This window comes from Pedobacter sp. NJ-S-72 (assembly GCF_053890575.1).
Window position 1 is genome coordinate 2,966,965 of sequence record NZ_CM132681.1, and the last position, 54,072, is coordinate 3,021,036.

The 54,072-nt window shown below is 37.6% G+C and carries 76 protein-coding genes, 1 tRNA gene and 6 pseudogenes (2 of these 83 cut by a window edge); 44 read left to right on the forward strand and 39 right to left on the reverse strand.

Going from position 1 to position 54,072, the window contains the following annotated elements; genetic code table 11:
• From ACWYN3_RS19880 to ACWYN3_RS19890, 3 genes are all read right to left on the reverse strand, one after another.
• A protein-coding gene (locus tag ACWYN3_RS19880) for a sensor histidine kinase (protein WP_456222679.1) crosses the window boundary here: on the reverse strand, window positions 1–531 show its 5' portion. 249 nt of this gene lie to the left of the window's left edge; the window shows 531 of its 780 coding nt (coding positions 1–531); its start codon is at window positions 529–531; the stop codon falls past the left edge of the window.
• A gap of 251 nt (window positions 532–782) precedes the next feature.
• Window positions 783–1,241: a sterol desaturase family protein gene (locus ACWYN3_RS19885; RefSeq protein ID WP_456222680.1), complete on the reverse strand. Its 459-nt coding sequence runs from the start codon at window positions 1,239–1,241 to the stop codon at window positions 783–785.
• Window positions 1,238–1,570: a hypothetical protein gene (locus ACWYN3_RS19890; RefSeq protein WP_456222681.1), complete on the reverse strand. Its 333-nt coding sequence runs from the start codon at window positions 1,568–1,570 to the stop codon at window positions 1,238–1,240. Before ACWYN3_RS19890 ends, ACWYN3_RS19885 begins: the two co-directional genes overlap by 4 nt.
• Window positions 1,571–1,613: 43 nt before the next feature.
• Here ACWYN3_RS19890 and ACWYN3_RS19895 point away from each other — a divergent pair, with 43 nt between their 5' ends.
• The 8 genes from ACWYN3_RS19895 to ACWYN3_RS19930 all read left to right on the forward strand — a co-directional run bounded on the left by ACWYN3_RS19895 (window position 1,614) and on the right by ACWYN3_RS19930 (window position 5,958).
• The gene (locus ACWYN3_RS19895; RefSeq protein ID WP_456222682.1) at window positions 1,614–2,057 is read left to right on the forward strand and encodes an HYC_CC_PP family protein; all 444 of its coding nucleotides are present in this window, start codon (window positions 1,614–1,616) and stop codon (window positions 2,055–2,057) included.
• 68 nt (window positions 2,058–2,125) lie between these two features.
• Window positions 2,126–2,599 (forward strand): DUF3347 domain-containing protein, encoded by a 474-nt coding sequence (locus ACWYN3_RS19900; protein WP_456222683.1) that lies wholly within the window; start codon window positions 2,126–2,128, stop codon window positions 2,597–2,599.
• 240 nt (window positions 2,600–2,839) lie between these two features.
• A complete protein-coding gene (locus ACWYN3_RS19905; RefSeq protein ID WP_456222684.1) occupies window positions 2,840–3,223 on the forward strand; it encodes a DUF3347 domain-containing protein in 384 nt (127 codons plus the stop codon).
• A 5-nt stretch (window positions 3,224–3,228) separates the two neighbouring features.
• Window positions 3,229–3,699 (forward strand): heme-binding domain-containing protein, encoded by a 471-nt coding sequence (locus ACWYN3_RS19910; protein ID WP_456222685.1) that lies wholly within the window; start codon window positions 3,229–3,231, stop codon window positions 3,697–3,699.
• Window positions 3,696–5,036: a multicopper oxidase domain-containing protein gene (locus ACWYN3_RS19915; protein WP_456222686.1), complete on the forward strand. Its 1,341-nt coding sequence runs from the start codon at window positions 3,696–3,698 to the stop codon at window positions 5,034–5,036. Before ACWYN3_RS19910 ends, ACWYN3_RS19915 begins: the two co-directional genes overlap by 4 nt.
• 8 nt (window positions 5,037–5,044) lie before the next feature.
• Complete coding sequence (locus ACWYN3_RS19920; protein WP_456222687.1) at window positions 5,045–5,359, forward strand: multicopper oxidase domain-containing protein; 315 nt, start codon at window positions 5,045–5,047, stop codon at window positions 5,357–5,359.
• Window positions 5,265–5,768: a multicopper oxidase domain-containing protein gene (locus tag ACWYN3_RS19925; protein WP_456223086.1), complete on the forward strand. Its 504-nt coding sequence runs from the start codon at window positions 5,265–5,267 to the stop codon at window positions 5,766–5,768. Before ACWYN3_RS19920 ends, ACWYN3_RS19925 begins: the two co-directional genes overlap by 95 nt.
• On the forward strand, window positions 5,758–5,958 hold the full coding sequence (locus ACWYN3_RS19930) for a hypothetical protein (RefSeq protein WP_456222688.1): 201 nt from the start codon (window positions 5,758–5,760) through the stop codon (window positions 5,956–5,958). Before ACWYN3_RS19925 ends, ACWYN3_RS19930 begins: the two co-directional genes overlap by 11 nt.
• A 45-nt stretch (window positions 5,959–6,003) precedes the next feature.
• Here ACWYN3_RS19930 and ACWYN3_RS19935 read toward each other — a convergent pair whose 3' ends face one another.
• From ACWYN3_RS19935 to ACWYN3_RS19950, 4 genes are all read right to left on the reverse strand, one after another.
• On the reverse strand, window positions 6,004–6,225 hold the full coding sequence (locus tag ACWYN3_RS19935; protein ID WP_456222689.1) for a hypothetical protein: 222 nt from the start codon (window positions 6,223–6,225) through the stop codon (window positions 6,004–6,006).
• 29 nt (window positions 6,226–6,254) lie between these two features.
• Window positions 6,255–7,292: a right-handed parallel beta-helix repeat-containing protein gene (locus ACWYN3_RS19940; protein WP_456222690.1), complete on the reverse strand. Its 1,038-nt coding sequence runs from the start codon at window positions 7,290–7,292 to the stop codon at window positions 6,255–6,257.
• Window positions 7,293–7,358: 66 nt separating this feature from the next.
• Window positions 7,359–7,805 (reverse strand): hypothetical protein, encoded by a 447-nt coding sequence (locus ACWYN3_RS19945; RefSeq protein ID WP_456223363.1) that lies wholly within the window; start codon window positions 7,803–7,805, stop codon window positions 7,359–7,361.
• Window positions 7,754–8,365, reverse strand: a complete 612-nt coding sequence (locus ACWYN3_RS19950; RefSeq protein WP_456222691.1) for a right-handed parallel beta-helix repeat-containing protein — start codon at window positions 8,363–8,365, stop codon at window positions 7,754–7,756. The genes ACWYN3_RS19945 and ACWYN3_RS19950 overlap by 52 nt, the downstream gene beginning before the upstream one ends.
• A 252-nt stretch (window positions 8,366–8,617) precedes the next feature.
• Between ACWYN3_RS19950 and ACWYN3_RS19955 the strand changes: the two genes are divergently transcribed.
• A complete protein-coding gene (locus ACWYN3_RS19955; RefSeq protein ID WP_456222692.1) occupies window positions 8,618–9,127 on the forward strand; it encodes an N-acetyltransferase family protein in 510 nt (169 codons plus the stop codon).
• 114 nt (window positions 9,128–9,241) lie between these two features.
• Here the strand turns inward: ACWYN3_RS19955 and ACWYN3_RS19960 are convergent, their stop codons facing one another.
• The gene (locus ACWYN3_RS19960; protein ID WP_456222693.1) at window positions 9,242–9,532 is read right to left on the reverse strand and encodes a winged helix-turn-helix transcriptional regulator; all 291 of its coding nucleotides are present in this window, start codon (window positions 9,530–9,532) and stop codon (window positions 9,242–9,244) included.
• Between the two features lie 105 nt (window positions 9,533–9,637).
• Between ACWYN3_RS19960 and ACWYN3_RS19965 the strand changes: the two genes are divergently transcribed.
• On the forward strand, window positions 9,638–10,249 hold the full coding sequence (locus ACWYN3_RS19965) for a hypothetical protein (protein WP_456222694.1): 612 nt from the start codon (window positions 9,638–9,640) through the stop codon (window positions 10,247–10,249).
• A gap of 60 nt (window positions 10,250–10,309) precedes the next feature.
• On the opposite strand, the gene ACWYN3_RS19970 is transcribed toward ACWYN3_RS19965, so the two are convergent.
• Entirely contained in the window at window positions 10,310–11,134 is an 825-nt protein-coding gene (locus ACWYN3_RS19970; RefSeq protein WP_456222695.1) for an energy transducer TonB, read from the reverse strand.
• Window positions 11,135–11,396: 262 nt separating this feature from the next.
• The gene (locus ACWYN3_RS19975; RefSeq protein ID WP_456222696.1) at window positions 11,397–11,714 is read right to left on the reverse strand and encodes a hypothetical protein; all 318 of its coding nucleotides are present in this window, start codon (window positions 11,712–11,714) and stop codon (window positions 11,397–11,399) included.
• A 124-nt stretch (window positions 11,715–11,838) separates the two neighbouring features.
• Here ACWYN3_RS19975 and ACWYN3_RS19980 point away from each other — a divergent pair, with 124 nt between their 5' ends.
• Window positions 11,839–12,606, forward strand: coding sequence for a DUF2625 domain-containing protein (locus ACWYN3_RS19980; protein WP_456222697.1), 768 nt, complete (start codon window positions 11,839–11,841; stop codon window positions 12,604–12,606).
• 158 nt (window positions 12,607–12,764) lie between these two features.
• Window positions 12,765–13,854 (forward strand): annotated as a pseudogene (locus ACWYN3_RS19985) (acyltransferase family protein).
• 63 nt (window positions 13,855–13,917) lie between these two features.
• On the opposite strand, the gene ACWYN3_RS19990 reads toward ACWYN3_RS19985, so the two are convergent.
• On the reverse strand, window positions 13,918–14,223 hold the full coding sequence (locus ACWYN3_RS19990; RefSeq protein WP_456222698.1) for an NIPSNAP family protein: 306 nt from the start codon (window positions 14,221–14,223) through the stop codon (window positions 13,918–13,920).
• Window positions 14,224–14,395: 172 nt separating this feature from the next.
• Here ACWYN3_RS19990 and ACWYN3_RS19995 point away from each other — a divergent pair, with 172 nt between their 5' ends.
• Complete coding sequence (locus ACWYN3_RS19995) at window positions 14,396–14,626, forward strand: hypothetical protein (protein ID WP_456222699.1); 231 nt, start codon at window positions 14,396–14,398, stop codon at window positions 14,624–14,626.
• Window positions 14,627–14,950: 324 nt separating this feature from the next.
• Here ACWYN3_RS19995 and ACWYN3_RS20000 read toward each other — a convergent pair whose 3' ends face one another.
• Together ACWYN3_RS20000 and ACWYN3_RS20005 are read right to left on the reverse strand one after the other, a co-directional pair.
• Complete coding sequence (locus ACWYN3_RS20000; protein ID WP_456222700.1) at window positions 14,951–15,772, reverse strand: alpha/beta fold hydrolase; 822 nt, start codon at window positions 15,770–15,772, stop codon at window positions 14,951–14,953.
• A 127-nt stretch (window positions 15,773–15,899) separates the two neighbouring features.
• A complete protein-coding gene (locus ACWYN3_RS20005; protein ID WP_456222701.1) occupies window positions 15,900–16,313 on the reverse strand; it encodes a hypothetical protein in 414 nt (137 codons plus the stop codon).
• 189 nt (window positions 16,314–16,502) lie between these two features.
• Here ACWYN3_RS20005 and ACWYN3_RS20010 point away from each other — a divergent pair, with 189 nt between their 5' ends.
• The 7 genes from ACWYN3_RS20010 (at window position 16,503) to ACWYN3_RS20040 (ending at window position 20,344) form a co-directional block, all read left to right on the forward strand.
• Window positions 16,503–16,832 carry a hypothetical protein gene (locus ACWYN3_RS20010; protein WP_456222702.1) on the forward strand — a complete coding sequence of 110 codons (330 nt, stop codon included), beginning with the start codon at window positions 16,503–16,505 and terminating at the stop codon, window positions 16,830–16,832.
• 4 nt (window positions 16,833–16,836) lie between these two features.
• On the forward strand, window positions 16,837–17,439 hold the full coding sequence (locus ACWYN3_RS20015) for a hypothetical protein (RefSeq protein ID WP_456222703.1): 603 nt from the start codon (window positions 16,837–16,839) through the stop codon (window positions 17,437–17,439).
• Between the two features lie 59 nt (window positions 17,440–17,498).
• Window positions 17,499–18,500, forward strand: a complete 1,002-nt coding sequence (locus ACWYN3_RS20020; RefSeq protein WP_456222704.1) for a sterol desaturase family protein — start codon at window positions 17,499–17,501, stop codon at window positions 18,498–18,500.
• Window positions 18,501–18,573: 73 nt separating this feature from the next.
• Window positions 18,574–18,846: a hypothetical protein gene (locus ACWYN3_RS20025; RefSeq protein WP_456222705.1), complete on the forward strand. Its 273-nt coding sequence runs from the start codon at window positions 18,574–18,576 to the stop codon at window positions 18,844–18,846.
• Window positions 18,847–18,983: 137 nt separating this feature from the next.
• Window positions 18,984–19,292: an NAD-dependent epimerase/dehydratase family protein gene (locus ACWYN3_RS20030; RefSeq protein ID WP_456222706.1), complete on the forward strand. Its 309-nt coding sequence runs from the start codon at window positions 18,984–18,986 to the stop codon at window positions 19,290–19,292.
• 7 nt (window positions 19,293–19,299) lie between these two features.
• Complete coding sequence (locus tag ACWYN3_RS20035; protein WP_456222707.1) at window positions 19,300–19,632, forward strand: nucleoside-diphosphate sugar epimerase; 333 nt, start codon at window positions 19,300–19,302, stop codon at window positions 19,630–19,632.
• Between the two features lie 37 nt (window positions 19,633–19,669).
• Complete coding sequence (locus ACWYN3_RS20040; protein WP_456222708.1) at window positions 19,670–20,344, forward strand: MBL fold metallo-hydrolase; 675 nt, start codon at window positions 19,670–19,672, stop codon at window positions 20,342–20,344.
• A gap of 238 nt (window positions 20,345–20,582) precedes the next feature.
• Here ACWYN3_RS20040 and ACWYN3_RS20045 read toward each other — a convergent pair whose 3' ends face one another.
• From ACWYN3_RS20045 to ACWYN3_RS20055, 3 genes are all read right to left on the reverse strand, one after another.
• Window positions 20,583–21,245, reverse strand: a complete 663-nt coding sequence (locus ACWYN3_RS20045; RefSeq protein ID WP_456222709.1) for a hypothetical protein — start codon at window positions 21,243–21,245, stop codon at window positions 20,583–20,585.
• A gap of 96 nt (window positions 21,246–21,341) precedes the next feature.
• Window positions 21,342–21,842 carry a hypothetical protein gene (locus tag ACWYN3_RS20050; protein ID WP_456222710.1) on the reverse strand — a complete coding sequence of 167 codons (501 nt, stop codon included), beginning with the start codon at window positions 21,840–21,842 and terminating at the stop codon, window positions 21,342–21,344.
• Between the two features lie 32 nt (window positions 21,843–21,874).
• A complete protein-coding gene (locus tag ACWYN3_RS20055; protein WP_456222711.1) occupies window positions 21,875–22,924 on the reverse strand; it encodes an MFS transporter in 1,050 nt (349 codons plus the stop codon).
• Window positions 22,925–22,986: 62 nt separating this feature from the next.
• On the opposite strand from ACWYN3_RS20055, the gene ACWYN3_RS20060 reads away from it, so the two are divergent.
• Window positions 22,987–23,307: a hypothetical protein gene (locus tag ACWYN3_RS20060; RefSeq protein WP_456222712.1), complete on the forward strand. Its 321-nt coding sequence runs from the start codon at window positions 22,987–22,989 to the stop codon at window positions 23,305–23,307.
• Window positions 23,308–23,354: 47 nt separating this feature from the next.
• Window positions 23,355–23,816 (forward strand): helix-turn-helix domain-containing protein, encoded by a 462-nt coding sequence (locus tag ACWYN3_RS20065; protein WP_456222713.1) that lies wholly within the window; start codon window positions 23,355–23,357, stop codon window positions 23,814–23,816.
• Window positions 23,817–23,957: 141 nt separating this feature from the next.
• Here ACWYN3_RS20065 and ACWYN3_RS20070 read toward each other — a convergent pair whose 3' ends face one another.
• From ACWYN3_RS20070 to ACWYN3_RS20105, 8 genes and pseudogenes are all read right to left on the reverse strand, one after another.
• The gene (locus ACWYN3_RS20070; RefSeq protein WP_456222714.1) at window positions 23,958–24,290 is read right to left on the reverse strand and encodes an ABC transporter permease; all 333 of its coding nucleotides are present in this window, start codon (window positions 24,288–24,290) and stop codon (window positions 23,958–23,960) included.
• On the reverse strand, window positions 24,197–25,285 hold the full coding sequence (locus ACWYN3_RS20075) for an ABC transporter permease (RefSeq protein WP_456222715.1): 1,089 nt from the start codon (window positions 25,283–25,285) through the stop codon (window positions 24,197–24,199). Before ACWYN3_RS20075 ends, ACWYN3_RS20070 begins: the two co-directional genes overlap by 94 nt.
• Window positions 25,254–25,745: an ABC transporter permease gene (locus ACWYN3_RS20080; RefSeq protein WP_456222716.1), complete on the reverse strand. Its 492-nt coding sequence runs from the start codon at window positions 25,743–25,745 to the stop codon at window positions 25,254–25,256. Before ACWYN3_RS20080 ends, ACWYN3_RS20075 begins: the two co-directional genes overlap by 32 nt.
• Window positions 25,746–25,758: 13 nt before the next feature.
• Window positions 25,759–26,337: an ABC transporter permease gene (locus ACWYN3_RS20085; protein WP_456222717.1), complete on the reverse strand. Its 579-nt coding sequence runs from the start codon at window positions 26,335–26,337 to the stop codon at window positions 25,759–25,761.
• A 156-nt stretch (window positions 26,338–26,493) separates the two neighbouring features.
• Complete coding sequence (locus tag ACWYN3_RS20090; protein WP_456222718.1) at window positions 26,494–26,718, reverse strand: hypothetical protein; 225 nt, start codon at window positions 26,716–26,718, stop codon at window positions 26,494–26,496.
• A gap of 32 nt (window positions 26,719–26,750) precedes the next feature.
• A complete protein-coding gene (locus tag ACWYN3_RS20095; RefSeq protein ID WP_456223087.1) occupies window positions 26,751–27,131 on the reverse strand; it encodes a DJ-1/PfpI family protein in 381 nt (126 codons plus the stop codon).
• 21 nt (window positions 27,132–27,152) lie between these two features.
• Window positions 27,153–27,305 (reverse strand): annotated as a pseudogene (locus ACWYN3_RS20100) (hypothetical protein); the annotation flags it as partial.
• A 97-nt stretch (window positions 27,306–27,402) separates the two neighbouring features.
• Window positions 27,403–28,320: a GlxA family transcriptional regulator gene (locus ACWYN3_RS20105; protein ID WP_456222719.1), complete on the reverse strand. Its 918-nt coding sequence runs from the start codon at window positions 28,318–28,320 to the stop codon at window positions 27,403–27,405.
• 476 nt (window positions 28,321–28,796) lie between these two features.
• Here ACWYN3_RS20105 and ACWYN3_RS20110 point away from each other — a divergent pair.
• The 10 genes and pseudogenes from ACWYN3_RS20110 to ACWYN3_RS20155 all read left to right on the forward strand — a co-directional run bounded on the left by ACWYN3_RS20110 (window position 28,797) and on the right by ACWYN3_RS20155 (window position 32,817).
• Window positions 28,797–29,360, forward strand: a pseudogene (locus tag ACWYN3_RS20110) (aldo/keto reductase).
• 38 nt (window positions 29,361–29,398) lie between these two features.
• Window positions 29,399–29,566 carry an aldo/keto reductase gene (locus ACWYN3_RS20115; RefSeq protein ID WP_456222720.1) on the forward strand — a complete coding sequence of 56 codons (168 nt, stop codon included), beginning with the start codon at window positions 29,399–29,401 and terminating at the stop codon, window positions 29,564–29,566.
• A 107-nt stretch (window positions 29,567–29,673) separates the two neighbouring features.
• On the forward strand, window positions 29,674–29,808 hold the full coding sequence (locus ACWYN3_RS20120; protein WP_456222721.1) for a hypothetical protein: 135 nt from the start codon (window positions 29,674–29,676) through the stop codon (window positions 29,806–29,808).
• A complete protein-coding gene (locus ACWYN3_RS20125) occupies window positions 29,793–30,311 on the forward strand; it encodes an aldo/keto reductase (RefSeq protein WP_456222722.1) in 519 nt (172 codons plus the stop codon). The genes ACWYN3_RS20120 and ACWYN3_RS20125 overlap by 16 nt, the downstream gene beginning before the upstream one ends.
• Window positions 30,312–30,385: 74 nt before the next feature.
• On the forward strand, window positions 30,386–30,652 hold the full coding sequence (locus tag ACWYN3_RS20130) for an aldo/keto reductase (protein ID WP_456223088.1): 267 nt from the start codon (window positions 30,386–30,388) through the stop codon (window positions 30,650–30,652).
• Window positions 30,653–30,665: 13 nt separating this feature from the next.
• Window positions 30,666–31,313 carry an SDR family oxidoreductase gene (locus ACWYN3_RS20135; protein ID WP_456222723.1) on the forward strand — a complete coding sequence of 216 codons (648 nt, stop codon included), beginning with the start codon at window positions 30,666–30,668 and terminating at the stop codon, window positions 31,311–31,313.
• Window positions 31,314–31,469: 156 nt separating this feature from the next.
• Entirely contained in the window at window positions 31,470–31,853 is a 384-nt protein-coding gene (locus tag ACWYN3_RS20140) for a hypothetical protein (protein ID WP_456222724.1), read from the forward strand.
• Window positions 31,854–32,131: 278 nt separating this feature from the next.
• Window positions 32,132–32,263: pseudogene (locus ACWYN3_RS20145) on the forward strand (helix-turn-helix domain-containing protein); the annotation flags it as partial.
• A 157-nt stretch (window positions 32,264–32,420) separates the two neighbouring features.
• Window positions 32,421–32,564, forward strand: a complete 144-nt coding sequence (locus ACWYN3_RS20150; RefSeq protein WP_456222725.1) for an NAD-dependent epimerase/dehydratase family protein — start codon at window positions 32,421–32,423, stop codon at window positions 32,562–32,564.
• Window positions 32,565–32,661: 97 nt separating this feature from the next.
• Entirely contained in the window at window positions 32,662–32,817 is a 156-nt protein-coding gene (locus tag ACWYN3_RS20155) for a hypothetical protein (protein WP_456222726.1), read from the forward strand.
• 44 nt (window positions 32,818–32,861) lie between these two features.
• On the opposite strand, the gene ACWYN3_RS20160 is transcribed toward ACWYN3_RS20155, so the two are convergent.
• The 14 genes and pseudogenes from ACWYN3_RS20160 to ACWYN3_RS20225 all read right to left on the reverse strand — a co-directional run bounded on the left by ACWYN3_RS20160 (window position 32,862) and on the right by ACWYN3_RS20225 (window position 45,336).
• Window positions 32,862–32,941: transfer RNA gene (locus ACWYN3_RS20160), tRNA-Leu, on the reverse strand.
• 77 nt (window positions 32,942–33,018) lie between these two features.
• Complete coding sequence (locus ACWYN3_RS20165; protein WP_456223089.1) at window positions 33,019–33,324, reverse strand: DUF3817 domain-containing protein; 306 nt, start codon at window positions 33,322–33,324, stop codon at window positions 33,019–33,021.
• An 81-nt stretch (window positions 33,325–33,405) separates the two neighbouring features.
• A complete protein-coding gene (hscB, locus tag ACWYN3_RS20170) occupies window positions 33,406–33,930 on the reverse strand; it encodes a Fe-S protein assembly co-chaperone HscB (protein WP_456222727.1) in 525 nt (174 codons plus the stop codon).
• 6 nt (window positions 33,931–33,936) lie between these two features.
• Window positions 33,937–35,268 (reverse strand): RIP metalloprotease RseP, encoded by a 1,332-nt coding sequence (rseP, locus tag ACWYN3_RS20175; protein ID WP_456222728.1) that lies wholly within the window; start codon window positions 35,266–35,268, stop codon window positions 33,937–33,939.
• A 38-nt stretch (window positions 35,269–35,306) separates the two neighbouring features.
• Entirely contained in the window at window positions 35,307–36,473 is a 1,167-nt protein-coding gene (locus ACWYN3_RS20180; protein WP_456222729.1) for a 1-deoxy-D-xylulose-5-phosphate reductoisomerase, read from the reverse strand.
• Window positions 36,470–37,978 (reverse strand): annotated as a pseudogene (locus ACWYN3_RS20185) (GH3 auxin-responsive promoter family protein). Before ACWYN3_RS20185 ends, ACWYN3_RS20180 begins: the two are co-directional and overlap by 4 nt.
• A 9-nt stretch (window positions 37,979–37,987) precedes the next feature.
• A complete protein-coding gene (locus tag ACWYN3_RS20190) occupies window positions 37,988–38,773 on the reverse strand; it encodes a hypothetical protein (RefSeq protein ID WP_456222730.1) in 786 nt (261 codons plus the stop codon).
• Window positions 38,770–39,735: a glycosyltransferase gene (locus ACWYN3_RS20195; protein WP_456222731.1), complete on the reverse strand. Its 966-nt coding sequence runs from the start codon at window positions 39,733–39,735 to the stop codon at window positions 38,770–38,772. The genes ACWYN3_RS20190 and ACWYN3_RS20195 overlap by 4 nt, the downstream gene beginning before the upstream one ends.
• A 2-nt stretch (window positions 39,736–39,737) precedes the next feature.
• Window positions 39,738–40,693, reverse strand: a pseudogene (locus ACWYN3_RS20200) (glycosyltransferase family 2 protein).
• Between the two features lie 125 nt (window positions 40,694–40,818).
• Window positions 40,819–41,358 carry a DUF4199 domain-containing protein gene (locus ACWYN3_RS20205; RefSeq protein ID WP_456222732.1) on the reverse strand — a complete coding sequence of 180 codons (540 nt, stop codon included), beginning with the start codon at window positions 41,356–41,358 and terminating at the stop codon, window positions 40,819–40,821.
• A gap of 10 nt (window positions 41,359–41,368) precedes the next feature.
• Entirely contained in the window at window positions 41,369–42,043 is a 675-nt protein-coding gene (locus ACWYN3_RS20210; RefSeq protein ID WP_456222733.1) for a hypothetical protein, read from the reverse strand.
• Window positions 42,036–43,298, reverse strand: a complete 1,263-nt coding sequence (locus ACWYN3_RS20215) for a dihydroorotase (protein WP_456222734.1) — start codon at window positions 43,296–43,298, stop codon at window positions 42,036–42,038. Before ACWYN3_RS20215 ends, ACWYN3_RS20210 begins: the two co-directional genes overlap by 8 nt.
• A 6-nt stretch (window positions 43,299–43,304) precedes the next feature.
• Complete coding sequence (locus tag ACWYN3_RS20220) at window positions 43,305–44,276, reverse strand: hypothetical protein (protein WP_456222735.1); 972 nt, start codon at window positions 44,274–44,276, stop codon at window positions 43,305–43,307.
• Window positions 44,233–45,336: a BatA domain-containing protein gene (locus ACWYN3_RS20225; RefSeq protein ID WP_456222736.1), complete on the reverse strand. Its 1,104-nt coding sequence runs from the start codon at window positions 45,334–45,336 to the stop codon at window positions 44,233–44,235. The genes ACWYN3_RS20220 and ACWYN3_RS20225 overlap by 44 nt, the downstream gene beginning before the upstream one ends.
• A 669-nt stretch (window positions 45,337–46,005) precedes the next feature.
• Between ACWYN3_RS20225 and ACWYN3_RS20230 the strand changes: the two genes are divergently transcribed.
• Window positions 46,006–46,347, forward strand: a complete 342-nt coding sequence (locus ACWYN3_RS20230; RefSeq protein ID WP_456222737.1) for a hypothetical protein — start codon at window positions 46,006–46,008, stop codon at window positions 46,345–46,347.
• A complete protein-coding gene (locus ACWYN3_RS20235; protein ID WP_456222738.1) occupies window positions 46,322–46,792 on the forward strand; it encodes a hypothetical protein in 471 nt (156 codons plus the stop codon). The genes ACWYN3_RS20230 and ACWYN3_RS20235 overlap by 26 nt, the downstream gene beginning before the upstream one ends.
• Here ACWYN3_RS20235 and ACWYN3_RS20240 read toward each other — a convergent pair.
• Entirely contained in the window at window positions 46,789–47,010 is a 222-nt protein-coding gene (locus ACWYN3_RS20240) for a hypothetical protein (protein WP_456222739.1), read from the reverse strand. The genes ACWYN3_RS20235 and ACWYN3_RS20240 overlap by 4 nt on opposite strands.
• A gap of 245 nt (window positions 47,011–47,255) precedes the next feature.
• Here ACWYN3_RS20240 and ACWYN3_RS20245 point away from each other — a divergent pair, with 245 nt between their 5' ends.
• The 10 genes from ACWYN3_RS20245 to ACWYN3_RS20290 form a co-directional block, all read left to right on the forward strand.
• Window positions 47,256–48,341, forward strand: coding sequence for a contractile injection system protein, VgrG/Pvc8 family (locus ACWYN3_RS20245; RefSeq protein ID WP_456222740.1), 1,086 nt, complete (start codon window positions 47,256–47,258; stop codon window positions 48,339–48,341).
• Window positions 48,342–48,361: 20 nt separating this feature from the next.
• Window positions 48,362–49,054 (forward strand): phage baseplate assembly protein V, encoded by a 693-nt coding sequence (locus ACWYN3_RS20250; protein ID WP_456222741.1) that lies wholly within the window; start codon window positions 48,362–48,364, stop codon window positions 49,052–49,054.
• Window positions 49,055–49,065: 11 nt separating this feature from the next.
• Complete coding sequence (locus ACWYN3_RS20255) at window positions 49,066–49,920, forward strand: hypothetical protein (RefSeq protein ID WP_456222742.1); 855 nt, start codon at window positions 49,066–49,068, stop codon at window positions 49,918–49,920.
• Window positions 49,917–50,330, forward strand: coding sequence for a DUF4280 domain-containing protein (locus ACWYN3_RS20260; protein WP_456222743.1), 414 nt, complete (start codon window positions 49,917–49,919; stop codon window positions 50,328–50,330). Before ACWYN3_RS20255 ends, ACWYN3_RS20260 begins: the two co-directional genes overlap by 4 nt.
• Window positions 50,331–50,332: 2 nt before the next feature.
• A complete protein-coding gene (locus ACWYN3_RS20265; protein ID WP_456222744.1) occupies window positions 50,333–50,866 on the forward strand; it encodes a hypothetical protein in 534 nt (177 codons plus the stop codon).
• 73 nt (window positions 50,867–50,939) lie between these two features.
• Entirely contained in the window at window positions 50,940–51,992 is a 1,053-nt protein-coding gene (locus ACWYN3_RS20270; protein ID WP_456222745.1) for a hypothetical protein, read from the forward strand.
• A gap of 482 nt (window positions 51,993–52,474) precedes the next feature.
• A complete protein-coding gene (locus ACWYN3_RS20275; protein WP_456222746.1) occupies window positions 52,475–52,651 on the forward strand; it encodes a type II toxin-antitoxin system HigB family toxin in 177 nt (58 codons plus the stop codon).
• A complete protein-coding gene (locus tag ACWYN3_RS20280) occupies window positions 52,617–52,994 on the forward strand; it encodes a helix-turn-helix domain-containing protein (protein WP_456222747.1) in 378 nt (125 codons plus the stop codon). Before ACWYN3_RS20275 ends, ACWYN3_RS20280 begins: the two co-directional genes overlap by 35 nt.
• A gap of 487 nt (window positions 52,995–53,481) precedes the next feature.
• The gene (locus ACWYN3_RS20285; RefSeq protein ID WP_456222748.1) at window positions 53,482–53,862 is read left to right on the forward strand and encodes an Arm DNA-binding domain-containing protein; all 381 of its coding nucleotides are present in this window, start codon (window positions 53,482–53,484) and stop codon (window positions 53,860–53,862) included.
• Window positions 53,863–54,070: 208 nt separating this feature from the next.
• Window positions 54,071–54,072: a 2-nt sliver of an ORF6N domain-containing protein gene (locus ACWYN3_RS20290; RefSeq protein WP_456222749.1), read on the forward strand. 310 nt of this gene lie beyond the right edge of the window; just 2 of its 312 coding nucleotides fall inside the window; its start codon straddles the right edge of the window (only 2 of its three bases are visible, at window positions 54,071–54,072); its stop codon lies beyond the right edge, outside the window.

Below are 54,072 nucleotides of genomic sequence, written 5' to 3' on the forward strand. Positions count from 1 at the left end.
CACCAAATCCATTTCCCGTTTTATCCTTATTGACATTGAATCATGATTATAAAGACTATTTCTCAGCAATTCTGAAAGAAGATCAATCCCTCTTCTTGCTGATTTAGGATTTTCAACGATCAGTGCTTTTATATTATTTAAGGAATTAAACAAAAAATGAGGATTTAGCTGAGCAGCTAAATTATTCAATTGAGCATCTCTGCTAATCACAGCCAATCGCGCATTTTCCTGAGTGACTTTGATCTCTCTTTGTGCATATTGATACAAATGATAAGCGAGCAGCCAGATAGTCATCAACCTGACTCCAGCGACAGAGATATTTAAAAGATTAAAATTGACAAATGAGAAGAAACTCTGCGAAAAATCAGCAGAAAACCAGGTACGAATAAGGTGTATTTTCAATACCGTAACAAATGTGTAGGCTATTCCCAGAATAATAACTGCAGGAACGATTCTCTTCAGCAAATGATTAAATTCAAGATCTCTGAATTTATGTTTTACGGCGTAGAGATGATATAGATGAGTTATCATAACATAAATAAATACATCTGATAAAAAGTGTATTATCCCCAGTGGAAAACTAAAACCATCTCCTGTATACCCCAAATACCCCCAATAAAGAGCTGCTAGTGACCAGCCCGTGAGCTGGCATTTCCAATAGACTGAAAGGGATGATTTATTCTTCAATTTTATTGATCCGGTTGATATATATCAAATCAACGAAAAATATCCATCAATATAGGATAAAGTACAGGAACGGGGTGATTTTGGGGATGAGTGTACTATGACTTAAATGTTCCGAACAGCCTGTCCCATATACTTGTATAAAAACCGAAATTGTATTCTTCTTTCAGATGATGATTGTGATGAAAGGAAGATGTTCCAAGATATTTAATTAAAGGCAGATTACGGACTACAAGAGATAATGGCTCTATGCCCAGATGCCCAACTAGGCCAAATATAATATTGATAACCAGATAGATGATAATTGAATAAATATTAAAAGGGCATAACACTAATAATATCAGCCACAATGAACCAAAAGAAATTGTTTCCAAAGGATGCAAAATAAACAGGTCTATAGGCTTGGGATGGATAGCCTGATGATGTAACTGATGTACTATTTTATATAAAAATGTTTTATGTATGAGGTAATGAAACACAAACATCAGGAAATCCATTGCGATAAACAGCAGTAAAAAGTCTGTCAGAATAATCAATGATAAGTTTGTGGTTATCATGATATAACCATTTTCCCATAATTAAATCCCGCATAGGTAATTATTGTATTCAGGATATTTGTCAGCACACAAATCTTCCAATCCCTGGCCAGATAGCGATAAGGAATGAAAGGTGGTTCTGAGTATTTCTGATGCACCATCTTACCAAAAAACAGTACCATAATAGTTATCAGTATATTTTCTACCAAAAAAATCAGCCATAATGATAAGGCCGGCAATTGAGATAAATAATCAAGTCCACTATTTATATTAAAATCAGATGGCATGGGCGCATTATAGTGAATAATTTCATTAAATAAAAAGGTGAAATTTTGAATGTTTTTCTTCAAATTCTGTAAATCCATCCTAACGTATTGAACTATATTTGAATACATGAAAATCCATCGTTCCATAAAGCTTAAAGCTGCCTTTCTGATTCTTATATTCTTTTTGAATACAGTGGTGGGGTTTGCTTGTACAATTGGAATGGATATGGGATTTAACAGGGTTCATCACAAAGATGATCATGCTCACCATCAACATGATGAGGTCCCCTCTCATCAACATGACGAAGCTGTCCCTTATCAACATCAAAAAGCCGAAAAAGATAATTGCTGTAAGGATGAGGTATCTAAATTAACTACAGCTGATAAGGAGGCTCTTTCTATTGCTGTTTTTAGCTTTCAGTTATCATTTCCAGCCATTTTACAGACACCAGTTTACTTTCAGAACAGACTGATTTCTATTCCTGCAAATATTCCTAATACATATTTCGCAAGGCACAGCCGTGCTCCTGTACCGGACGTGCGTATTGCCATACAGAGCTTCCAGATTTGATTTAAGGTTATCTAGTTTTACAGGATTTGATCCTGTCTTAATGATGTTCACCATTAAAATCGATAAAAATGAAAAAGATATTCTTTATGATTGCTATTCTGGCAGTAATCTTTGTGCAACCTGGATTTGCACAGCAAAATAATGATCAATCCACAGCCCTGTTGTTATCTTATTACGGTATTAAAGATGCCCTGGTAACCGACAATGCAAAATCAGCCGCTGCTAAAGCTACAGAATTTATTAAGGTGCTGAACAGCGGAGAGGTCAAAACAATCGATGCAGCCAAACAAAAAGTCTTAACAGAAGATGCCGGTAAAATTGCTGCCAGTAATGATCTGAAAAGTCAACGTGACTATTTTGCTGTTTTTTCAACGCATATGATCGCTCTTGCCAAAACTTCAAAGTTATCTGCCGAACCAGTTTACGAGCTATATTGTCCAATGAAAAAAAGCAGCTGGTTAAGTAGCAAACAAGCAGTTAAGAACCCATATTATGGAAGTTCTATGCTAACCTGCGGCAAAGTAACAGAGACCATAAAATAACTATCTTTAATAAACCCTGATCTTCATTAGATCAGGGTCTTAATAAAAACAAAACATGAAAACTTTCTTGTTAAGCATAGCTATAGCCACTATTTTTTTAAGTGCATGTAATAGCAATTCAAATCAAACGACCAAAAATCAAACTCCAGCAAAAGAGACTCCCCTGCCAGTAAATCAAAAGAAGTAAATTCTCCTTTTGCAGCTATCATTTCTGCCTATCTCCAACTTAAAAACGGACTGGTGAATGATGATGATCAAGCCGCAGCAACAGCTGGTAATGCGCTGAAAACAGCAGTAGAAAAAATGACGCCGTCCAGTCTTGAACCCAGTCAGGCTAAAGTATTTAATGCTATAGCCGATGATGTTAAAGAACATGGGGAGCACATTGGAGCAAATGCCGGGAATATTAAACATCAGCGTGAACATTTCGAAATGCTAAGTCAGGAAATTTATGATCTGGTCAAAACAGATCACAAAACTGGCCAAAAACTATACTACGATCATTGTCCGATGTATAATAATAAAAAAGGCGGAAACTGGATCAGTGAAACAAAAGCTATTCGAAACCCTTACCAGGGAAAAGAAATGGTCACCTGTGGTAGTCGGTCAGAAGAATTAAATTAAGCGATATGACGCGGCTTAAAGTAGTTATGACTTCGATCATCGTACTAACGATAGCTGTACAATTTATCCCGGTTACTCTTAATCAGAACAACCAGATCAAAGAAACCGATATAGGCAGGATCTACCCTGTACCTGCACGGGTACAGGCGATCTTGAAAAACGCCTGTTATGATTGTCATAGTGAACATACCAATTATCCATGGTATGCCAATTTACAACCTATAGGCGGATGGATGGCATCACATATTAATAAAGGAAAAAAAGAGCTAAATTTCAGCGATTTCGGCAGTTACTCCGCGCACAGACAACAAAGCAAGTTAAAAGCTATAATTAACAGTATCCACGATGAAACGATGCCAATCACATCATATAAATTAATCCATAGAGAAGCTAAACTAGCTGAGAAAGACAAGACACTAGTTATCAACTGGATTGAGAAAACGAAAGACAGTCTTTCATTAACAAAACAACAATGAAGAAATTAATCATATATATATTATTTATGGGCATTTACGGCTTTGCATCAGCGCAAAACCAAGGAAATACCCAACGACCAAAAGTTGTCCGTTATGACTTGTACGTCAATGATACTACAGTCAATTTTTCTGGAAAACCCAAAATGGCGATGGCTGTTAACGGCAGTATACCAGGCCCCGCACTGGTTTTCACTGAAGGTGATACTGCAGAAATTTATGTTCACAACCTGATGAATATGGAAACATCTATCCATTGGCATGGTGTATTTCTACCTAATAACATGGACGGAGTTCCTTTTTTGACACAAATGCCAATTAAACCTCACTCTACTTACTTGTATAAATTCCCTATTATACAGAATGGAACATACTGGTATCACAGCCACACCATGTTACAAGAACAAAGTGGTATGTACGGGGCATTAATTTTTAACAAGAAAAACGAACCCGCTATCCCCGCTATTCCTGTAGTCCTGAGTGACTGGACGGATATGAAACCAGAAGAGGTAGATCGTTCACTTCATAACGCCAATGACTGGTTTGCCATCCGTAAGGGAACTACACAAGGTTATGCCGAAGCGATACAAAAAGGCTACTTCAAAACCAAAGTGGCCAACGAATGGAAACGCATGAATGCAATGGATGTGAGTGATGTATACTATGAAAAGTTTTTAACGAATGGAAAACAAATCAATGAACAGCCTCATTTTAAAGCTGGAGATAAAGTAAAACTGCGTATTGTTGGCGGCAGTTCTTCTACCTATTTCTGGTTAACTTATTCCGGGGGTAAAATCACTGTTGTAGCCAATGATGGTAATGATGTAGAACCCATTGAAGTGGATCGTCTGATTATTGCTCCCTCAGAAACTTATGACGTGATTGTCTCTATCACTGAGAACAAGAGCTACGAATTCTTATCTACTGCCGAAGACCGCACAGGCTCAACTTCTTTGTGGCTTGGCAGCGGAATTAAGATGCCAGCCAAAACTTTAGGAAAGCTGAAATACTTTGAAGGGATGAAAATGATGAACGGTATGATGAAGATGAACGGTGATATGGAATATATGGGCATGGAAATGAGCAATCAGCAAATGGACATGAATACGGTCATGTATCCGGAAATTACCGGAGATAATTATGGCAGGAAAAAATCAGCCGGTGTTATACATCAAATGGATATGCCAGGTAAAAAAGATATGCCGGATAAAATGGATATGAAGGGTATGGATATGGGTGATAAGGCCGATCTGATTACACTTAATTATGGTATGTTAAAGGCTACTGAAAAGAGTACTTTAAGAAAAGGGCCCGAGAAACTATTACGTTTTTTGAGCTGACTGGAAACATGAACCGTTATGTCTGGACTATTGATAATAAAACGGTTTCAGAGTCTGATAAAATCCTGATTAAAAAGGGCGAAAATGTAAAGATCATACTATACAATAATTCCATGATGCGCCACCCTATGCACCTGCATGGTCATGATTTCCGCGTATTAAATGGACAAGGCGAATATGCACCTTTAAAAAATGTGCTTGATATTATGCCCATGGAAACTGATACAAATAGAATTTGCTGCTACAGAAAGTGGAGATTGGTTTTTCCATTGCCACATATTATATCATATGATGAGCGGGATGGGCAGGATATTCAGTTATGAGGATTCACCTCCCAATTTGCAAATTCCAGACCCTAAAGCTGCAATCCAAAAACTATACGCCGATGACCGGAAAATGCACCTGATGGCAAACATAGGGTTAGAAAGTAATGGTAGCGATGGTAACGCCAGATTAGCGAATACCCGTTACAGTATTTCTACTGAATGGAGATTGGGACTTAAATCAAAACATGGTTTTGAAAGTGAAACTTATTTTGGAAGATATATAGGAAAAATGCAATGGCTCATGCCTTTCATTGGTTTCGATTATCATTATAACAGCAGAGAGAACGAAAGCGAGAAAAATATGTTTGGGCAGCTGACCAATCAATCCAATAGAAAAGCTTTTGTAATGGGTATGCAATACATGCTACCTATGCTGGTCACCGCCGAAGCCAGACTTGATAGGTAAAGGAAAATTGCGTTTCCAGCTAAAACGTGAGGATATCCCAATCACAAACAGGTTGAGATTAAATCTTTCGGGAAATACCGACAGAGAATACATGGCTGGTTTCAGGTATGCAGTGACCAAGTACTTCTCTCTATCCACACACTATGACAGTGATATGGGCTATGGGGGTGGAATGACTATAACATATTAAAATATAAGGGAGTGTATACAATAATACATTCCCTTATTTATTCCACTATTTCAAAGGAATGGTTATCGTTTTTAATCCCTGGTTTCTAAATACGTCTATATTAGCCTCCGGCATAAATTGTAAACCCATTTGTATTTTGAGTAAATCCTTTCGGTTAGCCACAGGCAATCCATTCAATTTCAGAATCACATCATTTGGCTGAACTTTACCATAAAGTATACTTGTCTTTGGAACTTCCAAAATCAGTACTCCGGTTTCTTCAGCCATTCCGGTAGCTGACCGCTCTCCCAGTGTATTTAAGTTCTTATTTTAGCGCCCAGAAATATGTAGCTTTCCTGCCCCTGCTCCTTTAATTCAATAAGAACGGGTATATTAACCCGTTGAGCTATGGCTTTTAATGATGGAGAAGTAACCCCAAAATCATTCATTGAGAAATTCTTAAATCCTAACTTAAGTGCTGGTGATCCATCTTTAACACGATAATTTCCGTTTGCCGGATTAACAAATTCAGGAGCTCCAGCCAATGAATGCAAATCCGTTCCCGTCTTTTGCGCTTCTTTAAGAGATTCATGATCAGGAAACAGATTAAAATCTACCTTTTTCCCCCAGTCAGTAATCCTGATCGGAAAATAACCCCTGGTTACTATATTATTGTTAAAAACATCCCCACTGTTATGAAACCAGACATGCGGATGAAAAGAGTTATTAATGATAATATTATTCTCAACAGTTCTATAGAAACCCTCCCTTAATTTAAGTCCGCCATTAAGACAAACATTATTATAAATATGATAATTGCTGGAACCGTCATCGAGATCAATATCCCAGCCATGATCACAACGGAAACGGTTGTCATGCAATGTGATTGTTTTAATTACATCAGCAGTGATTAGTGCAGGGTTATTTTTCACCATACCAGCCATTACTTCATAATCCGGATGCCAGAAACGATCTCTTCCCCAGGAATTAAAAGCACCATGATCTCCTGATTCAAGGACGGTATTAAATACATCATTGTATTCAATATTATGTCCGCCCCAGGTACCTTCACTTATATTTATTCCAGCTCTCGGAACATCATAAATTGTATTATGGCTTACCGTAATATCCATAGCCATAGAAATCTCTACTCCTGCTACCTGCTTTTCAACCTGCCCCAAACCATAGATCAATGTATTCTCTACACGGCAATCAGCAGGATAATTAGTTGTCTTCGGCCCTCTAACTGTATCGATCTGGTTAACAGGAACAAATTGGTTGTATTCGAAACTTGGAGACCTTACAGCTTTCGGATCCCCCACAAAACAAACGCCACTGGCCACTGGCACCTGCATAGGCAATCTGGCACCCCGAGACACTATTGTTCCGGTTATAGTTACTCATAAACACAGCATTTCCACCTACAGTATTGAGAAAGCAGTTTTTAAGTGTGCAATTTTCCGCTCCTTCCATGACCACTGCCCCCCCCGGTATATAGTCCAGTCACTACGTAACAGAGGTTCTTTTGTTTCCATAAATGTGCGCAGCGTATGTTTTAATTCCAATCCTTCAATACTAATATTTCTTACAGGTTTCTCTGCTGTTCCACGAAATTCAAAAAGGCTTTTTAACTGAGGAACTTCTATCAGCATATTATTCAGATCATCCTTAGGCTGCGGATAATAATAAAGCATCTTTTCACTTTTATTAAAATACCATTCACCTACAGTGTCCAATTCTTCAAAAATGTTCTCAGCAAAGCGATATTTATCGTGCATCCCCATTTGTCTGTTATTCTGAAATCCTCCTTCTAATTCTAATCCCCCTTTATTATTTTTCCTAAAATCTGATATTGGTACCCACCCCATTCATGTTTATGCAATGCATGAATAAACCCTCCTTCAGGATGTTTCCACCGTTTGATCTTTTCAGGACTAATCGCATCCGCAGCATAACCACCAAAGAATCTGATTGCCGGATTATAGTTAGGATATCTCGCCATGCGCTGCTGAGATCCATCAGTAAATAATTGATCAAATGATATATCCTGATTAACTTTTGCCTTTTTAATTCCGTCACGATAATTCTCCCATTTCAATTTTAGAGGTACCGCACCACTTATAATAACTTTCTCATTCTGATAAGCTTTGTATATAACTGATGTCTTTTTTGAGTCCTTTTCAGTAAAAATTATTGGTGCAGTCAAATAATAAGTACCTCCCCGGATATACACTATAACGGTTCCCTTTATAGATCTGACAACTGTCTGTGCCTTCGTTAAAGTAGCAAATGGTTTCTCTTTAGTTCCCTGATTATGATCATTTCCTTTCGCAGAAACATAGATATCCTTTGCAAAACTTATGTTATTCAGAAAACAGATAAAAAAGGCGAGCAGAATCACCCGGAGACTTAAGATGTACTTGATCATATTTGGCTATTGAATATACTATTGATTCTAAAGGAAGGATTTCAACTTCGTTCAGGAGCAATATAATAAAAATTACTCCTGAGATTTTTCAGCTCATTAAGCAAAACATTCAATGATTTTAAAAAAAAAAATACCAAAAAGCCATACACAATAAAAAAAATAACAAACTAAACACATGGAAAATGAATTTAATAAACAAATCACTCATAAAAACACATATTTTAGCAAAATATTCAACACCATAACTACAAAATGACAGAAACAAAATACAGAAATGCAACATTATCCGATCTAAAAACCATAGTATCTATATATAATTCTACAATAGCCTCAAGAATGGTAACAGCTGACACTGAACCGGTGAGTGTAGAGAGTAAAATACAATGGTTTGAGGAACATACACCAAATAAACATCCCCTTTGGGTAATTGAAAATGAAAATGATCAGATTATTGGGTGGATTAGTTTCCAGGCATTTTACGGCAGGCCTGCTTATAATGGAACAGTCGAAATAAGCATTTACCTTGATGAAACTCAACGGGGTAAAGGGATGGGCAAAAAAATATTGGCTTATTCTTTAAATAAATGTGCTGAGCTTGGCATCAAAACCATTCTAGGATTCATATTTGCCCATAATGAACCAAGTTTGAAATTATTCAGGTATTTTGGATTTGAAGATTGGGGTACTCTTCCTGATGTAGCTGTACTTAACAATGAAGAAAAAAGTCTTAAAATATTAGGAAAGAGGATTTTACTAAACTAAAATCTTCTGATCTCACTATAATTAAGATCCTCCCCGAAATTCATTTATCAAACAGGATCTTAGTTATTGATACCATTCTTTTTCATTAGATATTCCCCAAAGTCTCCTAACAGATCAATAACAGGCATAGCAGAATACCCTGTTTCGGGTAAGTGTATATTCAACCCTTGGTGGTTTTTCTTTATAAGTCATTCTAATAATCAGATCTTTTTGTTCCAGTTCCCTTAACTGTGTAATTAGCATTTTATCCGAAATATGCGATATTGATTCCTTTAAGTCCCCATATCTTAACGGGCCATTGCGCAGGCTTAATAAAATTGGCATTTTCCATGTTCCCCCGATATGGGCTATAGCAAATTCAATTGGGCTATAATAAATCCGATTATTGTATAAGAAATCCTCCATCTCATAAAGTTATCAATTATCTATTAAATTTCTCTTTACAGAGAAAGAAGTATATAAAGGAATTGAAAAATAAGAATGAAGTAAATTTGCTTGATAAAAAAAACGATGAACAAGAAAGAATGGATAACCATACCAGTACTACCTTGCATTTCAATTGATGAGACACTTTTATTTTGGGAAACTCTCGGTTTTATGATAATTTTTCATCAAAAGAGTTCTTATCAATATGCAGTAATTAAACGAGGAGAATATGAACTACATTTCCGTCGCGTAAAAGGTCTGGAGCCTGCCAATTCTAATAGTTTTTCTCTAATAATGGTCTCTAATGCAGAGCTGATACATCAGGATTTCGCTCAAAAATTAAAGACAGCATTTGGAAAATCCCCAGCATCAGGTCTTCCTCGTATCTCACGTATGAAACCACAACAAACAAGATTTACCGTAACAGATCCCTCTGGCAATTCGGTAATTTTCATTAGCCTGGGAGAAGAGGATTCATTGGCTTATGATCAGGCCGATCAACCAGGTCTGACACCATTGCAAAAATCCATAGCTACCACTATACGTTTAAGGGATTTCAAAAATGATTATATAGCGGCTTTAAAAACGATTAATTCAGGTCTTAATCATTCGGGCGAAGAAAATCCGGAGCATATAGCTCAGGCTATTCAGATAAAAGCTGAGCTGCTAATAGAAATGAAGGATTTTCCACTTTAATACCCCATATAGACTAAAAAAACAAAGCTGTATCAATTGGAATGATACAGCTTTGTTTTTTTAGTCTGATAAAGAAAAACTGATTGGAATATTATATTTTACACGGACTTTATTTCCATTTTGGACACCAGCTATCCAGTGCGGACTAGCCTTTAATACACGAATGGCTTCCTCATCAGTACCAGAGCCCAATTTCCGCTCGACTTTAATATCCGTAAGCGTTCCATCTTTTTCAACGATAAAAGACATAAACACTTTACCCTGTACCCCATTTTCCTGTGCCATACTTGGGTATCTGATAGCTTTAGAAAGATAAGCATAAAACTTATTCATTCCCCCCGGAAACATTGGCTGAGATTCAAGGGATACAAATACATCATACAAATGATTGTCTTCTACTACAGCTGCTTGTTCTGGCCCTTTACCTGCGGCAGCAGTAATAACAATCTGTCCATCAGGATCGCCAGCTATTGTTTTCTGCCCCGGATTTGCTTGTTCAAGTTCTTTAATCTGCGGAGGATCTGTATCAACTTCCTCCCTGTCAACAACTAGTGGTGGCGGAAACTTAACAATGGGTATCTTCGCCTTAGGTGGCTCAATCGAAGGTGGTGGCGGAGTTTTAGGATTGACTGCCGGAGGAGGCTGAATAGTTACGGGAGTCTTTTGCTCATAAACATCCTCTACTGTAGTACTCCCTTTGATCAGACTAATGATTTTAGGAGATAAAAACAGTAGAATAAAAAGTGTTCCTGCAATAAAGAGCGCTTTAACTGTATTAGATGCACTCTGTCTGCGAAGCGCATATGCGCCGTAGCTTTTATTTTTTTGATCAAATACTACATCAAGCCACTCATTGCCAAATAAATCGATTTTTGAACCTAACATTGCTTTAGAATTTAGAAGTTAACACCATACAATTAAATGGCCTGCGGCTCATTTATTTATGGATGCTAATTCCACTGGCTTTCCATAAATAAAACCTCCAGCTTCTTTCAATTAGCAATAGGCCATTTGAATATATACATAAGAGAGGCCATATCAAAAATGATTGATATGGCCTCTATTATTATTTAATTATAACCAATCAGGAGACTATACACTCCGATCAGCCAATATATCTTATCTATTGATAATACAAAAATTCCGATTATACAGACTCGTTTGTAGCTTTAATCGTTTTTTCCAAAGCACGCAATATCGTTTCTTTGTATACAATGAAGCTATTCTGACGTGTTTCATCTGAATCTGCTTCTTTAACAGCTTTTCTGCTATCTTTTATTTCCTGCAATTCATTTGTGTACAAATCAGTAAATGTCTCTGGTTCTTTATTCTTTAAAATCCTCACAGTATGTGAATATTTTTCATGCGTATCAACGAGAGCAGCTAAACTTTTCTCATCGTAATTATTTAAACCAACTATTCTTAATAGCTTTTCAAGCTTTCCTCTTTCTTTTGCGTAACCCATAATTGCGACAAATATACCAGTTCTTCTGAAGATTCTGAAGAATTATACTATAATAAGCGCTTATAAGATTTTTGGATTAAATTCAGTTTATCATCCTATCTTTGGTGGGACAAGTTCTATTTCAATGAAAAGTGTATTCAAAAGCCTCTCAGTACTAGCCATAACTCTTCTTTCTTTCACAACTTTCGCGCAAAACAAGATGCAAAGTCTGGATGAATTGATCAATAAAACAGATCCTGCCTGGCCTCTTGTTCAAAAATGGATTGATTCTGCAAAAAACAAAGTTGAGGTTCTTGAAGTTGACTCTGCTAGCGCTAAACAAGCACTATTTGATACACAGGTCTCAACCTATTCAACTCTGGGTGCCGTAATTTATAACAGTGGCGGGATTATGATTGATAATGGCTGGTTAAGAATCCTGGGTTCCGGAAGTACAAAACTAAATCGCTCTGTTCCTGAATGGAATAAAGGAAAAACGATACAGGAATTTGGAGATAAACCAGAATATTTTTTGGTTGCTGACGATGCAGCTGGTGGTTTCTTCGCCATAAATTACGGTGCATTTGGTAAAGATTTGAAAAATGTCTATTACCTCGCTCCTGATAATTTGAGTTGGGAGCCACTTGGTTTTGGTTATAGTGAATTTATTCGTTTCTGTCTTGATGGTGACCTTTCTTCATTTTACAAAGGATTAAGATGGTCAAGCTGGGACAAGTTCATTGCCAAGCTGGATGGGAGCAAGTCTTATAGTTTCTATCCTAATTTATGGACAAAAGAAGGAGCTGATATAGAAAAGTGCAGGCGAAAATTAGTCCCAACGGAAGAATTATTCAAATCTAATATGGAAAACCGGAAGGAGCTTAAAACAGAAAGCGTGACTGAACCTCAATAAATAGCGAATAAACTTCCCCGAAATACCATGCTCGTAACCCTTCTGTTATAAAGAGCTTAATCATTTGATGGAATCGTAATTATTTGGTAACCTTGGAATCGTATGCAAATCCAATGGGCTTTTGTACATCCCGGATTTAGTGCAATGACCAAATATAAATGACAACAAAAGAAGTAAACCCGGCTATTCTAAAAACTAAAAAACATTTTGAAATTCTTGATGGATTAAGAGGGGTAGCTGCCCTGTCAGTTGTGCTTTTCCATTTTATGGAAATTGTTTATTCAGACCCCACTAAAAATTTCATTGCCCATGGGTTTTTAGCTGTAGACTTTTTTTTTTTTCTGTTTATCGGGATTTGTAATTGGTTATGCTTATGATGAACGTATCGGAAAAATGGGAATTGCGGCTTTTTTTAAATCAAGATTAATAAGACTGCATCCTTTAGTTATTCTGGGTTCCATATTAGGTTTATTAGCTTTTCTTTTTGACCCTTTTACCAGCCATCCGGCAATGTATGGACCTGGGAAACTTATCCTGATATTTCTAAGCTCAATATTACTCATTCCTTTTCCGGTAATGCCTGAGCGTTTTTTTAACCTGTTTGGTCTCAATGCCCCTTCATGGTCACTATTCTGGGAATATATTGCCAATATAGTTTATGCCGTTGTATTATACAGAATTGGCCGTCGCTATTTACTCATATTAACTATACTTTCAGCGGCAATACTTTGCTTTGTTAGTTATCATGCAGGCTCACTACTGGGCGGATGGAGCGGAGCAAACTTTTGGGATGGCTGTGCCCGCATTTCTTATTCATTTTTAGCAGGACTTCTTATTTATCGGTCCAATTGGATTATCAAGAATAAAATTGGTTTTACCGGTCTTTCAGTACTACTTATATTAGCGTTCCTAATGCCCTCGACTAAATGGAGCTGGTTAACAGAGCCAATAGTTGTATTATTCTATTTTCCATTAATTGTTGCACTCGGAGCCGGAGCTACATTAGCGCCAGCGTTTAAAAAGATCTGTACATTTTCCGGAAAAATATCATATCCACTGTACATGACTCATTATGCAGTTATGTTTATGTTCTTAAATTATTTCACCACTCATAAACCTGGAAATGTTGAAATAGTTTTGATTATAACAATTGGAACAATTCTTTTAATAGGCATGGCCTACCTGGTCACGGTAATTTATGATATTCCTGTCCGAAGATACCTAACCAGTAAAAGGAAACAAGACTGATTTATTTCCTCAGACCATATCATGACGAATAATAGTCTGAGGAGAATTAAAAAGATTCAAGCACTACTCAAATACGGGGCGCAAAAATGTCCGTTCATAACTTATAATACATTTATTTTCTTCTGCAACTCTGAACGTCTCTAAACATTCTTCGTCTGTCAGGATCTGATTCCTGTAGTTTTCATAATCAGCCAGACTTGGAAATGAAAAGAAAGCAAATGCAATATTGCTGGCTCCTTCACCGGGCATAAAGTAACCATGGTGCTGTCCGCCAAAGCGGTTTACTAATTTTATCCATTGCTTACCATAAGCTTCAAAAGCAGCTAATTGATAAGGATCAATTATATATTTTAAATGACAAGTTATCATAATAGTTTTTTCGGCTAAAGTACTTTATCGTAGCTTCTATGAAAGCAACCGGTCGTCAGAAAATAGTCAAATAACTATAAATACAGATATCCATAATCACATAACAGGAAAAACCAATACTTTTATAAACATACTAGTTAGTATCTTATGAAGAAATCAGAGCAGAGCCTATATGGAAATCAACTGCGCACATTGTCATAACCCAAACGGCATGGCTTACAGGCAATCCATTATGTTAAATTATCAGATACCTTTTAAACAATCAGGAATAGAATTCAATAAGAACAACATAATTGACCGTATGGGGAACCTGGGGCAATTCCATAGGCCAAAGCTAGGTACTACCACTTTGGATAAGGAGGGCATAGACCTGATTAGAAAATATATTACAAGTCTTCATTGATAGCAAAATTTTAGAATTTCTTCCAAAACAAATTTAACAACCTTCCCGATTAACGGGTATAGCTTTGCATATAATCTCTTAAATACAGATAACATGCAGAATGATAAAATTATAATTTATCAACCAAAAAATGGTTAAACAGCAATCGACATAAAGCTGAAAAAAAATGAAACTGTTTGAAATAAGCAAGTACAACCCATTGAACTTCCTGGAAAGAGGCGTTAAGCTACTGCACGAGCGTTGGTAGCGCAACTTTAAAACAATAGCCGTTATTATAATAACAGCTATTGTTTTAATCCACTTTACTAATACTACGTTTATTCATTAACCTTTAATAAAAGCCAAAAGATCTGCATTTATTGTTGCAGCCTCGGTAGTTGGCATTCCATGAGGAAAGCCCGGATATGAAATAAGTTTTCCATTTTTTAAAAGCTTCACCGCTTTCGCGCCTGAAATAGGAAATGGAACAATCTGGTCGTCTTCACCATGCAGAACCAGTACCGGAATGTCTACGCTTTTAAGGTCTTCAGTAAAATCTGTTTCTGAAAAAGCTTTGATGCCATCATGATGTGATTTTATTCCACCCATCATTCCCTGGCGCCACCAATTATCTCTTATGCCCTGTGATATTTTTGCTCCCTCACGATTATACCCATAAAATGGAATAGTAAAATCCTGAAAATACTGTGCACGCTGAGTTGCAGTACCAACACGTATCTCATCAAAAACAGACAAAGGAACACCATCCGGGTTATTTTCAGATTGTACCATTATTGGCGTAACGGCACTTATAAGTACAGCTTTGGCAACACGGCCTTGCCCATATTTCGCTACATAACGGATAACTTCTCCACCACCGGTTGAGTGACCTATATGTATGGCATTTTTCAGATCTAGTGCCTGTACAAGCTCTTCAACGTCTGCCGCATAGGTATCCATATTGTGTCCACCTGAAGCCTGACTGGATCTTCCATGCCCTCTCCGGTCATGAGCGATAACTCTATATCCCTGTTCCAGGAAAAACATCATTTGTCCATCCCAATCATCGCCGGATAAAGGCCAGCCATGATGAAAAAAGAGTGGTTGTCCGGTTCCCCAGTCTTTGTAATAAATTTCAGTGCCGTCTTTTACTGTAATTCTACCCATTTCTTTTACTTTTTTATTGTACTTGATAAAGTTCTGAAAGCATACTTGTTACCTTAAATGAAAGGATTAAATAGCAATAATTGTTTTCATTCTTCATTAATTTCCATGTCTCGTGCAGGATTGATCTTTATTCTTCCCAGGCAATAGGAATATAAATAGTCACATAACCATCAGGCCCAATCATTTCCGGAGACAGGGTTGCGATAACATTACCATAACCAGTCCAGTTTCCCTGGCCTCTCAAAACATTAAATTCGTAGGTTCCAGCTGGTAAATTCTGGATAGTTCCAGGTAATTGATAAGGCAGATAAACTCCTGTAGGTGAAGAACCTAACTGGCATTCGAATTCATTACCGGTACTGGTGTTTCTAGCAGTAAAACCAGGGCTATCTGTGTAACCAGTGGTCGAAAGACTGCCATCCAGGTGTTTAAAACCAAAACGGATATTGTAGCTTACTGGTGGTTTCGTACTTTTTGACAGCGGACCTACCGGTGGAGTTGCAAAGGCGGTAAAGACACAACTGAGAACAAAATCAGGCAAATAGAAATTATTTTTTTCATAGTAAATGGTTTTATATCCTTAAAGATCAAAAAATATTCTGAGTTATTTGTTAAACCGGGGTTATCAAATAATTAAACAATAAGAACATACTCCAATCAGGATGTTACACAAAACACATACTGCAAAGCTTTAAAATATGTAATTTGATTTTTCAAAACCTTGATAACTATGGGATACAACCGACGACATTTTATAGGGAATAGCCTTGCAGTAACCACCGCATTGCTTTTACCTTCACTAGACATATTCGGATCCCCAAAATTCGTCCCGGATGAAATAGAAAAAGGCTTTTCCTTAAAGATTATGGCACCATACTGGGGCTTCAACGGATCAGTAACTGATTTTTGTAAAAAGGCAAAACATGACGAATATGATGGGATAGAAATTTTATGGCCTTCTGACCTTACCACACAAAAAGAGTTATTCATTGCACTAAAAGAGTATCAATTAGCAGTCGGTCGGATTTCTTTGCCGGGGAGACGAATCAATCGCGGATAGCAATTTGACAACTTTTAAAAAAGTACTCGTTGAAGCAGCTGAAAATAAATACCAGCAACCGCTGTACATCAATGTCCATTCGGGAAGGGATTTCTTCACCTATGAAGAGAACAAACGGTTTATTGATTTTACTATCAATTATTCAAATCAAACAGGTGTTCCAATTTATCATGAAACCCACAGATCACGCATGCTCTATTCAGCACCTGCAGCTTTGCCCTATTTACAGAAAAACCCGGATCTGAGACTTACACTCGATATATCTCACTGGTGTAATGTTAGTGAAAGCTTACTGGAAGATCAGGCCACTACAGTTGAACTGGCTATTTCACGTACAGATCATGTTCACTCCCGCGTTGGACATACTGAAGGCCCGCAGGTTAGTGACCCCCGTGCTCCAGAGTGGAAGACTGAAGTAGCTGTACATTTTGCCTGGTGGGATAAAGTGGTTGCCATTAAAAAACAACAGGGTAAAATGCTCACAATGTTAACTGAATTTGGCCCTCCTTCTTATATGCCAACAATTCCTTTTACTAATCGCCCCGTTGCCGATCAGTGGGAAATAAATGTATATATGATGCAGACCTGGAAAAAAAGGTATCTGTAAATCACCCGGTATCAGAAAATGAATTTTATATAATTGATAACCTATAATAAAACCACCTCATGAATATCTTTCAAACACTCTACGATGAACTAACTGGTTTCTTTGGTATTGGTGGTATTATAAAGATGGTACAAAGCGGAGATTACAGATCACTATCGACATTTGAAGGTATACAACATCTTATTGCTCCTATTATCCCCTTGCTGTTATTAATAGAAATTATCAGGGCTTTTTTTTATAAACGTTTTAAAATAGATGAATACCGGATAACTTTTTTGGTATTTGTAGTAAACCGGTTTATCTCCAGGTTTATATCGATTGCAGCCGTAGCCTTCTGTATAGGACTACTTGAAAAACACGCCATTTTCACTACAACCTTTACATGGTACTGGCTAATTTATGGTTATATTATCTGGGAGTTTTCTCATTTTGTTTACCATGCATTAGCGCATAAAGTCAGAATTTTATGGTGTCTTCATTCCACACATCATGCACCACAGCAAATGAACCTCACTGTAAATTTTGCTCATTTCTTCTTAGAAGCACCCTACGCAGATGTCGTCCGCACCTCAATTTGTATACTTTTGGGTGTAAATCCAGCCCTGTTATTTTTCATTATGTTCATCGATGGATTTTGGGGATCATTTATACACATTGGAGAAAACGTTATTAAAGATGGACGATTGGGCTTCTTAAATAAGATTTTACTTACTCCCTCTCATCACCGGGTACATCATGCAAGAAACCCATTATATATGGACACCAATTTCTGCAATCTTTTAAATATCTGGGATCGGGTTTTCAAGACTTATCAGGATGAAAGAACAGATATCAAAATAGAATATGGCATTACCAGGGAGATGAATCCCAATAGTTTGTGGGATGTTTACTTTGGCGAATTTATTTGTTTAGGAAAAGATATTATTGCAGCACCTGGTTTCAAAAACAAGTTATTGTATATCATCATGCCACCGGGCTGGAGCCACACCGGGGATCATAAAACTGCAAAAATTACACGACAATCATTTATTGATGATGAACTCACCAAATCCGTTAAATAAAACATAGCTCTTCAGCGCCCCGTTTCTTTCTATAAAATGTGGACAACGTTTTATTGCATTATCAGGTGGCACAATGTCCCTGCCCCAAATCGCTTTATTTTTAAAGAAAATGATGCCGGATGCCGCAAAAAATGCATCAACAAAAACCTCACCTAACCGGGTTGCCCGTTTAGCGGCATTATTTAACCCAAAAGCAAAAGCCATAGCGCCAATGTTAGGTATCAATCGCAATGCAAGCAACGAAAAAGCAAGAAAAATTTTAGGCTGGCAGCCCAGAACCAACGAAGAAGAAGCTATACTGGCTGCAGCAGAAAGTTTATTAAAATATAACCTCAACAAAATTTAGAAAGCAAAAGGGTAACTTAACCTTTAAACGCAAATCTATTCCAATGAAACCATCATGTGCAGCAGCACACAAACCGAAATGAACCGGAATCAGGTGCACATGATAGCTTCATTACCATTAAAAACAATTATATACTGATGAAAATAATATTAACAGGGGCCACAGGAATGGCCGGCGAAGGCGTTCTATTGGAATGCCTGCAAAATAATGCCATTACAGAAATATTAATGGTCAATAGAAAACATTTGGATAGGGAACATCCTAAACTAAAAGAATTACTGGTTCCTGACTTTTTGAAAATAGAAGACTTTAGTACTTCGCTACAAGGTTACGATGCCTGCTTTTTCTGTGCCGGTATTAGTTCTGTGGGTATGAATGAAGAGAAATACACGATCATCACCTATGATACGACAATGCAATTTGCAAAAACACTAGTTGCAATTTAATCCGGATATGGTTTTCAATTACATTACAGGTACAAGTACAGATAGCACAGAGCAAAGTAAAACCATGTGGGCCAGGGTAAAAGGTAAAACCGAAAATGACTTGATGAAATTACCTTTTAAAGGACAGTATAATTTTCGTCCGGGCGGAATGGCCCCGGTAAAAGGGCAGAAAAACACCAAAATGATCTATGTAGTTATTGTAAGCATCATCAAAGTTTTTTCACCTAAAAGCATTATCACCCTTAATGAGTTGGGACAGGCTATGATTAATTCCGTACTAAATGGTTATCCTAAACAAGTTCTGGAAATCAGCGACATTAAAATACTGGCCAAAGAATAGCGCAATGAATAAAGTCTTTAAAATTTAAAAACGAACAATGCAGATTCTTTTAATGCTGATCGTATTGACAGCTATCACTATATTTTTCTATATGCGTCTGGCTAAATTCGGGAAATTACCAGATGGGAAACGACTGGCAGGAATTGAAAAGTCAACACTTACCGAAGGACATTCCACATTAGGTGAATTATATAAAACGATTTTCACAAAATATCCCAACCGCAACCCCACTGATTCTCTGCCTTCGTTGAAAACAAATTTAAAGACCTTGCCTATTGACAGCAATCTGGTTGTCTGGTTCGGACATTCTTCTTTTTATATGCAGCTTGACGGAAAATTTTTTTTGGTTGACCCGATATTCAGTGGGTCAGCATCTCCTATACCAGGTTCGGTCAAAGCATATAAAGGAAGTGATATTTACACAGCGGATGAGATGCCGCAAATTGATTATCTGCTGATCTCCCATTACCACTACGATCATTTGGATTATGAAACTGCTATTACATTAAAAAACAAGATCAAACACGTTGTTTGCGGATTGGGCGTAGGTGTACATTTTGAACATTGGGGTTATGCACCTGAACAAATCATAGAAAAAGATTGGTATGAAAAAGTAGAAGTAGCCCCGTGCTATACCATCTTTACAGAATCAACACCCATGACTATGGAAGAGAATTTACACGCAGTAAAGCCTTGTGGTTATCCTTTTTAATCCAATCTCCTGCTATGAAACACCCGCAATCTTTTAATAAGCTATTCAAAAGAAAAAAACTGATTTATCTCCTCTGGAATTTAGATTATCGTTCAATTAGCAGTTTGTCGGCATTGCCATGAGCAATTTTTTCAATTTGCTCATTTGGAAGATCTATAGCATTTAAAAAATCAATTCCCACCTTGTTTGTACTAAAGGGACAACGGGTGCTTTGCGACATCCCTTTGCATAGATTCCGCTAGTTGACCTTCCTAAGAAAATCCTTATCCCCCACCGGATTAAATCGCTTGTTCTGCTCATCCCACAAATAAGCCTTATAAAACACCTTTGAATCTTTAGGATCTTGTTTACAAACTGCCGAAATGAACAATATACTTCCTGCCCGATAAAGTGCAGCATCCTGCATATCCACGCACATATTCTCTTCACCTAAGGGAAGGTCGTAGATTTTACCATCCCTGACATCTACCATAAACCCAAGTATACACCCACCACCACAACCGAAAACAATTCCGATATAATGACCCGCAAAATCCACTTCCTGACCATTATAGCCATCAGTAATCCTGGTTCTGAAAGTCTTAGCAGCTAGATTACCTGACCAGTCAATTTCAGCCTTAACCACAGATTTTGATGGTATCTCCACAACATATTTCTTAAAGTCTACACTGTCAGTATAAACAATATGTCCCTCCTGTTCTTCAGTTATCGCCACAGGTTCATACTCTGAACCTCCGGTATCGGCAGGCATAATTTTAGCTGCCGTCACAGTAAGAGAACTATCCTGATTAGAATGATCTGTTACAGCCGAACTTTTATCCCGGCAAGCATTACAACAAAAGGCTGTCATTACCAGGCAAACAAAATAGATTGATTTTTTCATAAATATGAGGATATTCACTTTTTAGACACCATTATTGACTAAATTAATAGAATCTATTGAAATGGCAATCTCTGTAATTCCATTTAACAGCTAAAGTAGTAAGCATATTAAACCTCAACGTCTGATTTCGTGTACCTCCTTTTTCCCGAACGTGATCAAACTTGCCAGTGATAAAATCCAAACACCAATACCACCATATAACATTATCCAGTCAAAACCTTGTACGAGTGCTGTATGTACAACAATCCCGGAAGGGTCTAAAACAGCTAATTGCGGAAAATCGTGTTTAAGAGTATGGAAACTCCCGGAGGCTACTTTTTCAGCCAAAGAACGCAATGGCAATTTATTTAGAGACTGATGAGGAAATACAGTTTTCAAATAAGACAAAATTCCTTCTACCAGAATGAATCCCATCAATGCAATATTAATGGCTAATGTAATCAACCTGGCACTCATATCTATACCAGAAGCCATTCCTGCCCGATTACTTGAAACAGAACCTGTAGTGGTATTGGTCACAGGTGTATTGGTTAACCCCAGTCCAATACCAGCCAATATGGACCCCCGGAGCATTGTAACCCAACTGGGGTTCTGAGCCAGACTTCCATATCTCATCCCAATAAATCCCAGGCCTATTGTAAACAGACCTAGAGGAATAACAATACCCGTCGTCGATACCGAACTGAAAGACGCTCGGCTAAAGGTGGTATAATTAAAGTCGGAAGTGTATATGCCAATAGAGAAAGGCCCACAGTGATAACATCATAACCTAAACAGGCCTGAAAATAAATAGGCAGATAAATGATGAATGGCCAAAAACTAAAATTCATACCAATAGAACCAAAAATAGCACCCGAAAAATTACGTATCTTAAATACCGAAAAATCGAACATCGGGTGATTATTGTTTTTTTCGATCCACACAAAAATGATAAAGCTTATTGCTGTAGCAACAAGGATACAGATCGCAATGGTGCTGGTAAAACCAATATCACCTCCCTGTGTGATAAAATAGGTCAAGCCAAAAACAGATAAAGATAAAGTAACCATTCCTAAGATATCAAGTCTTTTTGCCTCCGGATCTTTGGATTCAACCACATTGCCATAAACAAGAATTGAAGCAAGAACAGCGACTGGCGTATGTATAAGAAAAACCCATTTCCAGGATAGTAAAGCGACAATACCACTACCAATAATAGGCCCGAAACCTAATCCAAGTCCGAGAATAATACCCCATATACCAAAGGCTTTACTGCGCTCTTTTCCTTCCTGAAACTGGTGCGAAAGAGCTGATATCTGGCAAATCAACATTGCCCCTCCACTTATTCCCTGGAAAAAACGACTTACAATTAATACCGATGTACTTTGCGCCAGACCACAAACCAAAGAAGCCATACCAAACAAAACCAGGGTAATAACAAGTATTCGTTTACGACCATATTTATCAGCCATTGTCCCTGCCGCCATTAACACTGTCGTACAACCGATTGTATAAATATTCATGATCCATTGCATATCCTTGAGATTTGCGCCTAATATCGTTTCAAGGGTCGGGAGTATGACTGGCACGCTGGAAATCTCTAACGAGAACATTAGCGTTGCCATACAAATAGCGATTAGAGCAATGGTGTTCTTACTCAGATAGTTTTGATTTTTCATTTTCACATCAATAATATTTAGCAAAAATAAACTGAACATAATACATAAATCAGTACATTTTAATGATATATATGTATTTTTGCCTTATGAAAATGGAGAATATGCACCAATCTTTCGAAATTGTTTATCGTAAGGTAGATGAATGTTCTGTCAGGGATTTACAGTTTAGCTTTTTCCAAATGGCTTATGTGATTTCCGGAACGGGATTTCTCCATGTAAATGGCAATTGTATAGCTTACCAGGCTTGTAACCTGATGTTGATGACACCTAACGATTCTCATAACTTTAATATTGTTGAAACGACGGAATTCCTACTGGTTAAAATCAATAACGAATATATTAAAGAATACAGCTCTAAAAACATAAACTGTATCGAGTGTTTATTATACTATGCCTCGCATTTATCAGGCTGTGTTTTTTAAGGCAAAAAGAGGATGAATTCCTTGTTAAATCGATAGTCGAATGTCTCTTGCACACGATTAAACATAAGGACATTTATGATGAAGATTTAACCGCACATTATGTAAATGCATTAATTGTAATCGCAGTCAGGAATATTTCAAAAATAAGACCACCGGGCATTAAGGAGAACGCAGATAAGAGGATATTAGAAATTATCAGTTATATACAGGCCAATATTTTTACACCTCAAAGCTTAAAAGCATCATTTATAGCAGATAAATTTGGTATATCAGATACTTATCTGGGAAGCTATTTCAAAAATCAGTGTGGTGAAACCATTCAACAATTTATTGCTAACTATAGAATCCGTTTGATAGAGCATCGGCTAAATTTTAGCGATAGGAGGATTAATGAGATTGTAACCGAATTCGGTTTTTCTGATGAAAGCCATCTGAATAAATTTTTCAAGAAACATAGAAGTATAAGTTTGACAGGATATCGAAAAGCAAAAAACTTAATATCTCCATGAGCGATCAAGTATTTTTTTCCAAATGAAGAATAACGGTTTTCGGGTTGGCGATAGGATAGATTTTCATCATGTCATATTATCCCTTCTCTTATTTACTTCAAAAATCATTTCTTTCTTCAAAATTATTATTAACTCAATGAATTATTCACACTTCAAGGCATCTACAGGATTGCAGACAGCACTTCTATAAGCCTGGTAACTCAGCGTAAACAAGGCAATAACTAAGGTCCCTAAAGAAGCAAAAGCAATGATCCACCATGAAATGGCGATATGGAATTCAAAATTCTGCAACCACTTACTCATCAAATAATAAGCAATTGGAACAGCAATACAAATGGCGATACAGATCATCTTGATAAATGACCAGGAGAGCAAACTCATTAAATTGACAACTGATGCACCCAATACTTTCCTGACACCAAACTCCTTAGTGCGTTGTGCGGCACTAAAAGCAACGAGGCCGTACAATCCCAAACAGGAACAAAAACGGCCAGCCCACCGAAAACATTTGATAATACCCCAAGCTTTCGTTCCTTGGCCAGCAGGTCCTCATAAACAGTGTTGGTAAAAGTTAATTCAACAGGATATGCAGGATTAATCTCTTTGGTAATCTTTGTGATCAATTCTATGTTATGCTGCGTACTGTTTGCAGTATTCAAACGCATCGTAACGGTTCCAGTATGCTCCTTGCTAAAATACACGACCAAAGGTGTATTAGACTTATAAGGCGAATCCCATACATAATCTTCAAATACACCTATAATTTTTCGGGTAGTTCCTGAAAATCTGATTGTGGTACCCAAAGGCTCTTTCAAGCTCATGGTTTTAACGGCCGAACGGCTTATCAGAACCGCAGCTGTATCGGATGCATATTTATCTGAAAAGTCTCTTCCACTGGTTAATTTCAGTCCATTAGTTTTTATAAAATCATAGGTAGTCCCCACTCTGTTGAATAAAACATTAAGTTCTGCCGGAGTACTTCCTGGCCATTCCATGTTTGTAAAAAAGGAACTATGATGGACCAGACTCTGTGAAGACTGATACATATCCGAAACTGCTCCCGAATTGACAAGACGCGTTTTAAGCAATTCGTATTTTCCCTGCAATGCTCCATCCTGTGGCATTTCTATAAGCGCGTTAACATCTGCCCCCAGAGGCCTGTCCTTAATATACTGTATTTGTTTATAGATCACCAGCGTAGATATGATCAGTAAAACAGTAAAACAAAACTGTCCGATGATCAGTACCTGTCTTAAACTAATAGAAAGAAAAGCTCGTCCTGTTGCTTTTTTTCTTAGAGTCTGTATCGGTTCGAAAGATGAAAGATAAAATGCAGGGTAACTTCCTGCAGCCAGCCCGGTGATCAGAATAATTGCTATCAGGCCAAGCCAATTATAAAAATTAAAATAATTGATCACCATATTGATATTCAATAGGTTATTTAAAAATGGAAGAAAAGCCTCGACCAACCCTAATGCAACAATGATACTTACTTATAGTAGCAAGTAAAATAGATTCAGTCAGGAACTGTGCGATCAATGAAGACCGTGAAGCTCCGATTGTTTTCTTGATTCCGACCTCCTTAGCCCTATTTTCAGATTTTGCAGTGGCCATATTCATGAAATTGACACAGGCAATCAGCAATATCCCAAATGCCAATGTCATAAATAACCAGATTTGTTCAATAGCACCACCTACACTTTTTCCTGCCTCAAACTTCCCATATAAATGTATTTTGCTTAAAGGAAAAAGAAAATGAGGCTGATTGACAGTCATATTTTGGCCCTTCTTAATAATCTCAGTGAGTTTTTTGTTTACCAAAAACAAATTAGCATCGTCGTTGAGCCTAACCAGGGTAACAAAGCTATAATTACTCCAGTTTAGATTTCTGGCATCTTCGTTCACTATTTCATAAAAAGCCCAGGGCATTAAGAAATCAAATTTATTTGAACTGTTTTCTGGCAGATCTTTGATTACACCAGTATATATTCAAATCATTCTGATTTTCATACTTTACCGACTTGTTGAGTACATTTGTCGATCCAAATAAGGTCAAAGCTGTGCTCTCGGTGAGTATAACTGATCTCGGTTGAAGCAGCGCAGTCCTGGGATCGCCAGCAACAAACTCGTAATCATACATTTTCAGAATATCAGGCTCTGCAAATTTCCCTTGCTTCTTAAAGGTATTTTGTCCATTTGCAAGCAGCTTTCTGGAACCATAGTTCATCTTGCAGATATACTTCACCTCAGGTATACCTTGCTTAATGAGTGGAGCAAAACCAGTGGGTGTACCGTCAAATGTTGCTGCGATTTTTTTACTGTTATCCACAACATTGGTCATTGCGATATACACATCTGCCGAATGCTTTGCTTGTTTATCAAAATTCCATTCGTAGGAAACATAGAGCAAAAGCATAAAACATGCAGCCAAACCAATAGCCAACCCAATTACATTAATAAAAGATGAGACCTTATTCTTAAAAATACTCCGGAGTGCAATTTTGATATTGAGTTTGAACATATGGTCCTGAATTTATAACAATGCCTTATGCCAAGACCATACCAATTATCAAAACAGGCATATCACACTAAAAAACAAACAGTTACATTATTTAATACATTAAGACTGTCCGGAACCGAACAAGGTGCTGTGCATTATCAAACAGTAAATCAACTTTTAGCGCTGATTGCTGGGAATTTGAGTTTTTGGTAACTCCAGGTGCGATAGATCCAGACCTTGTTCAGGCACATATTTATCATATTCCATTTGTTTTGCAACTGCTTCCGCTACTTCTTTACCTCTCAATTTTGAAACCAGATGCAAAGCACCATCTATACCAGCTGATATCCCTGCTGTGGTGATTACTCTGCCATTATCAACATAGCGGACATTTTGAAGCACTTTAGCTTTCGGTACAGCCTTTTGAAGATTTGTTATGCTTTTATGAAAAGTGGTAACCGTAAGCTGATCAAGCAAACCAGCTCCCCAAGAATAAATGCCCCGGTGCAAACAGAAAAATAGCTTTTAGTAGCACTGTCCCTTGATTTTATCCAGGAAATAACTTCAGGATCATCTGTTGCCACTTCGTCCGAACCACCGAATACTGCAAGAATATCTGTTTGCGGAGCGTCTTTAATGCTATAATCCGGAGTGATCTTTAAAATCCCCTGTGAGAAAAGACGAGCTTTAGTTTTTGCGACAGTGATGATTTTGAATCCCGCATAGGAAAAAACTTCCATCGGACCTGCAAAGTCAAGTACCTCTACTCCATCATATAAGTAAAAGCAAACTGTTATTTTTTGATCCTTTGACATCTGTTGATTTTTCTCGATTAATTTCATCCCGCAATGCGCACAAACACCAGGTTGCTGATAAGTAGTGGTATCACATGGATGGCTACAAGGCGGACATATATATGTGGTTGCATAGACTTGCGTAAATGCAAAGCACGGAATAAAAAAAAAAACTAAGAGTAATAACTGTTTCATAAATAAATATTTTATTTAAATCCAAAATTAATTGAATACACCTAATAAATCAGGACAGCCATAGTAACAATCCGGCCAATCTATCTATGACAATATGTTAATCTTTTGCTTCTTTAATTAACTTCCTCAGCTGAGTAGGGCTATTATAACCACATTCTTTCGCTACCCAGGCCACCTTCTGTTTGGTTTTAAGCAGATGCTTTGCTTTTTCCTGTCTTAACGATTGAATATATTGCCCGATAGTAATTCCTGTGGCAGATTTGAACAACCGTGTAAGATTCCGCGGACTGATAAAGACTAATTCAGCCAATTCTCCTATTGTTATTTTATGATGTAAATGCTTAGTAATATAATCCTGTATCTGATGAATATGATGGTTAATATGCTGCCTGCTTTGCAGATAAATGCTATTTTGTGCTTCCGTTCCATCTCTGCGTATGTAAACAACCATATCTTTTGCTACAAGACATGCAAAAGCTGCTCCGTGCTGCTCTTCAACAAGGTAGAGTGCAAGATCAATACCTGTAGCAATGCCCGCGCTGGTAAAGATCCTCCCACTTTGTACAAATAGTTTATTCTCTATCACCTTAAGTAGGGGGTATTTTTGTTGCAAAGCTGTAGTCCATGCCCAATGCGTAGTGCAATTGTGCCCATTTAAGAGCCCTGCAGCAGCAAGAGCAAAGGCTGCCGTGCAAATTGAAGATATCGTAGCGCCAGTTGCAGCAGCAGACTGTAACCATGGTATCCAGAGGTGATCATCTGCTCTGTTCCATTTTTCAATTTCCATACCGGCTACAATGACAATGTCATCCATACTAACTGTTACCGAATTGAGTGGCTCAACATTTGAAAATCCAAGACCAGATGAGGTTACCGGATTGTCATATGGCGAAACATAATGCATATTGTAATTCTTTCCGCAGCATCCGGATTCATAAAAAACAGTTACAGCACCAGCTAGATCCAGCAGGTGAACGCTATTAAACATGAAAAATATAACACGATTGGAGCTCATTTTCCTAAGTTAATATATAAGTATAAGAAACATATATAATAGCTTCCTTACAAAGGAACTTGGTGATGTACTGATTGATGTATATTAAATATCCAATAATTTAGTCCAAAGAAAGCCTGCTTAAAGTACCTAAATAAAATGAGATTTAGCTAAGTACTTTGAACACCGCATGAAACATATTAAGCCCGGAAAAGGCAAAAAAAAAAACCGGAATCGATGTGTTCGATTCCGGTCAATACGCCCAGATTTGGGTGGATCGGTCTGATAGCGTCAGACCTATATATGGGTTAGTGGCAATGGTAGCACGACACCGAATTGGCATGACAAAATAAGTAGTCAAGCCCACCCACATATACAATTTGACTACAACAAGTACCAATTCAGATACATTTCAGGTGACGACTATTAAGAATTTTGAACTTGACATTTAAGTCGGTGCAAAAATGGAAAATGTAATATTAAACAATGGGGTAAAGATGCCCCTGCTTGGTTTTGGCACATACTTGCTTCGAGACGGTTTTGAGTGTGAACAGTCTGTGCTAAATGCCTTAAATATCGATTACAGATTCATAGACACAGCTACAGTATACAACAATGAGGATTCGGTGGGCAGAGCGATTAAAAAAAGTAATGTCAAACGAGACGAAATCTTTGTAACCACAAAATTTTTGCCCGCGGATATCGGGTATCAAAAAACAAAGCGTGCCTTTGAGGCATCGCTAAAAAAATTAGGTCTTGACTATATTGATTTATACTTGATTCATCTTCCGCAGGGAGATGTACATTCTTCTTAGGCAGCAATGGAAGAATTATACAAGGAGGGTAAAGTGAGGGCTATCGGTGTAAGTAATTTCAATATGGATCAGATCCAGAATTTACTGAAGCGGCATAGTGTGGTGCCTGTAGTCAATCAAGTGGAGACCCATCCATTTTCCCAAAAAATAGAAATGCAGAAAGCTTTGAAATCTCAGGGCATCCAACTGGAGTTTGGGCACCCTTTGCCCAGGGCAGAAATAATCTTTTTAATCAGGAACTTTTAGTAGCGCTCTCAAGAAAATACAACAAGAGTATCGCCCAAGTGGTTCTACGATGGTTAATCCAAAAAGAAGTCGTGGTTATTCCGAAATCAGCAAATATGAAAAGGATGAATGAAAATTTCAATGCATTTGACTTTGAGTTGTCTGCCGATGATCTGACAACCATCAAATCGTTAGATAAAGGTAGAGGACTTATTTATAGTGTTTGAAAATCTGACTACAACAATTACCAATTCAACTACTTTTTATAGAACGACAATCAAGAATTTTGTACTTGAAATTTAAGTCAGTTTAAGAAACAACTAAAAATAGAATTATGCAAAAAAGAAAATTAGGAAATAACGGATTGGAAGTTTCCGCATTAGGCTTTGGCTGTATGGGTTTAAACTTTTTGGACGGCAAAGGTCTTGATAAGAAAGAGGCCATAACACTATTATGCAACGCAGTTTAAGAGGTATCACATTTTTTGATACCGCAGAAGCCTACGGACCTTACACCAATGAAGAAATTGTTGGCGAGGCATTACAGCCTTATAGAAAAGATGTAGTAATCGCCACAAAATTTGGTTGTAAAGATGCTAGACCAGCAGTAGGTTTAGACAGCAGACCCGAAACTATAAGAGCAGTAACCGAAGCATCTCTAAAAAGACTAAAAACAGATTACATTGATTTGTTGTATCAGCACAGAGTTGACCCTGATGTTCCAGTAGAAGATGTTGCAGGAACAGTAAAAGACCTGATACAAGAGGGCAAAGTAAAATATTTCGGTTTATCGGAAGCAAGTGCTAAAACTATTCGCAAGGCACATTCAATTCAACCTGTATCAGCATTACAAAGCGAATACTCTTTGTTTTGGCGTGAGCCAGAAGATGAAATCATACCTACTTTAGAAGAGTTAGGAATTGGTTTCGTTCCTTTCAGTCCTTTGGGCAAAGGCTTCCTCACAGGTATATAATAAACAAAAAATTAGAGGATATCGACCGTAGAAACATTATTCCTCGTTTCAGCGAAGAAAACATAAAAGCCAACCTGGTTTTAGTAGATGCGCTTTCGGAAATTGCTCAACAAAAAAACATTACAACCAGCCAGTTAGCATTAGCCTGGCTATTAGCTCAAAAGCCGTGGATAGCACCAATACCAGGGACTACAAAATTGCACCGTTTAGACGAAAACATTGGAAGTACAAACATTGTATTAACAGTCGATGAACTTGCAAAAATTGATACAACGGTAAATGGAATTACACTTGTAGGCGACCGTTATCCTGAATTTTTAGAAAAACAAATAGACAAATAAAAAGCTAACATCAATGCAAAATATTAAAGGAAAAGTAGTTGCTATTACAGGTGCAAGTAGTGGAATGGGTAAAGCCATTGCAATAGAATTAGCAAAAAACGGTGCAAAGGTTGTTTTGGGTGCAAGGCGAACAGAACAATTACAACAAATTGTTGAAGAAATTAAAAGCACAGGTGGTGAAGCCACCTGTGCTAAAATTGATGTAAAGAATAAAGCCGATTTAGTCCGGTTGGTAAATACAGCAGTTGAGCAATACGGAGAATTAGATGTCATTGTAAACAACGCAGGTGTCAGCCAATTAGCCCGTATAGACGAATTGGATATAGATGGTTGGGAAGAAATGATTGACATTAACCTCAAAGGCGTTTTGTATGGGATGGCAGCTGCAATTCCTATTTTCAAACAACAACAATCAGGACATATCGTCAATATCATTTCAACTTCAGGAATAAAGATTGTCCCAATGCAAGGCGTTTATGCAGGAACTAAAAATGCCATTCGCACTATTGCAGAAGCCTTTCGTCAAGAGTCAGAAGGATATATACGCATTACTGGCATTTCGCCCGGATTTGTGAAAACAGACTTTGCGAACAACATAAAAAACCAAGAAATGAAAACAACTATTCAAAAAGGAATGGAACAAATTGCCATAAATCCTTAGCCATTGCTAACGCTGTGATTTATGCATTAAGCCAACCTAACGATGTTGAAATTGGAGATATAGTTATTCGCCCGTCAAAACAAAATTGATTAAATTCGTAAACGAAAAATGCAACAACAATCTAACATAAATCACATTAAAAGTATATCGCAACTTGTGCGTGTCTTGGGAGTTCCTGCACCATTGCATCCACTGATTGCATTGGTTGATTATAATAATGTTTCGATTGAAATGTTTCCAAAAGGGCAAAAAGTAAGTCTTGATTTTTACAAAATTTCCTTTAAGCCTACATTCACAGGACAGATAAAATACGGACAAGGATATTATGATTTTGAAGAAGGCGGATTAGCATTTTTGAAGCCAAAACAAATCGTTTTTCCACCGGAAGACAAAGAAAGCTATGAAGGGATTGCTTTGTATTTCCATTCGGACTTTATCCGAAATTATCCGTTAGGAAGCACAATAAATCAGTATGGCTTTTTCTCTTACGATGTTTTTCAGAAGCCTTATTTCTATCGGCAAAGGAAAAAGAAATCATAACCAATTTATTTGCTACAATAGCCAATGAATTAGACAACAATATTGACAGTTTCAGCCAAGATGTTTTGGTGTCCCAAATAGAATTGTTATTGAATTACAGCAATCGTTTTTACAACAGGCAATTTATCACGAGGAAAGCAATAAATCACGACATCATAACTTCTTTGGACGAACTTTTAAACAGTTATTTTGAAGAAGAAAACAGTCTGAAAAACGGCTTGCCATCAGTGAAATATATCAGTACACAATTAAAGCTATCACAACGCTATTTGAGTGACATGTTGAGTTCATTGACAGGGCTAAACTCACAACAATACATTCAGAACGCAATCATAGAAAAAGCTAAAGAAAAATTATCAACTACAAATCTTTCCGTTTCGGAAATTGCTTATCAATTGGGCTTTGAACATTCACAATCGTTTAGCAAACTTTTCAAGACAAAGACAAATGTTTCGCTTTGGAATTCAGAAAGTCTTTCAATTAAATTTTTCGGCTACAAGAAAATACTTTTCGGCTACAAGAGTGCAGAAGCGAAATCTGAACTTTGCTTCATTAAATTATATCAAAATGAAAGTATTTGTTACAGGCGCTACAGGTTTCGTAGGAGCGGCAGTAGTACAGGAATTATTAATCAATGGGCACCAGGTTTTAGGATTAGCACGTTCGGAAGAGTCAGTAACCAAACTGATTGCTGCCGGAGCAGAAGTATAGAGGAAAAAGCAGCCAATTTTTATTATATTTTGTAGTCAAAAATTATTCATTCTCTGATGGTAATAAAAGAATAGCAGCTTATCTTTTCGTCTGGTTCATGGAAAAGAATAGAATTCTATATAGAGAGGACGGTTCAAAACGAATCGCAGATAATGCATTAGTTGCATTAACATTAATGATTGCTGAGAGTAAATCTGATGAAAAGGAGATGATGGTGAAAGTAATGGTAAATCTGATCAATACGAATAACTAAAAACCAAAAAAGCCTCCGATATTTCATCGAAGGCTTTTGAGTCGTACCCAGTGCCGGAGTCGAACCGGCACGGTTTCCCACAGGTGTTTGAGACCAGCGCGTCTACCAATTCCGCCAACTGGGCATTGCTTATTAAGCGGGATGCAAATCTATATATTCAAGGCAATATATCCAAGACTTATTTTCAAATAATCCTTATTATTATGCTTTAACCTGACCTACAGGCTCTTCCTTTAATTTCTTATCTACATAAAATGGAGCAAAGGGCAATAATGAAGCTAAAAATATCAAAATCGTCTTTCCAACTTTCCATTTATACTCCATCCAGCACATGATTACCATCACTACATAAAACATAAATAACACACCATGTGCCCATCCGGTATATTTTACAGCTAACGGCATGTTCGCAAAATACTTCAATGGCATAGCGATAAAAATCAGTGCGATGTAAGAAATACCTTCAGCAACCGCTACTTTTCTAAAAAGGGAAAAGTGCTCATAAATTCAGATTTCTCCAAAAATAGAAAAACCGGGACAGCAATGCCCGGTTATCTTTATTTTTTACATTGGCGGGACACCTATCCCCTATTCCAGCTTAAGAACACTGTCATTGATCCTGTTCAAATATTTCTTTCTATAGTATAAATCCTTAACAGACTTCAATATCGTATCCTCATCGGCTTTATTCTGCGTATCAAAAGCATGGAATAAACTATCCAGCTCCTGCTGTATATTACAGGCAATATCTTCAACCTCTTTTTTGATCCCCTCCAGCTTCACAGCATCCGGTTCAAACTGCAATTCCATCAAAGCCTCATTCACATCCATCATTTCCATCAGGAAATCCTGAGGCAAAGAATAATTCTCCCCCTCTGTCAGTATCCCTTTTAATTCCAGGATATAATGAAGTCGCTTCTGCGGATCACCAAGTACCTGGTAAGCCTTATTGTTGAGTGTAGATAATTCCAGCACCTCATCCTGCTTTTCAGCAGAATGATTGATATAAAAATCAGGATGGTACTTCTTACTCTGCGCATAAAACTGCTGTTTTACAAGTGCAGCATCCGGATTAAATGATACCGGAAGATCATAAAACTCAAAATAGTTCATACAACACTACTGAATAAAGGCTTTGAATATATCGTTACCAAGCACAAATACCATCAAACTCAGTAAAATTACGAAACCGACCATCTGCGCCCCTTCCAGAAACTTATCACTTACAGGTTTTCCTTTAATCATCTCCACAATCAGGAAGACCACATGTCCACCATCCAGTGCCGGGATTGGCAATAAGTTCATAAAGGCAAGAGCAATAGAAATTAATGCAGTAGAAGCCCAGAAATGTGACCAGATCCAAACACCACCATAAACCTTCTGTGCCAAAGCAACAGGGCCGGCAAATGCTTTATTAGCCTTAATTTTACCAGTTAATACTTTCCAGATACCTTTTCCATTATCAGTGAACGTAATCCAGGCCTGGTTTGCACCGATTGGCAAAGCTTCAAAGAAGCCATAGTTAACCGTTTCAAATTTAATCTCGTTTGGATTGAAGCCCATACCGATCGTTCCAACACTGTCAGTATTCACCTCAAAATTAAGCTTCTCTGTTCCGCGATAAGCTTCAACAATCAGCTTTTTGTTTTTCTCTTTTTTAAGCTCTCTGCGTATATCTGCATCAAATTTCACGGGAACATTATTAACGGCAACAATCCTGTCACCTTTTTTCATTCCCACTTTAAAGGCCGAACGGCCCGCTACAACAGTATCTACAACAGTGCTCAATAATGGAGTACGGCTGATAAATTCTTCCAGACCAAGATCCGCAACCTTATTTAAAAGATTATCAGGAACTTTAATATCAAGAGTTTTACCATCACGTACAACAGTCAGGTTCGTATTATCCAATAATACTTTTGAACTGGTCAGCTCATCAAAGCGAATAACTTTTTTACCATTTACCGCGATAATATGATCACCCTGTTTTGGTCCGATCTCTCTTCCTATACTTCCAGGATTAATCCCATTCTTAACAGAACTGTTTGGAATAAAAGTTTCACCGAATTTGAAAGTTAACATCCAGAAAATAAAAATACCAACTACGATGTTCACAAATATACCCGCAAGCATCACGATTAAACGCTGCCATGCTGGTTTAGATCTGAATTCCCATGGCTGAGGAGGCAATGCCATCTGCTCTTTATCCATAGATTCGTCAATCATTCCGGCAATTTTCACATAACCACCCAAAGGCAGCCAGCCAATACCATACTCTACACCACCACGTTTGATGCTGAATAATTTTACTCCCCATGCATCAAAAAACAGATAGAATTTCTCAACTTTAATACCGAAGGCACGCGCCGCAAGAAAATGTCCTAATTCGTGCAAGATTACTAATATTGATAATCCCAGTAACAACTGGGCAACCATAATTAATCCGTTCATATTTTATATAGTGTTTTTTACTTTTGAATATTAGATCGCTAAATTTTTTTTTTTGTTACTAACTGACGGGCAAATATACGCGTATGATGGTCAGTTTCTAAATAATTATTCAGGCTGGGCACTTGAATAAAAGCCAAATCAGACATACATTGCTCAATTACATCGCTCATTTCGAGGAATCCGATGCGGTCATTCAGGAATGCCTCAACAACCACTTCATTAGCAGCATTGATAATACAAGGCATATTTCCACCTCTTTCCAACGCAGTATAAGCTAATTGAAGATTACGGAAAGTATTCAGATCTGGCTTGTAGAAAGTTAATTCAGGGTAATCCATGAAGTTAAAACGTGGAAATTTGCTTTCTATTCTCTTTGGATAAGCCATAGAGTAGTGAATAGGCAATTTCATATCCGGAACGCCCATCTGTGCTTTCATTGACCCATCGTTAAACTGCACAATAGAATGAATTACAGACTGAGGGTGTACAATCACATCAATCTGACTGATATCAAGGTTAAACAACCATTTGGCTTCAATCACTTCAAGCCCCTTGTTCATCAGGGTAGCAGAATCAATAGTGATCTTCGCTCCCATCACCCAATTAGGGTGTTTTAAAGCTTGTTCTTTCTTTACTTTTTCTACGAAACTCCGGTCTTTACCTCTGAAAGGACCACCAGAAGCAGTGATGTATATTTTTTCTATCGTATCCAGCTCTTCGCCTACCAGGCACTGAAAGATAGCAGAATGTTCAGAATCTACGGGTATAATTGTTACACCATTTTCGGCAGCCAGTTGCGTAATCAGTTCCCCCGCTACCACAAGAGTCTCTTTATTCGCCAGGCCAATCTTTTTCTTTGCCTTGATAGCAGCAATAGTTGGTCTCAAACCAACTGACCCCATAATTGCAGTCAATACGAAGTCAGCACCTGGTAAAGAGGCCGCTTCACATAAAGCATCTTCCCCGCAAAGGATATTTATTCCTTTACCCAACAATGCATCTTTCACCTGAGCATATTGAGCTTCATCGCCAATAACAACCAGTTCAGGTTCAGGTTTAAATTCAATGGCTTGCTGAATCAATAATTCAGCATTTGCATTAGCCGTCAATGCGCTCACCTTATATAATTCAGGATTTGCACGGATAACGTCTAGTGCTTGGGTACCAACAGATCCCGTGGACCCCAGTATTGCTATATTTTTCAAATCGTATTAATCAAATTAATCAGGCTGTCTGCAATCTTTCTATCATTAGACAGACGGGGAACTTTATTCTGCCCCCCCAGCTTACCTTCCGAACGCATATAAGTAACAAACGCGTCTTTTTGTAAAGTCCGAATAACCAGCGGCTGCAAAATTTTGCCTTCAATGAGGTCAAAGTAGTAAATATTTTTTTCTTGGAGTGCCTTATCTACTTTTTTACTAAAAGCACCAAGGTCTGCCGGAGCTTTGGAAAATTCGATAAACCATTCATGGTAAGGCAATTCACCAGCCTGAGGATTCACCTGAGGAGCTACAGTAAATTCTGTAATTCCTACGCCCTGTTCGTTGCAACTGATAAAAGAGCCTGTTCAACCTCTTCCCCTATCACATGTTCACCAAAAGCCGAGATAAAATGCTTAATCCTTCCGGTAACATAAATCTTATAAGGATTTTTAGAGACAAACTTAATTGTATCCCCAATACTATAACCCCACAATCCGGCATTGGTATTTAATATCAAAGCATAGTTTTTATCCAGTTCAACTTCTTCCAGACTCAAACGTGCAGGGTTATCATTATAGTATTCATCAGCAGGGATAAATTCATAGAACATTCCCGCTTTAGCAAGTAATAACAAACTTTTATCCTGCTGACTATCCTGATAAGCAATAAATCCTTCTGACGCCGGATAAGTTTCTATCGCATCAATTTTTCTGCCTATACTGTTTTCAATCTTCGCACGGTAAGGTTCATAATTTACCCCTCCGTAAACAAATAGCTGGAAGTTTTTAAAGATATCCTTGATCTGTTTACCTCCTGATTTTTCAATCAGTCTGTCAAAATACATCTGTGTACCCAGGGTGGTATTCCCGAAATTAGGGTCATATCCTGATGATAAGTTTCCTGTACAATCGCATCTACCTTTTCTTCCCAGTCTTCAATACAGTTAGTCTGATAAGATGGCAGCCTGTTTTTCTGTAAATAGGCAGGCACAAGATTCGCTACAATACCAGACAAACGGCCTACTTTAATTCCATTTTTTTCAGTCATTACAGGACTTCCCTGTAAAAAGATCATTTTGCCATTTACAAAACTGGCATTTCCGGTTTCGTGGATATAAGTCAGTAATGCATTACGGGCAGCTTTAAGATGCTCAGGCATTGACTCTTTAGAGATTGGGATATACTTTGCGCCAGAAGTCGTACCAGAAGTTTTTGCAAAGTAAGCAGGTTTACCCTTCCACATCACATCTTTCTCTCCTGCTACAACCCGGTCAATATAAGGCCGCAACTGTTCATAGTCCCTCACCGGAACCTGCTTCTTGAAATCTTCGTAGTTTTTGATGGATGAAATTGATGATGGTCTTTACCGAAAGCAGTATCTTTTGCCGCATCGATCAGCTGCAGCAAAGTTTCCTTCTGTGCAGCTACCGCATCTTTTTTCCATTTATTTACCCCTTTTACAATAAAGGCTGCAAACGGTTTACTTAATGCCGCTTTTAATCCCATAAACTGGTTTTAAACTATGTTATGAATAATATCATTCTCATCACCTTTGTAGGCTCCCATCATCATTCTATAGGCGATGGTCAAAGCTACACTAGATAAAGGAACAATGATAAATGAGCTTAATATATTAACAAAAAAAGCAATTACTGGCCATTGCAGGTAATTCAGGAATAAATACAAGACATGAAACCCACCCAAAACGAGTAATAACATTAATATTTTGGTAAAATTACCTTTAGTAATCGCCAGACTGAATTTCAAAGAGCCAAAAGGCGGCTGATTTTTATCAATAATAAAGAAAGGGAAAAATGAAATACGTACCCAGGTGATAAATATCGCCACAATACCTACTGATACCGCAATATTCGTAATCACAGCCATTTTTATGCCTGTATAGATAAAAGGAAATGCAACCAGGATGACCACTGCATAAACACCGATAATCACCAGCATAAAATAAAGCATACCGACAATAAACCGGATGATTTGCTGACGGGTAGGTAATGTGCTTACAATACTTACATCTCTCTCCTCATTATCCAGCAGATGAAAGATATATTTCAGCAGAGAAAGGTTGATTGTAAAATACAATAAAGCAAAAAAGAACGCCATTAATATGCTTAACCCTTTATTGACATCTTTCAGAAAAAATGCCATTAAACTCGAAGCATTAGAAGTAATGAACATCAGGAAACATAAAGTAGCGATGGAAAAATAATTCCGTTTAGTTACTTCCCAGGATTTGCGGATAACTACATTCACTATAAATGTGCTCTCCTTTAAAAAGTTTATCATTGTTTTTTAAGTACTATTCTTTTGAAAAAATCTTGTATAAATCCTAATCCGTAAGCTGTCAATTGTATGAATGAGGAAATAATACTCAAAAATGCAACTTTCAACGATTTATTAAGCACCAGGGAATGAAAAAATATCAACATAAAGTATACCAGAAGAAAAATATTCCCCAAATAAGCCAGAGGCGGATAAAATAAGTTCAATAATAAGACAGATATGATGCCTAAAGTGAATACTGCCGGAAAAAAATGTACCAATTTCAGCTCAGAAGGAAAATGCTTATAGATATTGATACGGGCACGGCCAAAAAAGTGAATCTGTTTATAAAACTGGAACATACTTGTTCTTCTTTTATGAAAAACTTTAGCTCCGGGAATCAATCCGATCTTAAAACCACTCTGATGGATCCGGATACTATATTCAATATCCTCTCCCAGCCTGGTTAATTTAAAACCGCCAACTTTCTCCCAGACCTCTCTGGAAACACCCATATTGAAACTGCGCGGATGGAATTGACCGACATGCTTTTTATTACCCCTGATCCCGGTAGTGAAAATTGAGGTCATGCCATAACTGATTGCTTTTTGTACCGGGGTAAAACTATCATGAGCTGCATCCGGGCCTCCGTAAGCATCCAGATGATGGTCATATAAATAATCTTTAACGGTCTCCAGGTAATCATGCGGGATCAGACAGTCAGAATCGAAGATGACGAAGTAATCGCCTTTTGCTCTTTCAAAACCATAATTCCGGGCAAAACCTTGTCCTTCGTTTGGTTTGAAGAAGTATTTAATATCCAGTTTATCTGCATACCTGTTTACAATATCCTTCGCGGTCAGTGAAGATCCATCTTCAATCACTACGACCTCAAATTGCATATAAGTTTGCAGACATAAAGTGGCTAGTAGTTCGTCAATCTCCTGCGGCCTGTTATATAAGGGAATGATGATCGAGAAAAACATGCTTAAAGAATTTCTTTTTCTATCAGATAGTCATTACGTTCAGGCGCATTACGCGTAACCAGTTCAGCTACAAACCCCCAGTAAGAAAGAGTTGTGAGCCTACAATAATGGCTACTAATGCAATATAAAATCCAGGTTGATCTGTAACCTCTCTTTTGATTGGCAGGTTCATGGAAATATGATATAATTTCTCACCGATAATCCATAAGGTCATGATTGTACCAATCATAAAACTCAGTACACCGAGTGAACCAAAAAAGTGCATTGGTCTTTTACCGAATTTTCCAACAAAGAAGATAGACAACAAATCAAGGAAACCATTGATAAAACGACTGAAACCAAATTTGGTTACCCCATATTTACGTGCCCGGTGCTCCACAACCTGTTCGCCTATATTCTTGAATCCTGCCCATTTAGCGATCACCGGTATATAACGGTGCATTTCGCCATAAACTTCTATGGTTTTCACTACATCAGAACGATATGCCTTTAAACCACAGTTGAAATCATTCAGCTGTATACCAGACATTCTGCGTGTTGCAGCATTAAATAATTTAGTAGGAATAGTTTTGGTAATCGGGTCGTAGCGTTTCTTTTTCCATCCGGAGATGATGTCAAACTTCTCTTCCCTGATTCTGCGGTATAACTCTGGAATCTCATCCGGGCTATCCTGCAAATCTGCATCCATAGTAATAATCACATCGCCCTGTGAAGCTTCAAAAGCTACATTCAATGCGGCCGATTTTCCATAATTACGTCTGAACTTAATCGCTTTGACAGCAGGATAAGTCTTTTTCAATTCCTCAATTACTTGCCATGACGTATCAGTACTGCCATCGTCAACAAAAAGAATCTCATAAGAAAAATTATTGTCGGCCATCACCCTGGCAATCCAGGTGGTCAGTTCGGGCAATGATTCGTCTTCGTTAAATAGGGGAATGACAACAGAAATATCCATGCAGGTATAATGTGTATTAAAAATAACGTGCAAATTTTATCAATTAAAATGATAAAACCCGCACGTTTATAATTTATCTTGTTATTTAGCCACCCTTAAGCGTCCGTTTAAAATTTAAACGATTATTAGACAGCAGGGTTTTCTTTTTTCAGTATAACAGCACCAATAAGGCTAAGCACTAATCCAAAAATAGTATAAGTCATAGCGGCTCCAAAACCTATAAATATGGCCAAATAAGGTTTCATCATCGCTGCTCCCTTAGCTGCTTTCTCATTATCTCCAGCTTTTTCAACTGCTAACTCTACAGCATGATCTAAAGCCGAAGGGTCAAGTATTTTATAGTATAAAACAAATAACACAGCAATAAATAAGCCTGAATAAGCCGCAACCTTAAATCCGGCAGAAAAAGCCCTGCCAAAAGTGATATATCCGCCTAGTTCAGTTCTGTGTTTTGTCTGTGCATATAAAATTGCAAGTACAAACGGAACATAAGTACAAACCATACTGATAATCCGGGTAGGAATACTAATATTCTCATCCTGCGTATCAATATGCAGGAGTTTAAATATAAAAACCAGCGCCAGTGTATAGATTGAAAATACAATAGCTGCCTGAAAAGCAACCTTATTCGGCTTAATCTCTATTTGCTTTAATTCTTGTTCCATAAAACCCTGATTAGTTTTTTTCGTTGAAAACAGCAATTAAAGTATATACCGCAGTATCAAACTCTTTATTTGCACTGAATTCTTCCAGATCTTTAAATGCTTGCTCATTCGCTTTTGGCTGATTAAAGAAACTCATAAACGGAACAAATAATTCTTCCATTTCTTCTCCAAGATCAATCATTGCTTTATGGCTGATGATATCTTCAATACTGCTATCTGCTAATTGCTGATTGCTGATCAAATCTTCATAGATATGGAATTCATCCTGGAACTCATCTTCCTCTACCAGTAAGAATTCTCTTAAGAAATCTCCCAGTTCCGGTTTGATTTGCTCATCATGACACTCATTGATGTATAACAACAGGTTTAATAACTCTGTTCCACGATCAATAGTATCTTCTTCGATATCCGCCCACTCATCTGTATCCAGGTAATCTTCTTCCAGTTTCTTAATATCACTTGCAAAGAAGTTGATCATTAATAAATCGAAATAAACTTCTCTTAGTTCATCAAAAGCCGGGTATTCATCAAATACACCATCAAATTCTTCTACCTTCTCTAAAAAGCCCAGGTCCTTATTGAAAACATCCAGTAAATCCTGTTGTAATTTTAAAGAGTCATTACCTGAAAGTGCTGCAAATTTATCTAATGAGGCTACAAGAGCGCTCTGTACTTTACTATCCATATACTTGAAATTGATTGTTATTATAAACGAGTTGAACTTTCCCTGTAAGGGTTTGATTTAATAAAGGGGTATTTCTCGACTTCGAAAAGTTACTTTTACTGTTATATTCCCATTTTTCTGTCAGCCCGAAAAGTACAAAGTTTGCATTTTCACCGGCTGCGATTACAGGTACGGGAAGTTTAAGTAATTTACGTGGGTTAATTGAAAGTTTTTCCACAATCTGCGAAGCATCCAGCCCGGCTTTCACCAATAAAGGCAATACTGTCTGTAAAGCGATAATTCCGTAGGCTGCAATCTCAAATTCCACATCCTTAAATTCAGGTTCATGCGGACGGTGCTGCGAAGAAATCGCATCAATAGTACCGTCTTTTAATCCTGCCAATAAGGCTTTTATATCTGATTTTCCGCGTAATGGCGGTTTAATTTTATAATTGCTGTCAAAATCGTTCAGCAGTTCTTCAGTGAATACCAAATGATGCGCGGCAACATCACAGGAGATCTGCAAACCATCTTTTTTTGCTTTTTTAATTAGTGCAACTGAACCCGCGGTAGAAATACTGGTGATATGTACAGGCGCCTGATGATAGGTAGCCAGAAAAATATCCCTTGAAATATGCATTTCTTCTGCCAGTGCAGGCATACCTTTCATCCCAAGTAGTACACTTGTTTTGCTTTCATTAACCTGCGATTTACCTGCAATTGCTTTATTTTCAGGGTATACAATCAGTAAACCATCGATTCCCTTACAGTATTGCAACGCACGGCTCATAAACCCATCATCTGTGATTGGTTTATTTCCATCAGTAAAAGCGATTGCTCCCGCATTTTTCATATCAAAAAGTTCGGCCAGCTCTTTTCCTTCCAGGTCATGGCTGATCGCGCCCAGCGGATAAATATCAACCAGGTTATTTTTAGCTTTATTGATAATATATTCTACTTCCCCTTTCGAGTGTACAACAGGCTTGGTATGCGGTAAAACTGCAAGACCAGTAAACCCGCCAGCCTGAGCAGCAGCGGTAGCCGTTTTGATATCTTCTTTGGTCTCAAACCCCGGATCTCCAATGGAACAGTTCAGGTCAAAAAATCCTGGCGCAAGAAAAGCTCCCTTACCATTGATTAATGTTTCGTTTTCCAATGGCTTTAAAGTAGGCTCAATCTCAGCGATTTTTCCCTGTACCACACGAACATCACAGATTTTCTGATTATGCTGACTATTCGGATCGGTAATGGTTACGCCTGTGAGGAGAAGGTTCATGTCTTTTTATATTTTTAATTTGTTAAAAAATCGAATCAATAGGGCTTCAACGGCTAAAAAAACAGCACACAAAACTAGGCAAAGTTTCCATAACTCTGTGTGGTTATTTTCCACAGCTTTAATTGACAAATCGCCCCCGGCTTTTGTCAGATTCACTTTATTAGTCCCAAAAATTGTCTGAAGAGCTTTATCATCAGCGTAATGCATGTCTGATTCTGCACGTCCCTGGTTAAATGCATAAGTGCTCAATAAGGAGTCAGATTTATATAATTCATAAATTCCCGGTGTTTTAATCTGATCAGCTACATACAGTAATGTCTGACCAGGAACCTGCCTGATTTCGGGAATAACTTCCTGTTTACCAGAAATTAACCGCAGCGACTCGTTTGGATTCAGCTTAATCGGAGCAGCGGGCAAGTAGTTACTTTTTCCTATCGTATAATACAAAGGTTGCTCCTGTACGCTGGTTAAAGCAATTTTATAGAGCAAAGGGACAAATACAGGGTGTTGTGGCAAATTACTATCCTTGATATTTAAGGAAGCTGCACTTAAATATAATTGCCCTTCTCCTGACCGGTACTTACTAAAGAATGGCTGATTAAGCGGTAACCCCATTAAATCTTCTCTTCCACTTTTATTAATTCCAGTGTATGCAAAATGACGGTTAACTTTTGGCAGATCCAGTTTTGCTGGTATCTCTTCAAATACATCATTAAATACTTTATTTTTCAGTGCAATCATACTGACACTAACTGTATCCTTGCTCAATGTGATAGCTTGTGGAACGTCCAGTGCCTGTAAAAAAGAAGAGTAAACAGCCGGGCTTGCATCCAGATCAGGGAAGATAACTACTGTACCCCCATTTTTCATATATGTTTTCAATTCCTGAGCCAGTCCGCTTGAAGGTGTTTTCAGACCAGAAAGCACAATCAGGTTATAGTTGTGAAAACCAGCGTAAATAATTGCTGATTCTGACATCGTACTTAGTTTGAAGTAAGGATCTGCACCAAAAAGTGCACTGATATAATTTTTCTGAGGCCTCTCCGCTGATCTGTAAAACTTTTAATTCAGTATTCACTTTAAAAGTAAAAGTCAGATCATCATCAAAAGTGACCGGAAAGTCTTTAATGCTAATTTTTGCTTTTTGCCACCCGGCCGATAACCCACTAAAACTTAATGTGTCTCTGACTGATTTCCCAGCCGGTATATTTAAAGTTGCCAATGCCCTTTGCTGATTGTTAATCATCAGCTTTATTGGCACTCCGGTGCTGGCATCAGCCGAATAATTGCGCAACTGCACCACAAATTTCTCCTGATCGCCGGGTTTATGTGCAGGGGATAAAGACCATACAGAGTCTACCGCAACATTAGGAATGGTATTCGCATTTAACCTGACCAGGTTAACAGGATTCTTTGAATTGGTGTGAATAGCCGATTTTCCTGCAAATTGCTGTTGAAAATCGGACAAAATATAGTTATACTGATTTCGTTTCCCGGCTTCTGCTGCATTTTGCCTGTTAATGATCTGTTGCAAACTCCGTTCTACCGGAGAGACTTTAACCTCATCAATTAAATTTATCAATTCCTCTAAACTGACTAAACGCTGATGGCGGCCTTCAAAGTCATTCGTCAATAACTGAAATTTATCATTCAACTGAAATTGCTTAGCTATGCCCTTTGCTTTACGTTTAGCTTCATCCAATAAAGAACCTTCCTTATTGACTGCCTCCATACTGTAAGAATTATCAATATAAATATTGACAAGATTTCCGTTTTCCAAAGCACCGGCTGTCCCTGATGACCAGTAAGGACGTGCAAAAGCAAATACCAAAAATACAATCGCTAGTATCCGGCAGGCAAGGATTAATAAATTACGAAGTTTTTCCCGCGAAGAATGTTGTACTGTAACAGCCTTTAAGAAAGCGACATTACTAAAATATATCTTCTTAAATTTTCGGAAATTAAATAAATGAATAAGGATAGGAATGGCTACCGCCAGCAGAGAAAAAAGAAAACCTGGGTAGAGAAATTCATTCATTAAAAACCAAAGGTATAAATTTTATTAGTATCATTCTGCAAAAAACAGAAATTTTAGGAAATACAATTTTGCGTTTATCGGACACGGCTCTTATTTAGTGTATAACACTTCCCCAGTTCTGGTGTAGTGCTGTAGGGGTTGTGGTATACATTGAAGTAGCCTTGAAGTGGGGTTGAAGTAGGGTTGAACTAGCCTGGGCTACTTCAACCCTACTTCAAGGCTAGTTCAACCCTACTTCAATGTATACCACAACATAGCCACAACCCCTACAAAATGATACTCAAAATATGTTCATTTATTATTGAACCAGGTTTTTATTAAAGTTCAGCTATCTAATCGATCATAAGCCACATTATTTCATCTCCTAAATCCAATAGGCGTCTTCAACTGACAAATATTTAAAAATATCAGGCATACATCTCTATTTTGGTTAAATTCTTCTATGTTAAATGAGATCAATAAAAGAGTGTTTGTTATCCACTGGAAAAGATTTTGATTGACATACATTATTTGCTCAAAGAAGTGTCCTTAGATGACATGATGTCTAATTAATGCACTAAAAGTAAAGCGCATAAAACAAAACCCGTCGATTTGAGATTACACATACAAGTAAATTATTTTATTTATATTTATAAAAGCTTAAGAGCAGATCAATTAACAGTATACATCATGTGTAATTACAAATCATTAATCAAATCGGCTCTTTCGCTCTTTCTTATTCTCATTACTGCATTAATTTCATGTGATCATAAATACAGTAACATTGCTTCTCTGAACTGGTTTGACAAAGCCGATATTTATATGGGCGGCGAACTGAGCGACTCCACTACCTACTGGAAAAACGGAAAAGCCATTAGCCTGGACAAAAAAGGAATGTTTGCTAATGCAGTAACGGTATCTGGTAAAGACACCTATTTAGCAGGTTTTATCGCTATAAAAGATAGTTTAACTAACAACAGTACAGCACGTGCGGTATACAGTAAAAATGAAAAATATAGTTTTTTTGACTGACGGAAGAACTGCTGCGGTCGCTACTGCCATTTCGATATCAGGTACAGACATTTATGTAGCTGGTTATGAATACAATGGCGATAAAAACACCGCTGAGCCCGTTCATTCTCAAAAATCAATAGCTAAATACTGGAAGAATGGGATTCCTGTGGTTTTAACAGATGGTCATGCAAACGCCAGTGCCACAGCTATTACAGTCAAAGGAACTGATGTGTATGTAGCAGGCCATGAAAAAGACGAGATCTCTGTAGCCAGATATTGGAAAAACGGTAAACAAATAGCGCTGAAGATTGATAGCAATTTATCAAATGGAGCAAATTATTCAGAGGCCTATTCTTTTTTTTATTGCAGGGAACGATGTCTATATCGCCGGAACGGAATGTGGACTTGCAGCCTATTGGAAAAATGGTATACCAGTATTACTGGCTCTCAAAAAGAGTCCTAATCAATCAGGTACTGATAATGAAAGTTCAAAAGCGACTTCATTGTTGTTTCAGGACAGGATGTACACGTAGCCGGCATCCAGGATACACTTGCATCCCTTTTCCATACTGTCAAATACTGGAAAAACGGAAAGGCCACTACCTTATCCAAAAAACCTCTTGATGCAAAGACCAATGCATTTCTGGCGTTAAACGGCCATGATGTATATATTACCTGCACACTTGCGGATCCTGCATTTAATTACCAGACTATCGTCTGGAAGAATACTGTCCCTGCTATTTTCAGTAAAGAAACAATGCGTGTGACTTCTATTTTCGCAGCAGACAAATCTCATTAATTCTAAAATTAAGGAATAAAAACATACTTAAAACAATTTTCATAACTAATTGTTATAGAGTTATTTGCAGAGTTTCCCATTGTATTATATTTTCTTATTTATTTATCCTACTTAAAATCTATCCACCTTGGAACAGAAAATAATTACAGAAATCCAGATTGAAGGGAAAGAAGTACTACATTTCTCAAACGTGATTATCCGTCAGTATTTTAACCGGCATCATGAATTTGAACTACATGTTGACCACGATACTTTTGAACTTTCAGGAAGTTACCGTGCTGACCGCAGCAGAGAGCTGATCGGTAAAGCCATATCAATTGTATTAACTGATAGTGTAACCAGGAATGAGACCCGTTTTGCAGGTATCATATTTGAGATCGATCTGACCCAGGGACACGGGTTTCATGGTGAAGTGAAATTAAGTGGATTTAGTCCTACGATCTTACTGGATAGTGGTCCTAACATCAAGTCCTTTAAAGGAATGACCCTTCAGGAGATCGTGAATAAAGCAGGTTCTTCGATAGCATGGAATGATCTTAATTTCTCCGTAAAACCGCACTATACGAAGCCTATACCTTATATTACACAGTATAAAGAAAGTGCGTTTACTTTTATGAACCGTCTTTCGGCAGAATATGGAGAATGGTTCTATTATGAAGGGGATACTTTACATTTTGGAAAACCCGACAGCCAGGTAGAAGTTAATCTTATATATGGACAGGATTTACATAATCTGAATTGGTCAATGAAACTCAGTCCGGTGAATACTTCGCATTACAGTTATAATTCCTCCTTACACCAGCTCAATAATTCCGAAGCAACCGGAGAGGTTAGCGGACTAAATGAACAGCATGAATTTGCAGTCTCCAGGTCAAAAAGCTTATTTTCTGAGACCTATGATACTCCTGTAAATACACGTGTACAAAATCAAAAGGAACTGGAAAATATCGTTAAATTACGCAAAGAAGCTGCAATAGCTGATATGGTCAGGATTACCGGACGCAGCCGGAATCCTGGTGTAAATCTGGGAAGTATCGCAAACATTGAAGTCTCCAGAAAAGAGCTGTCTGATTTTATTAAAGAAACCTACGGAAGTTACTTAATTACAGAAGTAGTCCATCAGATAGACGGAAATAATCGCTATATCAATGACTTTATTGCTATCCCTTCCGCTACTGAAATAATGGCTGTTCATCATATGTTTATCCTGTAGCAGAGTCTCAGGTAGCTACAGTGACCGCTAATCATGATCCTGAAGGTCAAAGCCGTATCCAGGTTCAGATGTTATGGCAAAAAGATGAAACAACTGAATGGATCCGGGTTTTACAGCCTGATGCAGGAAGTGGCGAGGTTAATGGGAATAACAGGGGGTTTTATGTCATCCCCGAGATTGGAGATCAGGTCATCGTCGGCTTCAGATATAATGATCCTAACCGGCCTTTCGTGATGGGAAGCATCTACCATAGCCAGAATACCGATAGTGCAATACAGGCAAATAACCATCTCAAAAGCCTGTCTACACGCAGCGGACATGTGATTGAATTTGATGACAGTAAAGGTTCTCAGGGGATAACTATTACCGATCAGAATAATAATGTGATCCATATTGATACTCAAAGCAATAACATCACTATTTCTGCACTGGAAACGATGACCTTCAACTCGAAAAACATGAAGATCAATGTCCAGGAAAATATGGACATATCCGTTGGAAAGAATAAGAAGGAATTTGTCACTGAAAACTTTGACTTACAGGTTAAGAACATGAAAACCACGGTGGCAGAAAATGCAGATCAGGTTACCGGTAAAAAGGCACAGCACATTGCAGGAGAAATGACAATGCATACAAATGAAGGGAAAATACTCATTGATGGTACAGGAAAAATCACCATACAAAGTAAAGACCGGATAGATTATGGAGAATAACAGAGCTGCATATGATCTATAAAGGAATGGAATATGCGCTGCCGGTCACTCCTCTTTTGAACGAACTGACCTATACTATACGGCTTACAGATCAGCTTATTATTAACGATAAAGAAGATAAGATGCTAATCGAACTTACCTGTCGTATAAAAGCTGATGATGAGCCTCAGCAGTATATTCTTTTTTTAGATGACCTTAAGATCAATGGAAATGCAGAAGGTGATTATGAAAAACACGAATGGTTATTCGCAAGGTTATTTTCTATCAACAGCAACCCTTATCATCAAACCGATCAGTACGGATCTATAACAGGTGTAGGTGATAAAAAACGGATCTTGTCAGAATGGGAATTAGCCAAAGAAGATATCAGTGCTGTATATGAAAAAGATGAAATAACAGGACTGTTTAATAGTATGGATTATACTTTGAAGAATAACATGAAATTACTTTATCACAATGATCCGCTGCTCAATCTTTTATTTAATAATATATATCAGACTTATACAGGAGCAGAAAGTATTGGAACTGAAAAGATCATACTTAAACACTTTGGGGCAACCGGACTGCCCGTGATAGAATATAAAGAGCTGGTAGCTATTGATGAAAATTCAAATATAGCAACGATAGATGTGATAGGTCATATCAGTGAGTCGTTCACTGATATGGAAGGGATGAATAATTACCTTGCAGAGGTAACCGGACAGGAATCTGATGAAGAGATGGATTATTATTTTAATTACCAGGGACGGTATGAACTGAGCCTTGGAGTACAACATCATCATATAGATAAAGCAGAATTAACCATTTCCGGTTATTGCGGAGGGTATAAGAAACTAACTGTTTATCACTTAAAGTTACAGCCATGAGTAGAAAGTATGTTATTGATGGTGCCTGTGTGATATGTTCGCTGGGAACCGCTAAGGGCAAAATAAAAGTCACTTCTCAGCATAAAGTATTTATACAGGGGAAGTTAAAAGTGACCGATGAAGATAATACGTTAGCACCTAATTTTGGTTCCTGCAAGCGTTCCTCGAACCAGCCCGCATGTGTTCCGGCTTTACAAAAGTGGCAGCAGACCAGTAAAAAAGTGGTAATGGGCAGTAGGAAGTTCGTGATGGATAACTCTACTGTTAAATGCAGTAATGGCGGTCTCATCATTATTGATGATGATCTGCAGCGGGCCTCACCGGGTGGTGCTGACACGGGAAAAATAAGCCAGATCTCCGCTACAATGCCAATGGTACCTTATCAATCAACCAATACATCAGGCAGCTAGCTATGGGTAAGCAGAAAACTATAGAAAAGAAACCGCAGCCGGCAATTAAGGTAAAACCCAAATTAAAAGAACCATTTCCAGCCGCTGTAGTTGACAATACATTTGTATACCGTCCACAGCGGAGTCTGGTAGCGACCGGGGGAATGAAACTAAAGCTTAAAAGCGGCCCTCCGGAATTTAAAGGGTATATAATTTTTATAAATGGCTTCTGGGGCGATCCGGTAAAAAACACCGGTGCAGTGGCCTGGAACAGCTTAATGGATAAAGTTCCTGAGCGCGGTGATTCCTATAGCCTTAGAGGTGCTGAAAATACCAATGAAAAAGATCTTACGGATGATGACGACAGGTATACACCCGAAGAATATAAAAAAGATACAGCTAACCCACTTAAGTCCCAGATTAAGGAATCTATTAAGAACGGGCTCTTTCCAGGAAGGGCAATATATATGTATTTCCATGCTACTAAATTCGAACGTTATGTGAAATACTGGAATGTGAAAGAGAAAAAAATATCAATTCACCACAAAGTATGCTGAATATTTTGACGCCAAAGATAATATACACTATTTTAACGGGTCTCATGGCTTGCAGTCAGATCCCGGACACCGGATGCAACATGGTTATAAACAGGGTCTCACCTGGGCAAAACTGAATCTGAAATATATGGAAAAACCTAGTTATGATACTTTCCTTCCTTATATGCCCGGTTTAGCATCACCAGAGTATAATCCAATTACGATTGTAATGCATAGCCAGGGAAATGCGCTTGGGGTTGGTGTAGCAAAGGGGATCTTAGCGCATTTACAGACACTGAAATGGGATAAAGCTGCAATAAATATGGTTTACTTAGCCCTTCATCAGAATAAGGGTTTCACCATAGATGAGTACAACGACTATAAGAAGAAAAAACTGGATATGCTTGCGAATAAGCATATGAAAGCAAAATTAGCCGAGTTTTTTGAACGAAATAAGCTTTATATCGCAAAAGGTATTGACGAATATGCTGGTGAAAGGATCGTTGGCTGGAATAAACTTAAATCAAGAGGAGTGCAATTTACTTTTTCAAATGACCGTTCAGACGTAGTGAGCCGTCTGGGTGATATTCAGGGTATTGCCAATGCCTGTAATAGTGATGGAGATGATATGCATTTTACCCCTTTTGAAGTTACACCCTCTTCTTACCGGATCTTTTCCAAACATATCTTAAATAAGATATTGACGTACGATAATGAAGGTACGGGAGTAAATGTGGCTGTTAAACAAAAGAAAACTGTTATTTATACGGATCTGGTGGCTGACTTTTCGAAGGTGTACCATGCCTATAAAGCGAAACAGGCAGATATTGAAGCTGGTCGTGATAAGGCTTTCTACACCTATACTTCTACCAGCAGTACCGTGGGAATTGCTGTAACGAGTACTGTTTATACAATACGGTCTTATGAGGATGCAGTTGTCACTGCATATACGAAGTTATTTGATGCAGAACTTGCTGCACTTGCTGCACACTCCGGTCCTGTAGCATGGGGATTGGATACCAGGGTATTAGACTGGGCACCCGGCAAAAGTGTCTTCGATATGATCAAGGAGAAAGGTGCTGGTGTCTTTTACCGCAAGGCAAATAAGAATGCAAAACTATTGATTAACCCTGCACAAGTCCATTAAACTAAAGGAGATCATATTATTCGAATACAAAAAACGGTTTTTATAGCCGATACGTTAATCAAATTAAAACGATTATCATTCTCGATGATCAATTTGCCACGTGTTCTTCCATATCCGACCGCATTTCATTGTAAGTATGACCGGAATAAGGACTGATATTATTGAGATGATGAAAAAACATATGTTGAATTTTTGCACTTCAAACATTTGTATTTCCCAATGGGTTTTAGAAGAGTAAGCCGTATTGTTTATTGAATTTCTAAGGTCATTATAAATTTGGAAATAAAAAATTAATATACAGAACTGTTCCCAAAACGGGAACAGTTCTGTATATTTGTTAAATATGCGAGTGATAGCGATAAAGACTCTAAAAGATTACATTGAGGAATTCCATCAAGCAGAACAGGCGTTATTAAGTTGGCATGAAGAAGCTGTTTTTGCGTTATGGAATAATCCGAATGAATTAAAAGCTCAATACAAAAATGCTTCCATACTTAGTGAAAAAAAAAAGAGTTGTATTTAATATTCACGGCAATAATTACCGCCTAATCGTAGATATAGAATACAGGCTTAAAATTGTATTTGTAGTATGGTTTGGCTCGCATAAACAATATGATAAAATAAATGCTAAAACAATTAGTTATGTTAAAACCAATTAAGACTGAGAAAGAATACGACAACGCTCTAGCTCACATATATGAGTTGATGCAAACTGATATTGTAGAAGGCTCTGAAACTTCTGACGAATTGGAAATCTTAAGCTTATTGATTAAGGAATATGAATTGGTACATTACCCTATGTCTTATCCAAATCCAATAGAAGCCATAAAGTTTCGAATGGAACAGATGAACTTATCTGAAAACGAATTGAGTGACTTGTTGGGTACACGCTCAAGAAAGTCTGAAGTTTTATCAGGAAAAAGAAAGCTAAGCCTCTCTATGATTCGAAAATTAACTGATACCCTCCATATTCCAGCTGAAGTGCTGATCCAAGCTTATTAATTAAAAAAAATCACGCCCAATTTTGACGCATTTTCAGTGTTTTTTTATTAATAGCAATTGCAGTTAAAAACGTACAAAATAAATGGTGAGTCGAATTTTAAAACACCTCGAAATACTAATTAAACGCTGGGATTTGCACTAGGTGCAAATCCCAGCGGGATCACAAGATTCAATATCAAAACGCAAAAAAGGCTGTTAATCGTCCGATTAATGGCCTTTTTAATTTTACGGGGGTGTCAAAACTTGCAGGGTTCCTCTTATAAAAAGTGAGCGATTCAGTGGGTCGTTTTGAGATTTGCCTGACTCACTGAATAACACATAACAAACTTATAAACAAAATGTTAAAATCACTAAATCTCGTGTGTACGTCTTTCTGCAATGCTAATTTTGTTTCACTCTTAATGCCTGACATTATGAAATAAATTCTAGCCTGCTTTTCTATCTGAAAAAGCAAAAGAACTACATCAGCGGCAATGCCGCTATTTACATGCGTATTACAGTCAATGGAAAACGTTCGGAAGTTACGACAGGACGGAAATGCGAACATGAACGTTGGAATACCAGAGCTGGCAGAGTTTTAGATTCAAAAGAAGAGTGTAAATCTTTAAATTCTTATCTGGATCATCTTCAAAATCAGATTTACAATGCACATGAGTCAATGTTCAAATCTGGTGAATTGATTAATGCAGAAACAATCAAATACAAGTTTCTTGGTAAAAAGGTTATTGACCACACACTAATGGAAGCAGTAAAAGATCACAATTCGAAAATGAAAGCGCTGGTTGGGAAGGAATTTGCATACCTCTGCGGAATAGATAAGACACTAACCTCTCACATATTGCCCGCCATACTTTCACAACTACCGTAACGCTCTTAAATAGTGTTCCGATTGAAAGTGTATCTAAAATGCCGGACATACCAATATTAGAACCACACAGCACTACGCTAAAATATTAGATATTAAAGTTGGGGCAGATATGGCTCTGTTGAAAAATAAATTAACACTAATCCAAAATTTGGGAATAAGTTAAGCGCCCATTGCTCAAATACACAGCATAGGTATAAAAGGTAATATCAT

Bases quoted from the DNA above. Each gene is read 5' to 3' on its own strand.
- ACWYN3_RS19885 (WP_456222680.1), bottom strand. From the start codon at position 1,241: ATGATAACCACAAACTTATCATTGATTATTCTGACAGACTTTTTACTG.
- ACWYN3_RS19895 (WP_456222682.1), top strand. From the start codon at position 1,614: ATGAAAATCCATCGTTCCATAAAGCTTAAAGCTGCCTTTCTGATTCTT.
- ACWYN3_RS19900 (WP_456222683.1), top strand. From the start codon at position 2,126: ATGAAAAAGATATTCTTTATGATTGCTATTCTGGCAGTAATCTTTGTG.
- ACWYN3_RS19910 (WP_456222685.1), top strand. From the start codon at position 3,229: ATGACGCGGCTTAAAGTAGTTATGACTTCGATCATCGTACTAACGATA.
- ACWYN3_RS19915 (WP_456222686.1), top strand. From the start codon at position 3,696: ATGAAGAAATTAATCATATATATATTATTTATGGGCATTTACGGCTTT.
- ACWYN3_RS19920 (WP_456222687.1), top strand. From the start codon at position 5,045: ATGAACCGTTATGTCTGGACTATTGATAATAAAACGGTTTCAGAGTCT.
- ACWYN3_RS19935 (WP_456222689.1), bottom strand. From the start codon at position 6,225: ATGGCTGAAGAAACCGGAGTACTGATTTTGGAAGTTCCAAAGACAAGT.
- ACWYN3_RS19940 (WP_456222690.1), bottom strand. From the start codon at position 7,292: ATGCAGGTGCCAGTGGCCAGTGGCGTTTGTTTTGTGGGGGATCCGAAA.
- ACWYN3_RS19945 (WP_456223363.1), bottom strand. From the start codon at position 7,805: ATGGGGTGGGTACCAATATCAGATTTTAGGAAAAATAATAAAGGGGGA.
- ACWYN3_RS19950 (WP_456222691.1), bottom strand. From the start codon at position 8,365: ATGATCAAGTACATCTTAAGTCTCCGGGTGATTCTGCTCGCCTTTTTT.
- ACWYN3_RS19955 (WP_456222692.1), top strand. From the start codon at position 8,618: ATGACAGAAACAAAATACAGAAATGCAACATTATCCGATCTAAAAACC.
- ACWYN3_RS19960 (WP_456222693.1), bottom strand. From the start codon at position 9,532: ATGGAGGATTTCTTATACAATAATCGGATTTATTATAGCCCAATTGAA.
- ACWYN3_RS19965 (WP_456222694.1), top strand. From the start codon at position 9,638: ATGAACAAGAAAGAATGGATAACCATACCAGTACTACCTTGCATTTCA.
- ACWYN3_RS19970 (WP_456222695.1), bottom strand. From the start codon at position 11,134: ATGTTAGGTTCAAAAATCGATTTATTTGGCAATGAGTGGCTTGATGTA.
- ACWYN3_RS19975 (WP_456222696.1), bottom strand. From the start codon at position 11,714: ATGGGTTACGCAAAAGAAAGAGGAAAGCTTGAAAAGCTATTAAGAATA.
- ACWYN3_RS19980 (WP_456222697.1), top strand. From the start codon at position 11,839: ATGAAAAGTGTATTCAAAAGCCTCTCAGTACTAGCCATAACTCTTCTT.
- ACWYN3_RS19990 (WP_456222698.1), bottom strand. From the start codon at position 14,223: ATGATAACTTGTCATTTAAAATATATAATTGATCCTTATCAATTAGCT.
- ACWYN3_RS19995 (WP_456222699.1), top strand. From the start codon at position 14,396: ATGGAAATCAACTGCGCACATTGTCATAACCCAAACGGCATGGCTTAC.
- ACWYN3_RS20000 (WP_456222700.1), bottom strand. From the start codon at position 15,772: ATGGGTAGAATTACAGTAAAAGACGGCACTGAAATTTATTACAAAGAC.
- ACWYN3_RS20010 (WP_456222702.1), top strand. From the start codon at position 16,503: ATGGGATACAACCGACGACATTTTATAGGGAATAGCCTTGCAGTAACC.
- ACWYN3_RS20020 (WP_456222704.1), top strand. From the start codon at position 17,499: ATGAATATCTTTCAAACACTCTACGATGAACTAACTGGTTTCTTTGGT.
- ACWYN3_RS20025 (WP_456222705.1), top strand. From the start codon at position 18,574: ATGTCCCTGCCCCAAATCGCTTTATTTTTAAAGAAAATGATGCCGGAT.
- ACWYN3_RS20030 (WP_456222706.1), top strand. From the start codon at position 18,984: ATGAAAATAATATTAACAGGGGCCACAGGAATGGCCGGCGAAGGCGTT.
- ACWYN3_RS20035 (WP_456222707.1), top strand. From the start codon at position 19,300: ATGGTTTTCAATTACATTACAGGTACAAGTACAGATAGCACAGAGCAA.
- ACWYN3_RS20040 (WP_456222708.1), top strand. From the start codon at position 19,670: ATGCAGATTCTTTTAATGCTGATCGTATTGACAGCTATCACTATATTT.
- ACWYN3_RS20050 (WP_456222710.1), bottom strand. From the start codon at position 21,842: ATGAGATATGGAAGTCTGGCTCAGAACCCCAGTTGGGTTACAATGCTC.
- ACWYN3_RS20055 (WP_456222711.1), bottom strand. From the start codon at position 22,924: ATGTTCAGTTTATTTTTGCTAAATATTATTGATGTGAAAATGAAAAAT.
- ACWYN3_RS20060 (WP_456222712.1), top strand. From the start codon at position 22,987: ATGCACCAATCTTTCGAAATTGTTTATCGTAAGGTAGATGAATGTTCT.
- ACWYN3_RS20080 (WP_456222716.1), bottom strand. From the start codon at position 25,745: ATGCCCTGGGCTTTTTATGAAATAGTGAACGAAGATGCCAGAAATCTA.
- ACWYN3_RS20085 (WP_456222717.1), bottom strand. From the start codon at position 26,337: ATGTTCAAACTCAATATCAAAATTGCACTCCGGAGTATTTTTAAGAAT.
- ACWYN3_RS20095 (WP_456223087.1), bottom strand. From the start codon at position 27,131: ATGTCAAAGGATCAAAAAATAACAGTTTGCTTTTACTTATATGATGGA.
- ACWYN3_RS20105 (WP_456222719.1), bottom strand. From the start codon at position 28,320: ATGAGCTCCAATCGTGTTATATTTTTCATGTTTAATAGCGTTCACCTG.
- ACWYN3_RS20120 (WP_456222721.1), top strand. From the start codon at position 29,674: ATGCAAAAAAGAAAATTAGGAAATAACGGATTGGAAGTTTCCGCATTA.
- ACWYN3_RS20125 (WP_456222722.1), top strand. From the start codon at position 29,793: ATGCAACGCAGTTTAAGAGGTATCACATTTTTTGATACCGCAGAAGCC.
- ACWYN3_RS20135 (WP_456222723.1), top strand. From the start codon at position 30,666: ATGCAAAATATTAAAGGAAAAGTAGTTGCTATTACAGGTGCAAGTAGT.
- ACWYN3_RS20150 (WP_456222725.1), top strand. From the start codon at position 32,421: ATGAAAGTATTTGTTACAGGCGCTACAGGTTTCGTAGGAGCGGCAGTA.
- ACWYN3_RS20155 (WP_456222726.1), top strand. From the start codon at position 32,662: ATGGAAAAGAATAGAATTCTATATAGAGAGGACGGTTCAAAACGAATC.
- hscB (WP_456222727.1), bottom strand. From the start codon at position 33,930: ATGAACTATTTTGAGTTTTATGATCTTCCGGTATCATTTAATCCGGAT.
- rseP (WP_456222728.1), bottom strand. From the start codon at position 35,268: ATGAACGGATTAATTATGGTTGCCCAGTTGTTACTGGGATTATCAATA.
- ACWYN3_RS20190 (WP_456222730.1), bottom strand. From the start codon at position 38,773: ATGATAAACTTTTTAAAGGAGAGCACATTTATAGTGAATGTAGTTATC.
- ACWYN3_RS20195 (WP_456222731.1), bottom strand. From the start codon at position 39,735: ATGTTTTTCTCGATCATCATTCCCTTATATAACAGGCCGCAGGAGATT.
- ACWYN3_RS20205 (WP_456222732.1), bottom strand. From the start codon at position 41,358: ATGGAACAAGAATTAAAGCAAATAGAGATTAAGCCGAATAAGGTTGCT.
- ACWYN3_RS20210 (WP_456222733.1), bottom strand. From the start codon at position 42,043: ATGGATAGTAAAGTACAGAGCGCTCTTGTAGCCTCATTAGATAAATTT.
- ACWYN3_RS20215 (WP_456222734.1), bottom strand. From the start codon at position 43,298: ATGAACCTTCTCCTCACAGGCGTAACCATTACCGATCCGAATAGTCAG.
- ACWYN3_RS20220 (WP_456222735.1), bottom strand. From the start codon at position 44,276: ATGTCAGAATCAGCAATTATTTACGCTGGTTTTCACAACTATAACCTG.
- ACWYN3_RS20225 (WP_456222736.1), bottom strand. From the start codon at position 45,336: ATGAATGAATTTCTCTACCCAGGTTTTCTTTTTTCTCTGCTGGCGGTA.
- ACWYN3_RS20230 (WP_456222737.1), top strand. From the start codon at position 46,006: ATGTGTAATTACAAATCATTAATCAAATCGGCTCTTTCGCTCTTTCTT.
- ACWYN3_RS20235 (WP_456222738.1), top strand. From the start codon at position 46,322: ATGAAAAATATAGTTTTTTTGACTGACGGAAGAACTGCTGCGGTCGCT.
- ACWYN3_RS20255 (WP_456222742.1), top strand. From the start codon at position 49,066: ATGATCTATAAAGGAATGGAATATGCGCTGCCGGTCACTCCTCTTTTG.
- ACWYN3_RS20260 (WP_456222743.1), top strand. From the start codon at position 49,917: ATGAGTAGAAAGTATGTTATTGATGGTGCCTGTGTGATATGTTCGCTG.
- ACWYN3_RS20265 (WP_456222744.1), top strand. From the start codon at position 50,333: ATGGGTAAGCAGAAAACTATAGAAAAGAAACCGCAGCCGGCAATTAAG.
- ACWYN3_RS20270 (WP_456222745.1), top strand. From the start codon at position 50,940: ATGCAACATGGTTATAAACAGGGTCTCACCTGGGCAAAACTGAATCTG.
- ACWYN3_RS20275 (WP_456222746.1), top strand. From the start codon at position 52,475: ATGCTTCCATACTTAGTGAAAAAAAAAAGAGTTGTATTTAATATTCAC.
- ACWYN3_RS20280 (WP_456222747.1), top strand. From the start codon at position 52,617: ATGCTAAAACAATTAGTTATGTTAAAACCAATTAAGACTGAGAAAGAA.
- ACWYN3_RS20285 (WP_456222748.1), top strand. From the start codon at position 53,482: ATGCGTATTACAGTCAATGGAAAACGTTCGGAAGTTACGACAGGACGG.